The sequence below is a fragment of the Anaerobacillus sp. ABR4_321 genome, assembly GCF_056158505.1.
The window spans coordinates 3,967,834-4,025,504 of the sequence record NZ_JBSWTK010000001.1 but is presented as its reverse complement, the minus strand read 5'-3'; the positions used below and the strand labels follow the sequence as shown (position 1 = coordinate 4,025,504).

At 41.9% G+C, this 57,671-nt stretch carries 53 protein-coding genes and 1 other annotated feature (2 of these 54 only partly in view); of the genes, 38 read left to right on the top strand and 15 right to left on the bottom strand.

Annotated elements, in window-relative coordinates; translation table 11 throughout:
• The 4 genes from ACXADT_RS21130 to ACXADT_RS21115 form a co-directional block, all read right to left on the bottom strand.
• Positions 1 to 128: the 5' end (the start) of a GtrA family protein gene (locus tag ACXADT_RS21130; protein WP_474832764.1), read on the bottom strand. It extends 331 nt beyond the left edge of the window; only the first 128 of its 459 coding nucleotides appear in the window; it begins with the start codon at positions 126 to 128; its stop codon lies beyond the left edge, outside the window.
• Between the two features lie 14 nt (positions 129 to 142).
• Positions 143 to 1,288, bottom strand: coding sequence for a glycosyltransferase family 4 protein (locus ACXADT_RS21125; protein WP_270180704.1), 1,146 nt, complete (start codon positions 1,286 to 1,288; stop codon positions 143 to 145).
• A gap of 27 nt (positions 1,289 to 1,315) precedes the next feature.
• Positions 1,316 to 2,464: an NAD-dependent epimerase/dehydratase family protein gene (locus ACXADT_RS21120; RefSeq protein WP_474832762.1), complete on the bottom strand. Its 1,149-nt coding sequence runs from the start codon at positions 2,462 to 2,464 to the stop codon at positions 1,316 to 1,318.
• A 175-nt stretch (positions 2,465 to 2,639) separates the two neighbouring features.
• A complete protein-coding gene (locus tag ACXADT_RS21115; protein WP_270180706.1) occupies positions 2,640 to 2,825 on the bottom strand; it encodes a hypothetical protein in 186 nt (61 codons plus the stop codon).
• A 173-nt stretch (positions 2,826 to 2,998) separates the two neighbouring features.
• Here ACXADT_RS21115 and ACXADT_RS21110 point away from each other — a divergent pair, with 173 nt between their 5' ends.
• The 3 genes from ACXADT_RS21110 to tyrS all read left to right on the top strand — a co-directional run bounded on the left by ACXADT_RS21110 (position 2,999) and on the right by tyrS (position 6,156).
• Positions 2,999 to 3,346 carry a hypothetical protein gene (locus ACXADT_RS21110; protein WP_270180707.1) on the top strand — a complete coding sequence of 116 codons (348 nt, stop codon included), beginning with the start codon at positions 2,999 to 3,001 and terminating at the stop codon, positions 3,344 to 3,346.
• Between the two features lie 183 nt (positions 3,347 to 3,529).
• Complete coding sequence (gene hemH / locus ACXADT_RS21105; RefSeq protein WP_474813937.1) at positions 3,530 to 4,462, top strand: ferrochelatase; 933 nt, start codon at positions 3,530 to 3,532, stop codon at positions 4,460 to 4,462.
• A 177-nt stretch (positions 4,463 to 4,639) separates the two neighbouring features.
• Positions 4,640 to 4,860: a binding site (T-box leader), on the top strand.
• Positions 4,861 to 4,914: 54 nt separating this feature from the next.
• Positions 4,915 to 6,156: a tyrosine--tRNA ligase gene (gene tyrS / locus ACXADT_RS21100; RefSeq protein WP_270180709.1), complete on the top strand. Its 1,242-nt coding sequence runs from the start codon at positions 4,915 to 4,917 to the stop codon at positions 6,154 to 6,156.
• A 28-nt stretch (positions 6,157 to 6,184) separates the two neighbouring features.
• Here the strand turns inward: tyrS and ACXADT_RS21095 are convergent, their stop codons facing one another.
• Positions 6,185 to 6,940: a FixH family protein gene (locus ACXADT_RS21095; RefSeq protein ID WP_474832760.1), complete on the bottom strand. Its 756-nt coding sequence runs from the start codon at positions 6,938 to 6,940 to the stop codon at positions 6,185 to 6,187.
• 254 nt (positions 6,941 to 7,194) lie between these two features.
• Between ACXADT_RS21095 and ACXADT_RS21090 the strand changes: the two genes are divergently transcribed.
• Entirely contained in the window at positions 7,195 to 7,788 is a 594-nt protein-coding gene (locus ACXADT_RS21090) for a YczE/YyaS/YitT family protein (RefSeq protein WP_474834609.1), read from the top strand.
• Between the two features lie 23 nt (positions 7,789 to 7,811).
• Here ACXADT_RS21090 and ACXADT_RS21085 read toward each other — a convergent pair whose 3' ends face one another.
• Entirely contained in the window at positions 7,812 to 8,621 is an 810-nt protein-coding gene (locus ACXADT_RS21085; protein WP_474832758.1) for a GNAT family N-acetyltransferase, read from the bottom strand.
• A 140-nt stretch (positions 8,622 to 8,761) separates the two neighbouring features.
• On the opposite strand from ACXADT_RS21085, the gene ACXADT_RS21080 reads away from it, so the two are divergent.
• From ACXADT_RS21080 to ACXADT_RS21065, 4 genes are all read left to right on the top strand, one after another.
• Positions 8,762 to 9,181: an organic hydroperoxide resistance protein gene (locus ACXADT_RS21080; protein WP_270180713.1), complete on the top strand. Its 420-nt coding sequence runs from the start codon at positions 8,762 to 8,764 to the stop codon at positions 9,179 to 9,181.
• Between the two features lie 180 nt (positions 9,182 to 9,361).
• A complete protein-coding gene (locus ACXADT_RS21075; protein ID WP_270180714.1) occupies positions 9,362 to 9,595 on the top strand; it encodes a hypothetical protein in 234 nt (77 codons plus the stop codon).
• Between the two features lie 147 nt (positions 9,596 to 9,742).
• Positions 9,743 to 10,450: a class I SAM-dependent methyltransferase gene (locus ACXADT_RS21070; RefSeq protein WP_270180715.1), complete on the top strand. Its 708-nt coding sequence runs from the start codon at positions 9,743 to 9,745 to the stop codon at positions 10,448 to 10,450.
• A gap of 122 nt (positions 10,451 to 10,572) precedes the next feature.
• Positions 10,573 to 12,180: a BCCT family transporter gene (locus ACXADT_RS21065; RefSeq protein ID WP_474832756.1), complete on the top strand. Its 1,608-nt coding sequence runs from the start codon at positions 10,573 to 10,575 to the stop codon at positions 12,178 to 12,180.
• A 43-nt stretch (positions 12,181 to 12,223) separates the two neighbouring features.
• Here the strand turns inward: ACXADT_RS21065 and ACXADT_RS21060 are convergent, their stop codons facing one another.
• Positions 12,224 to 13,033, bottom strand: coding sequence for a ZIP family metal transporter (locus tag ACXADT_RS21060; RefSeq protein WP_270180717.1), 810 nt, complete (start codon positions 13,031 to 13,033; stop codon positions 12,224 to 12,226).
• 240 nt (positions 13,034 to 13,273) lie between these two features.
• On the opposite strand from ACXADT_RS21060, the gene nei reads away from it, so the two are divergent.
• From nei to ACXADT_RS21035, 5 genes are all read left to right on the top strand, one after another.
• Positions 13,274 to 14,110 carry an endonuclease VIII gene (nei, locus tag ACXADT_RS21055; RefSeq protein ID WP_474832755.1) on the top strand — a complete coding sequence of 279 codons (837 nt, stop codon included), beginning with the start codon at positions 13,274 to 13,276 and terminating at the stop codon, positions 14,108 to 14,110.
• 79 nt (positions 14,111 to 14,189) lie between these two features.
• Complete coding sequence (locus tag ACXADT_RS21050) at positions 14,190 to 15,206, top strand: phosphotransferase enzyme family protein (protein ID WP_474832753.1); 1,017 nt, start codon at positions 14,190 to 14,192, stop codon at positions 15,204 to 15,206.
• 163 nt (positions 15,207 to 15,369) lie between these two features.
• Positions 15,370 to 16,065 (top strand): Na-translocating system protein MpsC family protein, encoded by a 696-nt coding sequence (locus ACXADT_RS21045; RefSeq protein ID WP_270180720.1) that lies wholly within the window; start codon positions 15,370 to 15,372, stop codon positions 16,063 to 16,065.
• Positions 16,066 to 16,230: 165 nt separating this feature from the next.
• Complete coding sequence (locus tag ACXADT_RS21040) at positions 16,231 to 16,422, top strand: hypothetical protein (RefSeq protein WP_270180721.1); 192 nt, start codon at positions 16,231 to 16,233, stop codon at positions 16,420 to 16,422.
• A gap of 821 nt (positions 16,423 to 17,243) precedes the next feature.
• On the top strand, positions 17,244 to 18,053 hold the full coding sequence (locus ACXADT_RS21035; protein WP_474832751.1) for an MBL fold metallo-hydrolase: 810 nt from the start codon (positions 17,244 to 17,246) through the stop codon (positions 18,051 to 18,053).
• A gap of 59 nt (positions 18,054 to 18,112) precedes the next feature.
• Here the strand turns inward: ACXADT_RS21035 and ACXADT_RS21030 are convergent, their stop codons facing one another.
• Positions 18,113 to 18,313, bottom strand: coding sequence for a cold-shock protein (locus ACXADT_RS21030; protein ID WP_098442444.1), 201 nt, complete (start codon positions 18,311 to 18,313; stop codon positions 18,113 to 18,115).
• A gap of 329 nt (positions 18,314 to 18,642) precedes the next feature.
• Here ACXADT_RS21030 and ACXADT_RS21025 point away from each other — a divergent pair, with 329 nt between their 5' ends.
• The 4 genes from ACXADT_RS21025 to ACXADT_RS21010 all read left to right on the top strand — a co-directional run bounded on the left by ACXADT_RS21025 (position 18,643) and on the right by ACXADT_RS21010 (position 22,784).
• Entirely contained in the window at positions 18,643 to 19,455 is an 813-nt protein-coding gene (locus tag ACXADT_RS21025) for an STAS domain-containing protein (RefSeq protein ID WP_474832750.1), read from the top strand.
• Positions 19,456 to 19,955: 500 nt separating this feature from the next.
• Complete coding sequence (locus ACXADT_RS21020; protein ID WP_270180724.1) at positions 19,956 to 20,591, top strand: YczE/YyaS/YitT family protein; 636 nt, start codon at positions 19,956 to 19,958, stop codon at positions 20,589 to 20,591.
• An 80-nt stretch (positions 20,592 to 20,671) separates the two neighbouring features.
• On the top strand, positions 20,672 to 21,229 hold the full coding sequence (locus ACXADT_RS21015; protein ID WP_474832748.1) for a class I SAM-dependent methyltransferase: 558 nt from the start codon (positions 20,672 to 20,674) through the stop codon (positions 21,227 to 21,229).
• A gap of 223 nt (positions 21,230 to 21,452) precedes the next feature.
• Positions 21,453 to 22,784, top strand: coding sequence for a S8 family serine peptidase (locus ACXADT_RS21010; protein WP_270180726.1), 1,332 nt, complete (start codon positions 21,453 to 21,455; stop codon positions 22,782 to 22,784).
• A gap of 181 nt (positions 22,785 to 22,965) precedes the next feature.
• Here ACXADT_RS21010 and ACXADT_RS21005 read toward each other — a convergent pair whose 3' ends face one another.
• Together ACXADT_RS21005 and ACXADT_RS21000 are read right to left on the bottom strand one after the other, a co-directional pair.
• Positions 22,966 to 24,066 (bottom strand): M24 family metallopeptidase, encoded by a 1,101-nt coding sequence (locus tag ACXADT_RS21005; RefSeq protein ID WP_270180727.1) that lies wholly within the window; start codon positions 24,064 to 24,066, stop codon positions 22,966 to 22,968.
• Positions 24,067 to 24,090: 24 nt separating this feature from the next.
• Positions 24,091 to 25,479, bottom strand: a complete 1,389-nt coding sequence (locus ACXADT_RS21000; protein ID WP_474832747.1) for a sodium:solute symporter family protein — start codon at positions 25,477 to 25,479, stop codon at positions 24,091 to 24,093.
• 550 nt (positions 25,480 to 26,029) lie between these two features.
• Between ACXADT_RS21000 and ACXADT_RS20995 the strand changes: the two genes are divergently transcribed.
• The 7 genes from ACXADT_RS20995 (at position 26,030) to ACXADT_RS20965 (ending at position 32,416) form a co-directional block, all read left to right on the top strand.
• The gene (locus ACXADT_RS20995) at positions 26,030 to 27,439 is read left to right on the top strand and encodes a rhodanese-like domain-containing protein (RefSeq protein WP_474832745.1); all 1,410 of its coding nucleotides are present in this window, start codon (positions 26,030 to 26,032) and stop codon (positions 27,437 to 27,439) included.
• A gap of 299 nt (positions 27,440 to 27,738) precedes the next feature.
• The gene (gene glaH / locus ACXADT_RS20990) at positions 27,739 to 28,662 is read left to right on the top strand and encodes a glutarate dioxygenase GlaH (protein ID WP_474832744.1); all 924 of its coding nucleotides are present in this window, start codon (positions 27,739 to 27,741) and stop codon (positions 28,660 to 28,662) included.
• A 17-nt stretch (positions 28,663 to 28,679) separates the two neighbouring features.
• Positions 28,680 to 29,888: an L-2-hydroxyglutarate oxidase gene (gene lhgO / locus ACXADT_RS20985; protein WP_474832742.1), complete on the top strand. Its 1,209-nt coding sequence runs from the start codon at positions 28,680 to 28,682 to the stop codon at positions 29,886 to 29,888.
• 115 nt (positions 29,889 to 30,003) lie between these two features.
• Positions 30,004 to 30,756: an alpha/beta hydrolase gene (locus ACXADT_RS20980; RefSeq protein ID WP_474832741.1), complete on the top strand. Its 753-nt coding sequence runs from the start codon at positions 30,004 to 30,006 to the stop codon at positions 30,754 to 30,756.
• 20 nt (positions 30,757 to 30,776) lie between these two features.
• Positions 30,777 to 31,331, top strand: a complete 555-nt coding sequence (locus ACXADT_RS20975; protein ID WP_474832739.1) for a cysteine hydrolase family protein — start codon at positions 30,777 to 30,779, stop codon at positions 31,329 to 31,331.
• Positions 31,332 to 31,417: 86 nt separating this feature from the next.
• Positions 31,418 to 31,990: a M15 family metallopeptidase gene (locus tag ACXADT_RS20970; RefSeq protein WP_474832737.1), complete on the top strand. Its 573-nt coding sequence runs from the start codon at positions 31,418 to 31,420 to the stop codon at positions 31,988 to 31,990.
• A 15-nt stretch (positions 31,991 to 32,005) separates the two neighbouring features.
• Positions 32,006 to 32,416 carry an NUDIX hydrolase gene (locus ACXADT_RS20965; RefSeq protein WP_474832736.1) on the top strand — a complete coding sequence of 137 codons (411 nt, stop codon included), beginning with the start codon at positions 32,006 to 32,008 and terminating at the stop codon, positions 32,414 to 32,416.
• Between the two features lie 21 nt (positions 32,417 to 32,437).
• Here ACXADT_RS20965 and ACXADT_RS20960 read toward each other — a convergent pair whose 3' ends face one another.
• On the bottom strand, positions 32,438 to 32,758 hold the full coding sequence (locus ACXADT_RS20960; protein WP_270180736.1) for a DUF3870 domain-containing protein: 321 nt from the start codon (positions 32,756 to 32,758) through the stop codon (positions 32,438 to 32,440).
• Positions 32,758 to 33,831 carry a DctP family TRAP transporter solute-binding subunit gene (locus ACXADT_RS20955; protein ID WP_474832734.1) on the bottom strand — a complete coding sequence of 358 codons (1,074 nt, stop codon included), beginning with the start codon at positions 33,829 to 33,831 and terminating at the stop codon, positions 32,758 to 32,760. The genes ACXADT_RS20960 and ACXADT_RS20955 overlap by 1 nt, the downstream gene beginning before the upstream one ends.
• Before the next feature lie 106 nt (positions 33,832 to 33,937).
• Here ACXADT_RS20955 and ACXADT_RS20950 point away from each other — a divergent pair, with 106 nt between their 5' ends.
• The 6 genes from ACXADT_RS20950 to ACXADT_RS20925 all read left to right on the top strand — a co-directional run bounded on the left by ACXADT_RS20950 (position 33,938) and on the right by ACXADT_RS20925 (position 40,817).
• Positions 33,938 to 35,542, top strand: a complete 1,605-nt coding sequence (locus ACXADT_RS20950; protein ID WP_474832732.1) for an ATP-binding protein — start codon at positions 33,938 to 33,940, stop codon at positions 35,540 to 35,542.
• Positions 35,532 to 36,224: a response regulator gene (locus tag ACXADT_RS20945; protein WP_474832731.1), complete on the top strand. Its 693-nt coding sequence runs from the start codon at positions 35,532 to 35,534 to the stop codon at positions 36,222 to 36,224. Before ACXADT_RS20950 ends, ACXADT_RS20945 begins: the two co-directional genes overlap by 11 nt.
• Before the next feature lie 134 nt (positions 36,225 to 36,358).
• Complete coding sequence (locus ACXADT_RS20940) at positions 36,359 to 37,360, top strand: TAXI family TRAP transporter solute-binding subunit (RefSeq protein ID WP_474813852.1); 1,002 nt, start codon at positions 36,359 to 36,361, stop codon at positions 37,358 to 37,360.
• On the top strand, positions 37,353 to 37,850 hold the full coding sequence (locus ACXADT_RS20935; protein ID WP_474832729.1) for a DUF1850 domain-containing protein: 498 nt from the start codon (positions 37,353 to 37,355) through the stop codon (positions 37,848 to 37,850). Before ACXADT_RS20940 ends, ACXADT_RS20935 begins: the two co-directional genes overlap by 8 nt.
• A 15-nt stretch (positions 37,851 to 37,865) precedes the next feature.
• Positions 37,866 to 40,010 carry a TRAP transporter permease gene (locus ACXADT_RS20930; RefSeq protein ID WP_474832727.1) on the top strand — a complete coding sequence of 715 codons (2,145 nt, stop codon included), beginning with the start codon at positions 37,866 to 37,868 and terminating at the stop codon, positions 40,008 to 40,010.
• Positions 40,011 to 40,025: 15 nt separating this feature from the next.
• A complete protein-coding gene (locus ACXADT_RS20925) occupies positions 40,026 to 40,817 on the top strand; it encodes an SDR family oxidoreductase (RefSeq protein ID WP_474832726.1) in 792 nt (263 codons plus the stop codon).
• A gap of 13 nt (positions 40,818 to 40,830) precedes the next feature.
• Here the strand turns inward: ACXADT_RS20925 and ACXADT_RS20920 are convergent, their stop codons facing one another.
• Positions 40,831 to 42,429: an ATP-binding protein gene (locus ACXADT_RS20920; protein WP_474832724.1), complete on the bottom strand. Its 1,599-nt coding sequence runs from the start codon at positions 42,427 to 42,429 to the stop codon at positions 40,831 to 40,833.
• A 348-nt stretch (positions 42,430 to 42,777) separates the two neighbouring features.
• On the opposite strand from ACXADT_RS20920, the gene ACXADT_RS20915 reads away from it, so the two are divergent.
• From ACXADT_RS20915 to ACXADT_RS20885, 7 genes are all read left to right on the top strand, one after another.
• Positions 42,778 to 44,625 carry a histidine kinase gene (locus ACXADT_RS20915; RefSeq protein ID WP_474832723.1) on the top strand — a complete coding sequence of 616 codons (1,848 nt, stop codon included), beginning with the start codon at positions 42,778 to 42,780 and terminating at the stop codon, positions 44,623 to 44,625.
• Positions 44,600 to 45,238: a response regulator gene (locus tag ACXADT_RS20910; RefSeq protein WP_474832722.1), complete on the top strand. Its 639-nt coding sequence runs from the start codon at positions 44,600 to 44,602 to the stop codon at positions 45,236 to 45,238. The genes ACXADT_RS20915 and ACXADT_RS20910 overlap by 26 nt, the downstream gene beginning before the upstream one ends.
• A 177-nt stretch (positions 45,239 to 45,415) precedes the next feature.
• Positions 45,416 to 47,875 carry a S8 family serine peptidase gene (locus tag ACXADT_RS20905; protein WP_474832720.1) on the top strand — a complete coding sequence of 820 codons (2,460 nt, stop codon included), beginning with the start codon at positions 45,416 to 45,418 and terminating at the stop codon, positions 47,873 to 47,875.
• Positions 47,876 to 48,025: 150 nt separating this feature from the next.
• Positions 48,026 to 49,441: a DUF2254 domain-containing protein gene (locus ACXADT_RS20900; protein WP_270180747.1), complete on the top strand. Its 1,416-nt coding sequence runs from the start codon at positions 48,026 to 48,028 to the stop codon at positions 49,439 to 49,441.
• A gap of 385 nt (positions 49,442 to 49,826) precedes the next feature.
• Positions 49,827 to 50,762, top strand: coding sequence for a CobW family GTP-binding protein (locus ACXADT_RS20895; protein WP_474832719.1), 936 nt, complete (start codon positions 49,827 to 49,829; stop codon positions 50,760 to 50,762).
• 4 nt (positions 50,763 to 50,766) lie between these two features.
• Entirely contained in the window at positions 50,767 to 51,777 is a 1,011-nt protein-coding gene (locus ACXADT_RS20890; protein WP_474832718.1) for a permease, read from the top strand.
• An 18-nt stretch (positions 51,778 to 51,795) separates the two neighbouring features.
• Positions 51,796 to 52,752 (top strand): TIGR03943 family putative permease subunit, encoded by a 957-nt coding sequence (locus ACXADT_RS20885; RefSeq protein ID WP_474832716.1) that lies wholly within the window; start codon positions 51,796 to 51,798, stop codon positions 52,750 to 52,752.
• Between the two features lie 51 nt (positions 52,753 to 52,803).
• On the opposite strand, the gene ACXADT_RS20880 is transcribed toward ACXADT_RS20885, so the two are convergent.
• Complete coding sequence (locus tag ACXADT_RS20880; protein WP_474832715.1) at positions 52,804 to 53,595, bottom strand: CPBP family intramembrane glutamic endopeptidase; 792 nt, start codon at positions 53,593 to 53,595, stop codon at positions 52,804 to 52,806.
• Between the two features lie 111 nt (positions 53,596 to 53,706).
• Positions 53,707 to 56,928 (bottom strand): M36 family metallopeptidase, encoded by a 3,222-nt coding sequence (locus ACXADT_RS20875; protein WP_474832713.1) that lies wholly within the window; start codon positions 56,926 to 56,928, stop codon positions 53,707 to 53,709.
• A 253-nt stretch (positions 56,929 to 57,181) separates the two neighbouring features.
• Here ACXADT_RS20875 and ACXADT_RS20870 point away from each other — a divergent pair, with 253 nt between their 5' ends.
• Positions 57,182 to 57,671 carry the 5' portion of a class I SAM-dependent methyltransferase gene (locus tag ACXADT_RS20870; protein ID WP_474832712.1) on the top strand. It continues 281 nt past the right edge of the window, so only the first 490 of its 771 coding nucleotides appear in the window; its start codon is at positions 57,182 to 57,184; its stop codon lies off the right edge, out of view.

Sequence of the window (57,671 nt, the reverse complement as noted above, 5' to 3'; positions counted from 1 at the left end):
CGATCATCTGTTGGAAACAACAGCATGAGCAGGTTGAGTGCGCCAATATCCACGAGAGCATTCATGATGCCAATCGCACTAAAGCTTATTACCTGCTTTGAACCTTTGCCTATTTGACTCTGTTTCATAATTTAACCTCTATCTATTGGATCGCCTGCTGTCCTTCTTGCTCCTGACCAAGATCTAGTGCTGATTCGTAGATATCGAGAAGCTGCTGAGCAGGACCGTGCCAGCCGAAAGCTCTTGAATGAGAAAAGGCTTGTTTTGACATGCGTTTGAGAAGGTCGTCTTCCTCTAGTCTGGAGATGGTACTTGTTAAGTTCCCATCTTTACCAGATTGATAAAGAAGACCTGTTTCTCCGTCTTCTACTTGTTCGTTCGTCGGACCCGACTCTGCTGCGATGACAGGAAGACCACTCGCCATCGCTTCTAAAATCACAAGTCCCAATGTTTCAGTTGTTGATGGGAACATGAACGCATCTGAGGAAGCGTAGGCCGTTGCAAGCTCTTCACCATGCATAAAGCCTGTGAATGTCACATTGCTTAAGTGAGAGAAGTTCTTCTCAAGCTCTTCTCTGTACGGACCGTCCCCAATGATCGCAAGGTGAGCGTCTTGCTTTTCCTCCAACATCGGAATCAATGTATCGATTTCTTTCTCAAATGCGAGGCGTCCAACAAAGAGGAGAAGCGTTTTATCAGCGTTTCCGTTCGTTAACCGCTCTCTCATTTCCTGATTACGGAGTTTCGGGTTAAACCTTTCTGTATCGACGCCTCGTTTCCATAATTGAACGTTATAGAAGTTTTGCTCATTGAGTTCTTCTAAGATAGCTTTTGATGTACAGAGGTTTAAGTCTGCTTGATTGTGCATTCTTCGAAAATGCCACCATAGAAGGGGCTCCGCCCACGGTACATTGTAGTAATCAGCATATTTTGGAGCATGCGTATGATAGGAAGCGATAAGAGGAACCCCGAGCTTCTTCCCATATTTAATACCTGAATACCCCATGAATGCGGGATTCACGACGTGAACAAGGTCAGGGTTAAAGTCTTCAAGGTATGTTTTGATCAATCGCGTCGGCATTCCAAACTTTCGGTGCTTGTACAAGAAAAAGGTACGAGGCTTAACCCCATCGAAACGAATATTCCTATAGCTTCGTACCCCTAAATCTGGAGCAATAACCTGGATTTCATGTCCTTGATCGATTAAATAATCGATTGAAGCACGCAATCGTGTTACGACCCCATCTGTGGAGGGGAGGAATGTTTCAGTGACGATGGATATTTTCATAGTTACACCTCTCGTTTAGTCTTCGACTTACTTCCAAGTAACGTTCGGAAGTACATTTTCTTTTAACACTCTATCTTTGTATTTAAGCGCAGTATCGAGCGTATTTGAAATGTGCTCATCTGTTAATAAGCATGGTTCAAGACCTAGGTCGATCAGGTTCGTGTTAACCGCATGATAATAGTGTTCTTCCTTCTCGACACGCGGATTTTCCAGGTGATCGATCGAAATATTAAGTCCTTTCGCTTCTGCCACACGCTGTACTTTTTCAGCTAGTTCTAGGACAGAGAACTCTTCTGTAAACTGGTTGAAGACGCGGAACTCCCCTTTGTCAGCAGGGTTCTCTGCAGCGATTTCAACGCAGCGGATCGTATCTTGAATGTTAAGGAATGCTCTTGTTTGTTTCCCGGAACCGTAGACCGTTAAGTTATGGCCGATCGCTGCTTGGATGATGAACCGGTTCAATGCGGTTCCAAACACGCCGTCATAATCAAGGCGATTGATCAAACCTTCATCCATGTCAGCTTCATCTGTATGAAGGCCATACACGATACCTTGGTTCAGATCAGTTGCTCTGATTCCCCAAATTTTGCAGGCAAATTGGATGTTATGACTATCATGGACTTTTGAAAGGTGATAGAACGAGCCTGGCTGTTTTGGAAATGGAAGAACGTCTTCGCGCCCTTTGTGTTCGATCTTTATGTATCCTTCTTCAATATCAATGTTAGGCTGACCGTATTCGCCCATTGTGCCCAATTTTATTAAATGACAATCAGGTGTGACTTCTTTAATCGCATATAGTACGTTCAAATTGCCAACGACGTTATTCGTCTGAGTGAATACCGCATGTTCTCTGTCGATCATAGAGTATGGAGCAGAGCGCTGTTCAGCAAAATGAACGAATGCTTCTGGCTGTACTTGTTTGAAGATCTCTTTAAGAAAATCGTAATGCATTAAATCACAGTCATAAATATTGATGCGGTTGCCACTCTTTTCTTCCCAAAGTTTTACCCGTTCTTCTAGAGTTAGAATCGGTGTTAAAGAGTTTGAGCGGAGTTCTTCATCCCACTTGCGGCGAACCATGTTATCTAGGATCGTTACATCGTGTCCTTGTTTAGATAAGTAAAGCGCTGTTGGCCATCCGCAAAAACCATCTCCACCTGCAACAATAATTCTCATAGATTTTACCCCCATCACAATGGTCAATTTTGTACTGAAATGCTTGCTATATCACAATTTACGATAGCACTCATCATGTACTGATTCAACTAAGGACCCCTAATTTACGAAAATTTTAAGAAAATCAGTTAATTTCAGTTGAATGATGGAGGAAATCTGAGAGTGAGACGGTTTGTTAACGGTCTTCATCCTTATTGCCCGTTACATCGATGGCTGCTGTGTTGTTGTTTAGATAAGAAGTTGGAGTAGAATCGTTCTTCTGCTTCTCGGAATAAAAGGCTTCATTGATCGCTTCATCAACGTTTACCTCATCATGCCCCTTTTTGTATTCGTCCTCACGATTGAGTTTACTCTTTTTCATATTGATCCTCCTATGTGTATGGAATAGCGGTAGTTTATGTTAGTTGAAGGGAGATTAATCACGATATTTCGTTTGAAAAGGAAATTTAGAAAGGCGGCTTGTTTTGAATGATTAAGACTTCTTTGTAACGGGAATCAAGTTACAGTGAGCCAAACAAAAAGGAGTCGATAGAGATGAGTAAAACATTACAAGCCTATTTTCCAACGGAGAACGAAGCAGAAAGTGCAAAGGAAGATATGAAGAATTATTCTGTCACTAGTGCTTCAGTGGAGGAGATTAAAGAGGATAAGGATCTATCGGTCGACGCCCCGGATTCAGGTCAAGGGTCCGCAACAGAAGCTGGCGCAAACAACGATTTGTTTTTCTCCAACGAAACTCCAACAGGTAAGCAAGAGGAGAATGCAGATCCTGAACATAATGAGAAGCACTTCAACTATGTGCTATCTTTTGAAACCTCAGAAGATGATGATACAGAGCTCCGAGAAATCGTTACAAAGCATAACGGAGCGATGGAAAGGTAAGGATGAAAGGGAGTTAGGCTATAGCCTGATTCCCTTTACTATGTAACGACACAAAACGTTACCATTTAGAATATGTTATTCCCTTTGAATCGATTGCTGAAAAAGGGTATACTTCAAACTAGACGATAATCATTATAACTAGATATTCAATGTAATCCTTAAATTTGGAAGGGGAACACATACATGGCAAAGAAAACAATGGGTCTTCTTGTGATGGCATACGGTACGCCATACAAAGAAGAAGATATTGAACGGTATTATACACACATTCGTAGAGGTAGAAAACCAGCCGACGAACAGCTTCAAGATTTAAAAGATCGTTATAAAGCGATCGGTGGTATTTCACCTCTTGCTAAAATTACTGAGGACCAAGCTTACGGACTAGGTGCTCATCTGAATGAAATTCAGGATGAGATCGAATTTAAAGTATATATCGGTTTAAAACATATCGAGCCTTTCGTTGAAGATGCAGTTCAGCAGATGCATGAAGATGGCATCGAAGAAGCAGTAAGTATAGTACTAGCACCACATTTCTCAACGTTCAGCATCAAGTCATACAATGGACGTGCGAAAGAAGAAGCAGAGAAAATTGGTGGACCAACGATTACATCTGTAGAGAGCTGGTACGACGAGCCGAAGTTTATTTCCTACTGGGCTAAACGCATCAAAGCGATCTTTGATGGCATGTCTGATGAAGAGCGAGAGAAGGCAGTCCTAATCGTATCTGCTCATAGCCTTCCAGAAAAAATCATCGCTAACGGCGATCCATATCCAGATCAGTTAAAAGAAACAGCTGATCTAATTGTAGAACAGTCAGGAGTTAAGAACGTTGCGATCGGCTGGCAGAGTGAAGGGAATACGCCGGATCCGTGGATTGGACCTGACGTACAAGATCTTACGAGAGACTTACACGAAAACCACGGCTACACGTCGTTTGTGTACGCACCTGTAGGTTTCGTAGCTGATCATCTAGAAGTGCTATTCGACAATGACTATGAATGTAAAGTCGTGACAGATGAGATCGGTGCAAACTACTATCGACCAGAAATGCCGAACGCAAAAGATGAGTTTATCGATGCGATGGCAACAGTGGTTCTAAAGCAATTGAATCAATAATGAGAGGCAGCGGTCTTAGACCGCTGTTTTTTATGTTCGGCAAGAATAGTAATATTCGTATTCAAAGCTTGGTGTTATTTAAAGGTTATGGTAAAGCGAGTACGTACTGTTTCATCTTTCTATAAATAAAACAATTGACAATACCTTTTATTGAAGCTAAAGTTATTAAAATAAATGAAACAGGCGAAGAAGAGGATGCAGTAGCGTTATACGATGTGTAGTGTCAGAGAACCAGTGGTCGGTGCGAACTGGTACAGCGTATTCGTGAATTACCCCTCAGAGTCTTTCTGATGAACAACGTAGTAGTCAGAAACGGTGAATTCCGTTATCGTAATTGAGCTGAAAGACACGAGTGTCTTTAATCAGGGTGGTACCGCGTGATAAGCCACGTCCCTACTTAGATGTAGGGGCGTGGCTTTTTTGCATAAAATGAAAACAGGAGGTCGAAAGGAATGGGCATGATCGAGAAGTTAACGAATGAACAACGAAAGGAAATGGAAAGGCAGTATGCGGTCTATACTCACGGAACGAGCGAAGTCGTTCCTTTGGATGAACTGAAGGAAAAGATTGCAAAATCGATCATCACAGGCCGCCCGTTGAAAGTAAAACTAGGCCTAGATCCATCAGCACCAGATGTCCATATCGGACATACTGTCGTTTTAAATAAACTCCGTCAGTTTCAAGAAAATGGACACATCATTCAGCTTATCATCGGAGATTTTACTGGTAAGATCGGTGATCCGACTGGAAAATCGGCGGCGAGGGTACAGTTAACGGATGAAGAAGTAAAGAGGAATGCGCAAACCTACCTCGATCAATTTGGAAAGGTAATCGATCGAAGCAAAGTAGAGCTTTTTTATAATGCATCATGGCTTTCGGAACTAAAATTCGAAGATGTCATCGAACTAGCAGGTAAGATTACTGTCGCTAGATTGATCGAGCGAGATGATTTCGAGAAGAGAATAAATGCAGGTAAGCCGGTATCTCTACACGAATTCTTTTACCCTCTTATGCAAGGGTATGATTCCGTGCATCTAGAAAGTGACATCGAGCTAGGCGGAACCGATCAATACTTTAACGTTTTGATGGGAAGGCATTTACAGGATCAATTTGGAAAAGAAAAACAGGTAGTGTTGACGATGCCGCTATTAGAAGGATTAGACGGCGTAGAGAAAATGTCGAAGTCCAAGGGGAATTACATCGGGATTGCAGAGAAGCCGACAGACATGTATGGAAAAGCGATGTCGATACCAGATGAACTCATTTCAAAGTACGTCGAACTCATCACAGATCTTGAACTAGAGGAAAAGGTTTCGATTCGAACAAAGCTCAAAGATGGAACCCTGCACCCTAAGGAAGCGAAAATGCATCTTGCTAAAACCATCGTCACGATGTTCCATGGGAAAGATGAAGCTCTGATGGCGGAAGAGCAGTTTAAGAATGTATTTCAACAAAACCAGCTTCCTTCTGATATTGAAGAAGTGAAGTGGAGTGGAGATGAAAAGACAAGTGTGCCAGCTCTCATAGTAGCACTCGGAATGCTCCCATCTACGAGTGAAGCGAGACGTATGGTGAAGAATGGCGGAATCAAAATCGATCAACAAAAGGTTACGGATAGTTCTGCAGTCGTGACGGTCAAAGACGGTATGATCGTTCAAGTTGGAAAACGAAAAGTCAAAAAAATAACGCTATAAAAAATCCCCCATATAAGGGGGATTTCATTTATTCAGTCACAGTTAGGCTTTCTTCTGTATGTTCATGTAAGCCTTCATCATTTTCAGCATGAATCGTTACAGTGTACTCTCCAGCTTCTTCTAACGTAACAGTTCCTTGATACTCACCATCTTTTGTTTCCTCTGTCTCAATCCACTGTGCTTTTTCTTCACCAGTTTTAGAAATTTCAAATCGAATCGAAGCATCTGTTAAAGGTTGATTATCTTTTTGAAGATGAGTTGTTAATGAAATTTCTTCATTTGCCTTAATGGTATCTGGCTTCATCAAGTGAAACGAAACAGCATCCCCGTGGTGGGCGTGTTCTTCATGACTTTCATGATCTTCATGATTTTCTGATGCGTCCTCAGAACCAACTTTCACTTTGCTCTTTGGCATCGTATGTAGGTCTCTTGCAGTTACATGTGATTGCACAACGTACGTTCCATCTTCATCGATCGTTTTCTTTACAGTGTAGACACCTTCACCATCGTGAGTGGCTTCTATCATTTCGCTATTGTCTTTGTCGCCTTCTTTCCATACTTCAAACATCACTTCGTTTGCGTCTTCAACTTTTTCATCAGCTTGCGTAACGGTAGCGCTAAATGTGAGTTCCTCACCTGTTTTGGCAGTTTCAGGCGTATCTAAGACAACATCTATCGGTTGAGGATCGGCCGTTCCACTTTCCTCTGTATCGTTGCTATTGTTCTGCCCGCAAGCTGCAAGCACGAGAATGAGTAACAGCATGAGCATACTTACTTTTTTCATATAAGACATCCCTTCATTGAAAACGTATGTAAAGCTTCATTATTGCCAAACAAAGGGTTAGGCAAACAAGCTTCTCACTACTAATAGTAGAAAAGATGGTAGAGGTTCTCAAGTGTTTGTGAGTTGGAGTTGTGTCGACTTGATGACAAAGAGTGATGAGGTGTGAATTAGTTGAAAGTAGAAATAGAGGTTGATAGGATATAAGGAATCAAAATACACGAAGGGGAGGGGCTAGTATGTGAAAACGTTTTGCTATTTATGTGACAGGATTAGGGTTACTTACTTTAGGGATCTCGCTCTCAGTCATTTCAAAGCTTGGAACATCCCCATTCGATGCACTTCTTGTCGGGTTATATAAAACGGTAGGCTTATCGATTGGAAGCTGGGAAGTAATCATCGGTGGATGCATGGTACTCTTTAATGCAATTGCAGAGCGAAGAAAGCCTGAGCTTCTTGCGTTATTGACCTCCTTAGTCACTGGGATAGGGATCGACGTATGGATGCATCTATTAGGAAATAACGTGATGCCGACAAGTGTCGTCGAACAAAGTCTCCTTTTACTATTAGGTTTGCTGCTGAGTGGTCTCGGTATCGCGGTTTATTTACAATCGAACTTTGCTCCAATCCCCATTGATCGAATAATGTTTGTTGTGAAAGATTTAACTGGGGTTACCTTGCCGTATTCAAGAGCATTGATCAGTATTTTTCTCGTTATCCTAGCGTTCTTCTTCAATGGGCCTATCGGGGTGGGTACAGTGTTAAATGCCCTTTTCATGGGTGTTTTGATACACCTCTTTACTCCAGTAAGTGCAAAAGCCATTCGCAAATTGAGGTTCACTCCATCATAAAAGCGGTCTCTAAGGACCGCTTTTTATAGTTTCATTGCAAATTTTGTTTCAAAGGTAGACATCGTCCATTTTTCAATCTCACGAAATCCGATGCGTTTGTAGATGTTACCAGCTTCAGGATTATCATAAAAGAGGCAGAGGTCTTTGCCTTCTGTTAAAACGTCATAGCATAGCTTCATCATACATTTCGTTGCATATCCTTTACGTTTAAAGCCAGGGCGCGTACATACTCCTACGATCATGGCAGATTGAGAGTTTTCTGCGGCAGTGGAGGCAGCTGTAACGACCTGTCCATCGATCGTCATATAGTAGGTTCTAGAAATCCCTTTGTCTAGATTTCTCTGTTTTTCTTCTACTGTTTCAGAAGAATTGAATTCATCGATCGCGTTATGAAGGTCGTGAATGCTAGGAATATCTTCTGTAGTAGCTATTCTTACATCTTCTAAGTTTGTTAGTGAGAGCTTTTCAACATTATCACACTTAGCATAATACATTTTTCTCTTTGATTTAACAGGGTGCGTAATGTGGGCTTCCACCTGTTCTGTAACCCGCTCTAAACCAGATACCATAAGAAAGTCTTGATCCTCTGAAATGATGGATGCGAAACCAGCAGCATCAAACTCGTTCGAAGCAAAAGGGATGTAATTTTTCTCATATTTTAAGAGAACAGCCCGCAATTCTCCTTTACTAGAAAAGTCGCCCCATAATTTTTGAAAGGGTTGGTCATAACCGAATGCTTCGATATCTCCAAGAATAAATAAGTTTTCAGCAGCATACGGCGTTAATAATGAAATACATGCCTTATGGTCCGCTTCCGTTAATCTTCTAATCATCACTCCGGCCTCCTTTTCCTTCTTTAAGGAACTATTTTACAGAAGATTTGAAAAATGTAAATCATTTTCTCATGATAGTTTAAGAGTGCCTTCGTAGAGGTAAATACACCATGTATACTTATATAAGGAGATGATGTTCGATGAGTAAAGTACTATTCACTTCAAAGGCAACTGCTGAAGGCGGCCGTCAAGGAACTGTAAAATCTTCTGATGGTTTAATCGATATGAATCTTGTGATGCCGACAGAGAACTCTGATGAAAAGGGTACGAATCCAGAGCAGCTGTTTGCAGCAACATACTCTGCTTGCTATGATGGCGCGTTGAATCTTGTCGCATCGAATAATAAGAAAGAAATCGAATCGAAGACAACAGCTGAAGTTAGTTTCTTAAAAGATGAATCAGACGGTGGTTTCAAAATTGGAGTAACACTGAACGTAGAAGTGAAAGGTGTTAGTCAGGAAGATGCTGATATGCTTACGAAGGAGGCCCACAAAGTGTGCCCTTATTCAAAAGCAACTCGTGGAAACATCGATGTAGAAATTAACGCAAAAGCGGTCTAACCATCTGGTAACAGGCTATCGAGTGTACTCGGTAGCCTTTCTTTTGTTCAATTAGACGTTAGGTAAAAAAGAGAAACAGACATAATTACCCAGTTTAGTTTGTATTCTAAAGGGTAAGCAATCGGTAAGCCCTGCTTCCTCCAGGAGTACAGGTTATTTTAGTTGAAAGGGGAAAGAGCCGTGAAGCAATCCGTGGGTACGTTCAACCACAGGTATTCAGTGGTGCTGTATCAAATAGAAACAGCTGTGAAGAAGTCTAAAAGCCTGACTCAAAAGAATGTCGATATTCGGAAGCTGTCACAGATGACAGGATTTTCTGAAGAGCAGATTCTAGAAGCAATGGAGTTCGGAGACCCTTCTTTCAAATTAAACCGGCCATCTCTTCCAAAGCAGAATATTCATATGCAAGTCTAAATATGACCTCTTTGGAGGGACAGGTCTTAGACCATTTCTTAGTTATCAAAATCGACCACTGGTCGATTTTTTTTGTTCTCCGAAAAGGGGGAGTGCGGGAGTTTGTCGAAGGAGGTTTACTAAGGAAATGTAAATGGAGGCGTGTTTATGAAGGTTACGAACGCTACAGGAGATATCAAGACGAATGAAGATCTTATGAATCTACTTGATTCTTTGTTAAGAGAACCAACATCGTTTTGGGATAAGTTTTATGAAGATAGAGAAAAGCCGATTCCTTTTTTTAAACAAGTTCCTGATGAGAATCTGGTTACATGGCCTATCCCGAAAGGGCGCGTGCTTGAAATTGGCAGCGGTCCAGGACGAAATGCGATATATCTTGCTAAGCATGGCTTTGAAGTAGATGCTGTCGATTTGTCACGAACTGCGATTCAATGGGGTACGGAGAGGGCGAAAGAAGAAGAAGTAGATGTAAACTTCATTCATGGTAGTTTATTTGAACTTAAGGTAGACCCTGAAAGCTATGACTTCATCTATGATTCTGGGTGTTTTCATCACCTCCCACCTCATCGACGGATAAGTTACGTAACGTTCATTCAGAAAGCTTTGAAAGTCGATGGATTATTCGGTTTAACATGTTTCACGCCTGACGGGCCACTAGGCGGATCGACCATGAGTGATCAGGAGGTTTATGAAGAGCGGTCGTTACAAGGTGGACTCGGTTATTCAAAGGAAAGGCTGCAATCCATTTTCGAAGCCTTTAGTGAGGTTGAGATCAGAGAGATGAAGGAATCATCTGATCCGACTCTATTTGGTGTGAATGGTTTGATGGTTGCACTGTTCAAAAAAACAGAATAAGTAGAAGTATTCTAAAACAGTGGTTAAGAAACTGTAGTAAAAGGGTACTAATATTTAGGAGATCGATGCTACATAATTTGGAAGCGAACTGAAAGGATTACCATTCAGTTGGAAAGGACGGGATGATGAAAAGAGAAAAAGCACAGCAAAAAGGACCAGTTTTCTGGGTTTCAGCAGTTGTCATCTTACTACTCGTAATATGGGGTGCGGTCGTTCCTGAGTCGTTCGCGTCAGTCGCAAACAGCGTCTATTCATTCACGACAGATGCGTTCGGATGGTTTTATTTACTTTCTGTGGTGTTTTTTGTTTTGTTCTGTGTGTATCTAGCAATTAGTAAGTATGGTAAGATCCGTCTGGGAAAAGATGGAGAGCGTCCGGAATATCCATTTTTCACATGGATTGGGATGTTGTTCAGTGCAGGTTTCGGTGTTGGACTCGTATTCTGGGGTGTCGCAGAACCGATGACGCATTTTGCGAATCCTCCCGCAGGCTTTGGCGTTGAAGGAGAGACTGAGCAGGCTGCTAAGCTAGCGATGAGGTACTCCTTTTTTCATTGGGGAGTTCATCAATGGTCTGTCTTTACAGTAGTCGGCCTCGTTATGGCATACTTTCAATATCGTAAAGATCGGAAAAGCTTAATAAGTGAAACGATCTCAACAGGGACACCTGCTAAAAGGAAGAAATCCTGGAGAGGCGTCATCAACATACTCGCTGTTATCGCAACAGTGATGGGTGTTGCAACGTCACTCGGATTCGGAATTCTTCAAATCAATGGCGGATTAAACTATATGTATGATCTACCGCAGAATGCGACGGTTCAGATCATCATCACTGTATTACTGCTCGTTTTGTATATGACTTCGTCTACAACAGGCTTGAACAAAGGAATCAAGTACTTAAGTAATCTGAACTTAGCTCTTGCATTAGGCTTGATGCTATTCGTTTTATTCTTAGGACCGACAGTATTTATTCTTGAGAGCTTTACAGTAGCAGCTGGTGGTTACATTCAGAAGTTTATCGAGATGAGTTTTTATATGACTCCATATGAAGGCGGCACCTGGGTAAAGGATTGGACAGTGTTTTATTGGGCGTGGGTGATCGCTTGGTCTCCATTTATCGGATCGTTCGTAGCAAGAGTGTCGAGGGGTCGATCCATTCGAGAGATGATCTTTGGTGTGTTGATCGTTCCACCGTTCATCGCGATGGTGTGGATCGCTGTATTTGGTGGAGCAGCATTTCACCTTGACCTGTTTCAAGGCACAGCAATTGCAGATGCGGTAAATGAGGATGTGACGAGTGCATTGTTCGTTACACTAGAAGAATTCCCATTAACGACGATTCTTTCAGCGCTCTCGATCTTCTTAATCTGTATTTTCCTAGTAACATCAGCTGACTCAGCAACCTTCGTTCTCGGTATGATGACGTCGGATGGTAATTTAAATCCTTCTCTTTTCTCCAAACTTGTTTGGGGAACACTCATTGCAGCGATTTCAGCCGTATTGATCATCAGCAGCGGCTTGCAAGGATTACAGACAGCATCACTTGTGTCCGCTCTGCCATTTACTGTTATTCTTATCATCATGTGTATCAACCTCTTTAAAGCAGTGAGGCGAGATTTGAAGTCTTATGAGGTACAAAAAGAAAGAAACTTACTAAACAAACTTAATTCGACATCGAATAAGCAAAAAACAAAGATAAGCAGGCAGAACGATGATACTCATCATATGTGATGAACCATAACGAACCCCCGCGTGAAATAACGCGGGGGTTTTATTATCCTAGTGCAACGTCAAGGACCATCATGACAGAGAAGCCAACTAACAGTGACATTGCAGCAAGTTGAACATGCCCTCTTTCTTGAGAACCAGGAATCACTTCTTTTGCTACTACAAAGATCATTGCTCCAGCCGCAAAGCTCAGTGCATAAGGAAGGAGCGGGTGAATGATCATGACAGCAAGAGCACCGATCACAGCGGAGATCGGCTCGACCATTCCTGAAAATTGACCGTAGAAAAAGCTTTTCCCCTTCGACATGCCGTCACGTCTTAAAGGTAAGGATACAGCAGTACCTTCAGGAATGTTTTGGATGCCGATACCGATCGCAAGGGCGATTGCACCGGATAGTGATGCTGTTGAGAAATCTGCAGCAAGAGCACCAAAAGCCACACCGATCGCAAGTCCTTCTGGTATATTGTGTAATGTCAATGAGAAAACGAGCATAGCAGTACGGTGCTTCGCCTTCTTGTCTTTTATATCTTTAAAATATAGATTTTCATCGATCATCGGAAGGACACGGTCCACTAATAGTAGAAACACGCCTCCGAGTAAAAATCCGACTACAGCCGGAATATAACCAGGGACTCCCTGTTCTTCAGCCATTTCAATTCCAGGACTTAGAAGTGACCAGAAACTAGCTGCGATCATGACGCCGCCTGCAAAAGCAAGCATCGAATCGAATAGCTTCTGGTTCACTGATTTTGTAAAAAAGACCACAGCCGCGCCGAGAGCTGTCGATCCCCAAGTAAATAACGTAAAAAGTAACGCTTGGAAAACTGGGCTTAAATCCATAAACCAGTTAATCATCGTTAAGCCCTCCTTCAATATGATTTATTTTCATATCCACATATTTTTTGCATATAGGAAAAATCTATACATCACAGTGTAAAGGGCTCGATTCGGCGTTGTCAATGTAAAGGCTTCGTACTCCGCATATCATGTGAAAGTGCGTTATTTTCTTTTACTATTACTTACCCGCTGCTGTTTTATAAGCAGTGATTTAGGGAAGATTTTACAACATGATCGTAGAAAGAAGGGAACGACGTTATGCCAGAAGGTCCTGAAATTAGAAGAGCGGCTGTTGAGGTTGAAAAAGCGCTTAAGAATAGAACGATAATGGAAGTGAAATTTGCATTTGAGCATCTTAAAGGATACGAATCTTTGCTTGAAGGAGCAGAAGTGCTGAGGGTAGACACGAAAGGGAAGGCGATGCTCATCCGTTTCAGCAATGACTTTACGATTTACTCACACAATCAGCTATATGGAAAATGGTATATACGAAATGTATATAACTATCCAAAAACAAATCGGCAGTTACGGCTTGCAATCCATAATGAAAAAAAGTCTGCGTTGTTATACAGCGCTTCTGACATTGAAGTATTGCGTAATGAAGAAGTGCCTCATCATCCATTCATATCGAAAGTTGGACCAGATCTATTAAGTGAAGAAGTGACGGTACAAGAACTGAAAGAACGATTTAGCTCAAAGAGGTTTTATCGAAAAAAGTGGTCTTCTTTATTGCTAGATCAATCTTTTGTTGCTGGAATTGGAAATTATTTAAGAAGCGAAATCATGTACGTTGCTGGTATCCACCCGGATTTAAGACCAGTGGATTGCACGGAAGAAATGATTACAAAAGCAGCAGAAGCAACGATAACGTTAGTTGAACGCTCTTATGTGCATAAAGGGATTACAAATGATATTGAGCTTGCTAAAAAGCTTAAGGAAAGTGGCGAAAAGCGTCGGCAGTACAGACACTGGGTTTTTAATCGCGAAGGTGCACCGTGCAGGATCGATGGCACTGAAATTAAGAAAGTGATCGCAGGATCAAGAAGGCTCTACTATTGCCCGACATGTCAGTCAAAGAGTCATGCTCATCTCTAAAACAGAAAACGACTTTGAGGAAGGAATGAAGTTGTTTTTTGGTGAATGTACAAGAGGGTGAGATAAATGAGGTGAGCAAATGGAAGCACGTGTGGAAAAATGTTTTAATGAAGCGGTTCTAGTGCAAGCTCTAGAAAAATTCGGAGCGGACCGTCATCGTTATAAGAAGTTGGGTGATTTTGAGAACTATGTATTTGAAGTAGATGTTAATGGTCCATCAATCTTAAGGTTAACGCATAGTTCACATCGTTCTATGGAAGATGTTAAAGCTGAATTGCACTGGGTAAACTTTTTGCATGACCATGAAATAAATGTATCGAGAGCACTTCCTTCTAAAAATGATCACTTTGTCGAAGAGATCGAAGTTGAGGATGGTTCCTTCTTTGTATCCTTGTTTGAAAAGGCACCAGGTCGACAATTGAAGAAGAACGATGAAGTATATGGACAAGAATTATATGAAGTATGGGGAAGAACGATTGGTAAGATGCATCACGCGACAAAAGATTATCATCCTGAAGGTGCTCATCGAGAGCATTGGGATGAAGAAGACTTGTTGCAGTTCGAGAAATACATTTCTGAAGAAGATGGGAATATCATCTCTCAAGGGAAAGCTTTAGTAAGGGAGATAAAAGCGCTTCCGAAAGAGAGAGATACGTATGGACTCCTCCATTCTGACATACATGCAGGAAACTTCTTTTATTATGAAGGAGATATTCATGTATTTGACTTTGATGATAGCTCATATCACTACTTCGTTAGTGATATTGCTATCCCGCTGTATTATACGGTATGGGGAGGCTTGCAGGGTGAGGATCGAGAAACAAGAGCTCAATTTGCCGAAACGTTTCTTTACTCTTTCCTAAAAGGCTACTTAAAAGAAAATACTGTGGAAGCTGAATGGATTAAGAAGATACCTTTATTCTTAAAATTAAGAGACTACATTCTATATTCAGTGCTACATAAGAAATTTGATGTGATGAATATGAGTGAAGGTGAACAACAAATGCTGAAGCAAGTCAAAGATAGGCTAGATGAAGGCGAACCAATCGCTCAGCCATCTTATGAACGACTTCTCCAACGTTTGTCGAAAAAATAAAGATAGGATTAATTTTAACGGTAAAGGGAAATGAGACAGAAGTACTGCTTTTTCAAGCTGAGTCTATAGATTTGAGCATACCCTTTCATTCTTACGGAAAGAATACTATAATGAAAATTGGACTGGAAATATGATGTTCTGGTCTCAAAAGAGGATGAACGTAATGGAAACCAAATCAAAAGAAGCTGAGATTTCAAGCTATGTAGGTAAACTTTTACGCGATAATTTCGGGAAAGGCCCTTCTTCTGTCTTTGTATCGATTGAAAAACCGTACATCACGATTTATTTTCGAGATTTTTTAGCACCCATGGAGCGGGTTCTCATCGATCAGAAAGAAGAAAAGAGAGTCGAGGAAACGAGAGATCTTTTGATGATCAAATTGTTTCCTGAAATAAAAGCTGCCCTAAGTGTTATGGCTGATTTCACTATCGAATCTTTCTATCATGACTGGTCGCTTCCTAACCGAACCGGTTTGTTCCTTGGTATTATGGATCAAAGCGAATGTGAAGAAGAACATGTGCCAGGTGGTTTTGAAAAGAAAGAAGAACTGCACGAAGAAATTGCACGTATCAGTAAGCAAGCAGAAAAGGTTCCAGGACTGATTGATTCTTGCTACTTAAATGATCGAACGATCGTTGTGATTCGAGAAGGAATTTTAGTCCGTATTGAGAAAGAACTTATTCGTGATGGCCATGAAGAAACTCTTAAATTAACGAAACGTCGACTTGAAAAGAGTCTGATGCATAATAATAATTTTGAATCAATCTTATCAACAGAGGTGCAGGACATCTTCGTTGACTGGGATTTTAAGCTAGATAAGAGTTACATTGTGTTTATAGTAAAACCATATAAATCGTAGGTGGAAATGAGCTGGGCAAAAGAACCAGACATAAGCCGAAAGGACCCTTGTGGGATCTTTCGGCTTTTTTTTGTTTTATAGTGAGGTTTTTTCTAATCCTTGAGCACAAACAGCCAACAGACGTAGCACTAGACGAAAAACAGTTATCAAAGGAGGAGAAAAAGAATGAAATATTTAATAGACCATTCGAAAAAGGTGATCCATCGAACGACTTTTGCAGGTGATCGTTGCGAATTTCATACGACTCCAATCGATAGACGTGAAGGAACGATGGATGCTCCTTATCTCGATAAACTTGTAAAAGAAAGGTCCTATATTATTTGCGAGATGTGTAGCGGTAGTATGAAAGAAGAGTAAATAAACGCCTTTTTACGAGGCGTTACACTCCCTTCAACCCATTGATGACAAAACCTCCAGTATAAGTATTAAAAGCATTGCTGGGGTTTCCAAATAGATAATAGGGCGAATAGGATGGCAGCTTATGTAAGATCAGAAGCTGCTAGGTTGAAGCTCTTTAATACAGGATCATAAAATGTAGAAAGTAAAATGCGAGCGATACTATCGTTAACTCCAATTAGAAACTATTGGAAGAATATTCTTTCTTAATTCATTTAGATAAGATAAAGTTTCAAGTAGGAATGAAGAAAATACATTCCTACCTTCGCTACTTCCTGTGAATCCTTAGATTATCATCCCAAGGTAGCTAGCAAACATGAAGAATGGTCCAGGAACTGCTTGGACCATTCCTTACCCTGCTAAGAATTGACCCTCAGAACGCCTGTTTTCTATAAGAATGAAATAGGCATTAAAAATGTCTGAAAGAGAATGAAAAATTGGTTAAAAAGTTGATTGAAGTTAATGTGAGAAATATCAAAAAAGAACTCCTCCAAAAATTCCCCCTCTGACCTTCTTTATCGAGATGCCAATCTGTGGTGCCATAGGAAGTCATCCAAGTCGTGTAGATATAAGAAATATTTCTATAAGTCTTTTCCGGTTTGGATTGATCAATACCAAAGTGCTTCTTCCATTAGTTTTTTACTATTTTTATCCTAAATAGCTTTTATTCAATTTATAAGCTTTATTGTTAGTGGAAATTGGACATAAATTAATATTATATTGGAAGTATTTTGACAATTAGGTTATAATCCCCTTTGTAGGTAACGAAGGGAGAGAGAAAAATGGAGCGATCTATCTGTAATACATGTGGAACCCAGTACTCCGAGGCTCAGCCCGAGTACTGCTCTATTTGTAAGGAAGAAAGGCAGTATGTAAATCCAAATGGACAAGAATGGACAACACTAGAAGCCATGAGGAATAGTGAATATCATAATAAAATCACTTATGAGAAACCAGGCTTATTTAGCATCACAACTGTGCCATCATTTGCAATTGGACAAACTGCCTATCTAATACAGGAGAACGGTCGAAACATACTATGGGACTGTATTAGTTACTTAGATCAAGAAACAATAGATGAAATAAATGAATTAGAGGGCATTGATGCAATAGCACTATCGCATCCTCACTATTATTCTTCTCAAGTTGAATGGGCGGAAGCTTTTGATGTGCCGATCTATATTCATGAAGATGATCAACAGTGGGTGATGAGAGAAAGCGAACGAATCATTTATTGGAGTGGCGAAGAGCTAGAACTAACCCCAACTGTGAAAGTTCATCGTCTTGGTGGTCATTTTCGAGGAGGAGCCGTACTGCATTGGACAGGTAAAGATGGTGGTACACTCCTGACAGGCGATATTATTCAAGTTGTTGCTGATCAGGAATGGGTAAGCTTTATGTATAGCTATCCTAATTTAATTCCTCTGCCAGGAGCTAAGGTAAGGGAGATGGCTGAACGTGTTCGTCCTTTAGCGTTTAAACAAATCTTTAATGCCTTTCATAAGCGGGTAGAGAATGACGCAGATCGTGCCGTACAGCGATCGGCGGATCGCTACATCATGGCCTTACAAGGAGAGTTATTTGATACATAACATTTAAAATAAATAAAAAAAGCTTTCCCAGATTGGGAAAGCTTTCTTATAACTACTAGTTACGCTTTAACAACGTTAGTAGCTTGAGGTCCGCGGTTACCTTGCTCTGTGTCGAAAGTAACTGTTTGACCTTCTTCTAGAGTTTTGAAACCTTCACCTTGAATTGCAGAGAAGTGTACGAATACGTCGTCTCCACCTTCAACTTCGATGAAACCGAAGCCTTTTTCTGCGTTAAACCATTTAACTGTACCTTTGTTCATGTGTAATTCCTCCAGTGCGATTCGCACAAATATTACTATTACTGCTCTACATAATGATTCAAGATGTAAGGTCGCTTAAGGAGCTTATTCTAAACTAATCATACGTTCCGAACAACAATAATTAATCCTAGTATAACATGTGAAAATAATAATGCAAGTCACAAAGAGATGATAACGTGAATGAAAAACCTCATAGGGTACGTACACCCCTATTCGATGTTCGCCCTCGAATAGATTTATAGTGCTATCTTTTCATAAACCTGGTAATGTAAACTTATGTCATCTATTCGTTTATTTATTTATTAATTAATATCCGGAGGTATCATCACATGCCTATAAACGAAACGATTTTAAAAGAAGAAATAGTTTTGATAGGGAAAAAGATAGAAGCTTCAAAACAAGAGTTGGCGAAGAAACTTGCTTTAAACGAAGGTGAAGCAGAAGAGGCCTTACAGGTTCGGATGGAGTTATTTCAATTAATTGCGGACGCTTTTTCAAATGGTTATGATGAAACAATTACTCGTATTGAGGAGTGGGGCAAGGAAATTGGAGAACTAGCAGTTCATATGGAAGTAGAGCTAGATGAATCTTTAAAAAGCACTTCTGATTTTCGAAATACGATCTGGAATAAAATCGAAGAGATCAGTACGGATGAAGGAATTTCGTTGAAAACGATTTTTGAAGTAGCTCGTATTATCGATCCCTTGTTAGACCGAGTGGTGTATGCATATAGTACAGCGTACGTCGAGGCTTATAAAAGTAACATCGATAAGGCTCGAGAATCATTTCTTGAGTTATCAACTCCAATCGTACCTATATTAGAGGGCGTTGCGATTCTGCCGATCATCGGAGATATCGATACGTATCGTGCGAGTCTACTGTTAGAGAAGTCTCTTGAGGGAGCAACATCCATGAACTTGACCCACCTGTTTATCGACTTATCGGGAGTAAACATCGTCGATACGATGGTTGCAAATAACATTTTTAAGATCATCGATTCGCTAAAAATGATCGGAGTAAAAGGCATATTAGCAGGTATAAGACCTGAAGTTGCGATGACGATGGTATCACTGGGAATCGAATTTAAAGGTGTTCAGACTCATAGCACGCTTAAACAGGCTTTAGCAAAACATATTTTATAATTTAGTCTAGAGAAGCTACCTCGACTGGTAGCTTTTTAGATTGTAGAGAAAGTCTAGGTGTTACGATGAGAGTAGTCGATGAATTCCACTTCCAATTAACGTTGACGGATAAATGGAAGGTCAGGATTCCCATATTTGTCTGTTAAACCATTGAGACGGAAAGTTTGTTTTGGATTTATTCTCTTCAAGTAGGAGAGACGATCGCGGACTCCTGCGGTAGAACGGGCGGCCGAGACCGGGGTGTGGGTTTCACCTCGGGCTTGGCCGTTCGTCCGCGGAAAGCATGCGATCGTCATCGACTACGGCATTGGGAAAACTGAATATGTGCATAGGTTTCTAGAGAAGCTACCTCAACTGGTAGCTTCTTTTTATTACCATATTTTATTTTGGTTAAAGTGATTGACGTGTAACTCAATCGCTAATAAAATGGGTTTCGAAAAAATTTGAAGGACAGCCTCTGTTATCAAGTTTTTAAACTTAGAGGAAGGGAGGGGATCGTAATGGCTTATCGTATTACGGTTTACCTTCTAGGTATGTTCATAAACTTCTTTGGTGTAGCGTTAATCATTCACGCCTCCATCGGAGCTGGGTTCTGGACATCCTTTTTTATTGGAGTCTCAGACCTTTTTGGTTTAACAGTCGGTTTTTGGTATGGTGTTTTCCAATTTCTAATCATCTTTTTAAACGGATGGTTAATGAAGCAAAATCCGGAATTCAAAGCACTATTGCCAGTGTTTATGGAAAGCTTTATTCTTGATTTTTGGTTAGAAATCGTATTTGCATCTGTTGATCTGTCAGCAGCACCAGTAGTAGTAAAAGCTTTAACACTTGGAGTTGGAATGTTCACGATTGGTCTTGGTGTAGCGATTTACATCCTGCCGCAGTTTCCAAGAGCACCTGTCGATCAATTATTCTTAGCAGTCAGTGCACGTTTTAATGTGAGTCTGCGTATGGGACAAACATTAGTTGCTATCGCTGTCGCATCTCTAGCTGTATTGATCGGCGGACCAGTAGGAATTGGTACAGCCGTACTCGTTTTATTCCTTGGGCCAGTTATTCAACTATGGTATACGAGGGCTTATCCAATGTATTACATGCTTAAACCAGAAAATGCTCCCCAAGAAGAGTATTTATAAATCGAAATTCAACAAGCGTTCCTGCCTCGTAGCAGTGAGCGCTTTTATTAATGTATACTAATTCTGAGGAGGTTGATGTTATGACTGGAAAACGATTTAAACCTGGTAAGGCAGATAAGCTTCTTGACCCAAAACGAAATGAAATCTTATCTCCAGAGCAAGTCATCTCGCTTCTGAAAGTGAAGGAAACAGACCATGTAGCCGATTTAGGCGCGGGTAATGGTTACTTTACGTTGCCGCTAGCTCAAGTAGCAGAAACGGTATATGCTGTGGATATCGAAAAGCAGATGCTAGAGCTTCTAAAAGAGCGTGGCTCACATATGAGCAACATTCAATACATTGTAAGTGATCTAGAGGAAATTAAGTTGCCGGATCGAGTAGCGGATCATGCCCTAGTAGCTTTTGTTCTTCACGAAGTACCTAATCTTACGAAAGCATTTACGGAATTGAAGCGGATCCTAAAGCCTGGTCAAAGGCTGCTCGTTCTTGAGTGGGAAAAAATCGAGATGGAGATGGGTCCTCCTATTCACGAACGATTGTCTTCTGAGCAAATGAAAGAAGTTTTTATCGATAACGGTTTAGAACCGGAAGTTCATTACTTCCATGAAGCGGTATATGGAATATCAGCAGTAGTCTAGATTTATAGTGCGCTACCCATGAACGAATACCCCTAATGCATAAGGGGTATTTTTTATGATTGAAAGGAAAAGTTTAGGTTGTTGGGAAATAAAAGCTTTATATGCCCAATAATTAGAGGATAAGAGTCTGAACTTTCCCAATACAAAGAATGGTCGAACTCCTTTATCATGTTAGGTAGGCACTCAAGAGGAGTGCAAAAAAACTTTATGATGGAGGTATTCAATGAGATTCTTGAACAAGATAGCACTTATTGTGTTATTGGTTGCAGCAACATTAATACCGGGGCAGATGAAGCAAGCGGAAGCTAGCTCATTGAAAGTGGATCAGGCGTTAACAAATTTATTAGCTAATATTACAAACTTTAGTGAAGTAGAGGCAATCATTACATATGACAGTATGCCGACTATTGAGCAGTTGGATAAATTGAAGTCATTTGGACTATCGGTTAAAACGTTTAGTGAAATACCTGTTGTAGGTGTTTCTGGCACGGCTCTAGAAATTAATTCACTATTAGACAGCGGATTGAATGCGCTTGGAATCTATAAAAACAAAGAACTGGATTATCTCATGAAAGATAGCCGCAAACTTATCGGTGCTGAAAAGGTTTGGAATGACCTTGGATATACAGGGAAAGGTACGACCGTTGCAGTCATCGATAGCGGAATCGATGCAACGCACCCTGATCTTCCGATGGGAGATAAAGTGGTCCAAAACGTGAAGATGTTAGTTGGAGGAAGCATTTTCGGTGGGGAATCTCTCTATCTTGAAAATGTACCGAACACAGATACGACCTCTGGTCACGGTACTCACGTAGCTGGAACGATTGCTGGTAATGGCACAGCGAGTGACGGTCTGTACAGTGGCGTTGCTCCTGATGCGAAACTAGTGGGGATTGGTGCTGGTGAAGCAATCAGCATTCTATGGGCTCTTGAAAGCTTTAACTATGTAATCGAGCATCAAGAAGAGTATGGCATCGATGTTGTAAGTAATAGTTGGGGTACGACAGGTGAGTATGACCCGAATTCTCCGATCAACGTAGCAAGTAAAACGGCTCATGATAATGGGATCACAGTTACTTTTGCAGCAGGAAATGAAGGGCCAGAAAATGATACGCTAAATCCTTACTCAGCTGCACCTTGGGTTATTTCAGTAGCCGCTGGTACGAAAGACAAGCAGCTTGCTGATTTCTCTTCAAGAGGGGTACCTGGTGACAATCTTCTACATCCTGATATTACTGCGCCAGGCGTTGATATCGTTGCAACGAAATCTTCTACAGGTGTTGTGATCAACGCACTTGGTACTACAAAAGACGTTAATTATATCGACCCTGAATACATTCCGTTCTACACGACGTCTAGTGGTACGAGCATGGCAACACCACACATTTCTGGAATCATTGCGCTTATGGAAGAAGCTGCAACAGATCTTTCACCAGATGAAGCACTTAGTCTTCTCGAACAAACAGCTGAGCCAATGTCTGGTTATGAGTACCATGAGGTTGGTGCCGGTTATGTGGATGCATACAAAGCAGTACAGCAGGCTGCAACAAAATAATTTATTTATGATGAAGGCACGACTCGATGATGAGTCGTGCCCTTTCTAGTTTTTAGCATATTTAAAACCTTATAAACTAATGACCCTTTATTCCGCTCTTCATGAGTATTCACTCCTGCTGAAGGCGATCCTCGAATGAAACTAAAATCCCGTGCTGTTTTTAGCACGGGATTTAGTGTGATCAACCTACGATCTGAAGTTCTTTCGGGAATTTTGTTAATGTTTCATAACCATTAGGTGTAACAAGAACATCATCCTCGATGCGTACTCCGCCGATTTCTGGTACATAGATACCTGGTTCGATCGTGTACGTCATGCCTTCTTGTAGAACATTATCGTTGTTTTCACTCATCGAAGGATACTCGTGTACTTCAATCCCGATTCCATGTCCGATTCGGTGAGGGAAGTGATCGCCGTATCCACCATTCGTGATAATTTCGCGAGCCTTTTTATCAAGGTCACCAAGGCGAGTGCCTGGCTTTGAAATGTTTAGCGTTTCAAGCTGAGCATTAAGCACGATATCGTAGATTTCTTTTTGCTTTTCATTCACTTCTTGGAAAGCGACTGTTCGAGTGATGTCAGAGCAATAGCCGTTATGAACAACACCAAGATCAAATAAAACGAGGTCGCCTTTTTTAAGCTTCCGATCTCCAGGGTTACCATGTGGTTGTCCAGCTTTTTCACCGAATAGAACCATTGTGGAGAATGACATTTCGCGAATGCCTTTCTTCTTTAATTCATATTCGATCGTTGCGAGGACTTCCATCTCAGTCACGCCTTCACGAAGTGCTTTAATCCCAGTTTCAACACCGAAGTCAGCAAGCTCTGCAGCTTCACGAAGGACTTTTAATTCTTGATCGTCTTTAATTAAACGAAGCTCATTTAGCTTCTCTTCAGCACTTGTGAACGTTACGCCAGAATAGCGCTGCATGATTTGCTCTGCACGCTCATATGCAAGCGTCACTTTTTCAATCGCTACGTGATCAGCTTCTTCTATTCCGCGTTCTTTAAGTGCAGTATGGATGAGCTCCCAAGGGTTGTCAGCATCTCCATGTCCAATGATGTCATGCTTCCAACCTGCATCTCTTGCTTGGGAAACTTCCATGCCTGGTGTCACGAGGAATGGATCCTGATCAGGGAACACAAACAGACCTAATAAACGTTCATGTGGGTCTGTATGGAAACCAGATAAATAAAAGACGTTTGATGGTGTATGAACAAATGCGAATGTTTGTCCTGTTTCCTTCAGCCAGTTCGAGAAATTTTCTAGACGTTGATTCATTCGGACCACAACCTTTTCTGTTTCTTACTTATTCTTTTTCGTAGTCGCAAGTGTAACGACGATGAGTACGATTACTGCGACCGGTACGGCGAAAAGAACGCTGTTCAGATCAAATGGTTTTGCTAGTGGGATTTCCCATACAAGCGTTGTCGCAACACCAGCGATCATGGAAGAAATACCACCGTAGTAATTCACTCGTTTCCAGAAGAACACTGCTAGTACAGCAGGAGTGATTCCGGCTCCGTATACTGTGTAAGCATACATTTGGACAGAAAGCACTGTTGGGAAAAAGCTGATGATCACATAAGCTAGAGCACCGAGAATAACAATGAACCATTTAGTCATGTTTAACAGCTGACGATCTGTTGCGTCCTTTTTCACGTACTTCCCAACAATATCATACGTTACGTTTGTTGCAGCTGACAATAGATACGAGTTCCCAGTTGTAATGATAAAGGCAGTAGCTGCAGTGAGAAGAATTCCTCCTACTACAGTAGGCATGGCAACCGTTGTGGCCATAAGTGCCATTCCCGGATCGATATCAGGGAAGATCGATCGAGAAGCGAATGCAATTAATGCAATTGTAGGTGAAATGAGTAACATCGCAACAAGCCATCCGATTTGCGCTCGTTTAGACGATTTATCTCCACTTGAAGAGGCCAGACGCTGATACATGTTCTGGTCTGCAAGTAATAAGAATAGGGACGGAAGCAAATATCCAAGCAGTTGAATATTCGATAGTTGTCCACTAAACGTTAGGTGGTCACTCGGTACATTTGCAATAATTTCATCCCAACCACCAGCGATAACAAAGATGGTCGGTAACGTAACACCAAGACCGACTACCATTAAGATTGCGCTGATCGCATCTGTTGGAGCGACGGAACGAAGTCCACCGATCGTAGCAAGAAATATGATAAGTGCAGCTCCGATGATCGTTCCAAGTTCAACTGAAATACCAGTCGTTAAATTAAGGATAAATCCAAAGCCTTTCATTTGATAAGAAACGATACCTACATAGGCAAGAATAATAATGATACCTGCAAGCATACGTGCAAATTGGCCGTATTTTTCTTCAAGAATAGAAGAAACGGTATATTTACCAAATTCACGAATACGTGGTGCAATTATATAAAGCGTTCCGATCCCGATCAGTGTTGGGACCGCCATCAAGAAGGCTGGAATGATTCCATAGCTATACGCCATAGACGTTTCTCCACCTGAAATACTTCCACTACCTGTCCATGTTGCTAAAAGCGTACCCGTAAGTACGAGAGCACCGAGTCCTTTTCCTGCAAGAATAAAGTCCTCACTACTCGAAACTTTCTTAGAGAAATAAATTCCTAAACCGACCATCAAGATGCCATACGCGATGACAAACCAGAGGAGGTTTGGATTGTGTGTAATTTCCATTACGTAAACGTCACTTCCTTGTTGTGTAATTTTCTAGGGTGCGCACCGATTCGTATCCTATCATAAGAAGAGTCGATTATAAAAAAAGGCTCTCATCTTGGTTGGAAACGATTTCTAACTTTTATTAGAATGCGCCAAGAAAGTGGTACTATTATAACCTCTTTATGGGAAAATCACCTTTATAATGCTTATATATGGTAATTATGTGAGCTTTAAGTACTAATTTGAGGTTTGTTTTCACGGTGAAAAAAAGAGCTATTATTGCGAATTTTACCTTTGTTTTGACGATGGAGGGAAGAGAAGTTATAAGTTTGCATCATAATCGTGATGAATTTACTTACTTTTCGTGATTATTTAGTAGGGTTTCGTGAACCAAATAAGTGTTGCGCGGATAGACGAAGAATGAGTATTTCTTGAAGGATATAGAGATGTTATAAAGAATGGTGTAGGGGGTATAAAACAATATACTTGATAAAAAGATAAAGAGTAGATATGATGGTTTTACATACCCATAGGGGTAATTTATTTATTGTATTTGGAGGGTTACGAAATGTATCTACGCACATTCTTTGATGAAAAGCTAGCACAATATTCTTATTTGATCGGTTGTCAACGAACAGGCGAAGCACTTGTGATCGACCCGGCTCGAGATGTGACCCCTTATATAGAAGTAGCAAAAAAAGAAGGTTTCCATTTAGCCGCTGCAGCCGAAACACACATTCATGCTGATTTCGTATCTGGTGCACGTCAGCTTGCAGAGAAGCATGATGTGAAATTGTATTTATCTGATGAAGGTGATCAAGACGCAAAGTATGAGTATCTTCAAGGATTAAATGTGGATTTAGTGAAAGATGGATCCATCATTAATGTAGGAAATATCGAACTTAAGGTAATGCATACCCCAGGACATACTCCTGAAAGTATTTCGTTCATGCTGACAGATCGTGGCGGTGGCTCAGACGTACCGATGGGTGTATTCACAGGAGACTTCGTCTTTGTTGGTGATATTGGACGTCCTGACTTGCTTGAAAAATCAGCTGGACAAGAAGGAACAGCTGAGAAAGGTGCAAAGGAGATGTTCAAATCACTTCAAACGTTTAAAGAGCTACCTGAGTTTCTTATGGTATGGCCAGGACACGGTGCTGGAAGTGCATGCGGTAAATCACTCGGTGCGGTGCCACAATCAACAGTCGGCTATGAGCTTCGAAATAACTGGGCATTGAAGGAAGAGAATGAGGAAACATTCCGAAAAGAACTCTTGAATGAACAGCCAGAACCACCGACGTATTTTTCTGTTATGAAGAAAGTAAATAAGGAAGGTCCTGCAGTGTTATCTGGTGAGGAGCTTCAGAAGGTCAACAATGCCGAGGAGTTTAAAGCATTTGCTGAGCAAGAAAACACAACGATCGTTGATACTCGTCCAGCAAAAGACTTTGCAGAAGGTCATATTGAAGGTGCAATCAATTTACCATACAATAAAGCATTTACGAACTGGTCCGGCTGGGTGCTCGACTACGATAAAGACCTCATATTGGTCGCAAACGATGATATGAAAGAAGACGTTGTTACATCGCTTCATTCGATCGGAATCGATAAGATCAAAGCGTACGCAAGTCCGGACATTCTATCACAATGGAATGATCTTGAAGGATACACGTTCATCTCAACTGAAGAGTTGAAGGATGTATATGAAAAAGAAGATGTCTATGTGGTCGATATCCGAAAAGAGAACGAGTATAACCAAGGCCATATTCCTGGAGCAGGACACCATATGCTTGGTTATATCGAAGACCAAGTTGAAGACATCCCTGAAGATAAAACGCTCGTCGTACATTGTCAATCAGGTACACGTTCTGCGATTGGAACGAGCTTGTTACAATCACTTGGGTTTAAAGATATCTTGAACTATAGCGGTGGTTTTGCTGCATGGGAGAAAGAAGGAGACAGAGTAGAGAAATAATCATGTTGAGAACGCAAAGCGAGAAGCTTTGCGTTTTTAGCTTGTTGTAAAACCACCCTTAATACTTTTTCATTGACGGAAAATTCTAACTGTTGTAATCTGAATGAGAAGCCTCCATTTAGAAAGGTATCCCCCTTTCAAAATCCGGAGGAAAGGGAATAGGAAAAAAGAACAATACTGCGTAAATTACTAAAGCTCCTACATGAGCTATCTCGTGATTACAAGCCAGTGTATCGATCTCGAATTATCGGGAGACGTATGCTGGCTTTTTTTAATTTCTAAAAAGGGAGAGGTTCGAAATGATTGAGACGAAATTGGAACGAAAGACGATCAAAGGGAATGGGTATGAAATTAAGCCCTCTTTAGATCATGGGCGAATGTACGAGATCGAACTCGATCGAGAGGTGCTGGCGCGGTTCTTTGAAGAAGTGAAAACGATCAGTAGTCAACAGCTCGATTATATTCCTTATATGCGGTTTATTATGACTGATAAGCTCGTTAAGCTGCTTGATGAAAACTTCCAGAAAACAGTGAGGGGCATCCTTCACGATCGATCCACAGGTGGCTTTACGGTTGGCGTCGGTGGGTATACGGAAGACACGGAAGAGTATGTGAAGTTCTCTACTGCTTTTTCCCACCTCGTCGGAATTCCGAACTTCGACGCGATGTCTGGAAATTACTATGCTCGCTTTTCAGTGAAGCATACGGATGATAGCGATTCTTACCTGCGTCAGGCGTACCGTCTGTTCACGCTTCATACGGATGGCACGTATGTTGATGAAGCGACAGACTGGCTTTTGATGATGAAGTTTGGAGAAGAACATGCAGTCGGAGGAAGATCCCGTTTGCTCCACCTTGATGACTGGGAAGATCTTGACCATTTCTACAATCATCCACTAGCAACTCAGAAGCTCGTCTACAAGGCACCGCCTAGTAAAAACGTTATTAAAGAGGTATTTCGAACAACGTTTTATGAAAGGAACAATGAGCCTTGCATGTGTTTCATCGATCAATTTGTTCATCCTTCAAGCATTGAAGAAGCAACGTATTTGAAGGATCTTTCTTACTCTATGGAGAAGTCTTCGGAAACAAAAGGTGTCGATCTGCCTGAAGGAAAGCTCGTGATGTTGAACAACCATTTCTGGCTTCACGGAAGAGAAGCGTTCGAAGAGAATCCTGCGCTTCATCGTGAACTTCTGCGCCAGCGAGGTCGATTTGCATAAAAGAAGGGGACATGAGGATGTATGATTATCTCGTTATAGGAGGGGGCATCGTCGGATTATCGACAGCTCTTTCTCTTCATCAAAAGTATCCACAAGCCAGGATGGCAGTTGTAGAGAAGGAAAAACAGTGGGCAAGCCATCAGACGGGCAGGAACAGTGGTGTGATTCATTCTGGAATCTATTATAAGCCAGGTAGTTTGAAAGCAGAGCTCGCGAGAAAAGGCAGCCAGTCGATGGTTCATTTTTGCCAGGAGTATGGGATTCCGCATGAGGTTTGCGGTAAAGTAATCGTCGCAGTAGATGATACGGAGAAAGAAAACTTAACCAACCTTTACAAGCGCGGCCTTGAGAATGATTTAGCTGTTAGGAAACTATCGAAAAGTGAATTACTAGAAATAGAACCTCACGTTAACGGTGTAGAAGGAATCCGGGTTCCTTCTACAGGGATCGTTGATTATCAGAAGGTGACTGAAAAGCTAGCGGACCTATTAGGAGATCAAGGTGTCGACCTCCTTTCAAGTACGAAGGTGACAAACATCGAGGAAGAGGAGAACGAAGCAGTGGTAGATACTACTCGAGGTACCTTGAAAACTCGTTATCTTGTGAACTGCGCGGGACTTCATAGTGACCGAATGGCGAAACTCGCAGGCATGTATACGGATGTTAAGATTGTGCCGTTCAGAGGAGAATACTACGAAGTTAAAAAAGAGAAAAGCTATCTCGTGAAAAATTTGATCTACCCTGTGCCAAATCCAGAGTTTCCGTTTCTCGGCGTACATCTGACAAGAATGATGGATGGTGGCATTCACGCAGGCCCGAACGCAGTTCTTAGTTTAAAGAGAGAAGGCTATCACAAATTGGCTTTTGATATGAAAGATACGGTTGACGTCCTGTCGTTCGAAGGGTTTTGGAGAATGGCAGCTAGTAATCTTAAAGAAGGAATGAAAGAGATGAAGCGCTCCTTTCACAAGAAATCATTTGTGAAGAGCCTACAGCGGCTCGTTCCAGAAATCGAGGAAGATGATGTGGTTCCTACCCATTCTGGTGTTCGAGCTCAAGCCCTCTTAAAAGATGGAAAGCTTGTTGATGACTTTTTCGTTTTTCCAGGCAAGCGCTCAATTCATGTGTGCAATGCCCCTTCACCGGCTGCGACCGCTTCACTCGAAATTGGTAAGGTCATCGCGAACAAAGTGCCGAGTGTCGTAACTACCAAAATGTATATGTAAGAATGATGCTGCTGAGAGAGACTCAGCAGTTTTTCTTTACGAAAAAAGGAAATATGGACGACTTACCGAACAGCTATAAAGTGTAAAACTTGTTGGAAGCGAGTGGTAAAGCATGATGAGGGAATTCAGTCTATTCATCCCCGTGTTTAATGAGAAAAGAAGGATAAGACTTTATATACCAAACGACTACGATGAGACAGATATTCGTTACCCTGTCATCTATATGCATGATGGTCAAAACGTTTTTCATGATCGTGACGCAGTAGGAGGGAGGTCACTCCGATTAAGAGAATATCTCGATAAGGAAAAGAAAAACGTTATCGTAGTTGCAGTTGATTCAGGTGTAGCACGAATGAGTGAATATTGTCCGTTCCCTACTGGAGAGTTGAGTAGGCAGGTCACTGCTAGAGAGCCTATCTCCAATGTTAAAGGCATCGAGTATATTGATTTTATCGTAAACGAGTTGAAGCCATATATCGACCGAACGTATCGAACGCTCGACCGTTCCGCCATGGCAGGGATATCTCTTGGAGGGTTGTTGACAGTGTATGCCATTTGTCGATATCCACATGTTTTCTCTAGAGGTGCAGCGATCTCTTCTGCTTTCTTTCGGAATCAGGAGGAGATCGAACGATTCATCGAAACGACAGACTTATCGAAGGTAGAGAAACTATACCTCGATTGTGGGACGGATGAATCGAGTGATGAGCAGCTCAATTCTGTATTTTTTGAGACTAATCAAAAGGTGAGTACGCTACTAAAGGAGAAGGGAATACAAGTTGAATTCCATCGAGTCGAGGGTGGGGCACATACATATGAAGCTTTTAGTAAGAGGGTCGGTCGTGTCATTTCATTTTTAGTAAATTAGGGTATAAGGAGGCGTTCGTGATGAAAGCATTACTAGTCGTAGATGTTCAGAAAGCATTTTTTAACGAAAAATGGGGAGAACGAAACAATCATGATGCAGAGGAAAAGATGGGTACGATCATCGATCATTGGCGAAAGCAAGGGGAGGAGGTCATCTTCATCCAACATTTATCCAATGACCCGCAGTCTGTTTTTTATCACAAACAAGAAGGGTTCGAGATAAAAGAGTCCGTTAAACCGTTAAGAGATGAACAAATCTTTACGAAGACAGTGAACAGTGCTTTTATAGGAACTGGTTTAAAAGATTACCTTCATGACAGGAAGATCAGTGAAGTGGTGATCGTTGGTTTAACGACACCTCACTGCGTTTCGACAACGGCACGTATGAGCGGTAATCTTGGATTCCACACGTCTGTTGTTTCAGATGCAACGGCTGCCTATGGAATCTATGATCAAGATGAAAACTATGTTGATCCAGAAACCGTTCATTCTGTTTCGCTTGCAACGATTCATGAAGAATTTGCAACGGTGATGACGACTGATCAGTTGCTTACACGGTTCGTGGAGAAGAAGTGACGAATGTGGTACATGTGAGCAAACGCTCCTCTTCTTATTGCGTTTTCCTGCTAAAATAGAGAGACGGGAGAGGAGCGGGTGTAAGCGTGAAACTATTATCGAAATTTACCAGCACGTTTCTCGTGTTGTTATGTATAGGATTAGTCGGTAACTATCTACTATCTAATTATGTTGATACTAGTAGAGTACTAGTTAATAAGGATGTTCCACTTCCGGACGAACTGCATCCAGAAGTCGAGGAAGCGAAGAATGAGCTGATTGCGAGGTCTGCGAAAAAGGGGATCGAAGTTGTCATCACAGACGGTCATCGTTCGAGTAAAGAGCAAAATAAACTGTATGAGAAAGGGAGATCCACCGAAGGTAACATTGTAACGAATGTGGCTGGAGGCGGATCATACCACAACTACGGTTTAGCGATCGATTTTGCCCTAAAGCTTGATAACGGTGATGTAGTTTGGGATATGAAGCGAGATGATAATGACAATGGAGAGTCTGATTGGATGGAAGTTGTAGCAATCGGGAAAGACCTTGGCTTTGAGTGGGGTGGAGACTGGTCGTCTTTCAAAGATTATCCTCATTTACAAATGGATTTTGGTCTTACGATCCGAGAATTGAAGAGAGGCCATAGACCTGAGAAATCGTATGCGAAAAACGAATGATCGCGAGGGAAGAATATGAGAACGAGATCTGCTGCTATCATCCTCGAGGACGATCGGGTAGCGCTAATTAAAAGAGTGAGAAATGGAGACGTCTACTACGTGTTTCCCGGTGGAGGAGTAGAAAAAGGAGAATCGAAAGAACAAGCTGCGATTCGAGAAGTTCATGAAGAGTTAGGTGTTACCATATCGTTAACAGACCTTTATGCAGAGGTTGATTTTAATGGGAAGCAATACTATTATCTTGCTCAGCTTGTTGGTGGAGAGTTTGGAACAGGAATGGGCGAAGAATATCAGCTCAAAGAAACGGATCGAGGCACGTATGAACCGGTGTGGATCGAACTTAATGAGCTCAATGGTCTCGATGTAAAGCCAGCTGAAGTTGCAAGATCCCTTTATTCTCTAAGAAAAACGGCAGATAGTCGTTAGACTAATCTGCCGTATCATCCATCATTTATTTAACGCTTCAGGATACATTTCATACTGTTTATGTGCATCCTTCAATGCTGCTGAAAGGGCATTTCCCGCTTTGCCAAGGTACCCTTCTCTCAACTGAGTTAATGGTTCTTCGATGCCATCTTTTAAACTGAAACCTTTTAACAGCTGCCTTACAAATTGTTTGCTGTGCTCGGTCATCAGCGTACAGGAAGCATCCACGATCACCCCGTAATGTTTATCTACTTCGAGTGTGAGCGTTAACGTATCTGATATATTGTTAGCGGCCATTCCCCCCGGAAGCTTCGAATGACCTGCGACGAAAATCGTATTCATTAAGTTCCCTCCTTACTGTGTGAATAGTTGCTTTGAATGCGCTCGAGCTCTTCTATTATGTTGATCGAGATTTCCTGTTCAGCCTCGTTATAAACGGGTTTAAATACGTCCCGCCACCTTTTTACTTCCTCTGTCGTCAATACATCGAGTTCTATATCTGAAGAGCGCTTGATTTCTCGAATATGCGCGTCATTGATTTCGATCGAATGTCTTCTGACCCAGTCAGTCGTTTCTTCCATAGCTTCTTCAAAAGATTCCTGCTGACTTTTCGATAGCTTTTCCCAGAAGTCTTCATGGATGACGACAGCATAACCGAGATAAGCATGGTTACTTAGTGTCATGTATGCTTGTTTCTTATAAAATTTCTTAGAATAGATGTTTGAAATGGTATTTTCCTGACCATCTACGAAGCCGACTTCGAGGTTTCGGTATGTTTTATTAAAAGAAAGTTCACTCGTACTTGCGTTCAATGCTTCAAACTGAGATTTGATAACAGGTCCAGGCATCACTCTGAAATGAAGCTGACCCATATCACTCGGTAAACGAATCGGGTGCTTGTTGTTTGTAAACTGTTTGAAGCCGTTATACCAGAAGCCTAGTCCTTTCACATTCGTTCCCTTTAGGTCGTCAAGTAGTGCTTGCCCAATCTTACCTTCGTAGGCATCTTGGACAGCATCATACCCTTGAAAAGCGTAGGGTAAGTCGAGCACTTGCCAGTTTGGAAAACGAGTTGAGAGTTTAGAAGTGGCTGGGGCGATCATTTCTACATTCCCATTCGTAACAGCTTCCCACTCATTTTGATCTTGATAGAGTTCTCCATTTGAGTAGATTTCAACTTTTATCTCATGATTTGTTTTGGCTTGAATGCGGTTGGCAAAATCACGTGCTGCCATCCCTTTTGGCGTGTTCTCGGCAGCTACATGGCTAAATCGAATAACCAACTGTTCTTCTAAACCTTCTTGTTCATCATCGTACTCTAGTATTCTTGTCGTTTCACCCGGACTAAATCCAAGGTAAAACGCAGTAAGTATGCCAGCCAAAACAAATGTTGTGATGATTGCAACTGTCTTCATAGTATCCCCTGTTTCGCAAGCGTTTCCAATAGTTTATCATAGATAGCGAGAATGAAACGAGGTGTTACTAGCATTTGAGCTAGAGACTTTGGAAGGACGTTCAGTTATGAGAAGGGTTATATCGATAAAGTGGAAAATCATGATCTTTTCGTTTGGCGTCGTTTTCTTTTCGATCATTATTGCAGGAGTGATTGCAGCTGGAAAGTTGTACGACCAGACAGAAGAGAGACTGGGAGAAAGAGGTCTGATCACAGGACGTACGGTTGCGAATCTCCCAGAAGTGCAGCAATCTCTCGTACAAAGTGAAGGATGGGAAACACTCAACCCGATCGTGAATAGAGTCAGGACGATCAATGGCTCAGACTATATCGTGGTGCTTAATTTGAACCGTATCCGATATTCCCATCCAGTTGAAGAAAAGCTTGGAACCGTATCTTCTGGAAAAGATGAAGGTGCGGCGTTTGCTGAACACAGTTATGTTTCAAAAGCAAAAGGTGAACTCGGCGTTTCCATACGATCGTTCGTACCGATCATGAATGCCGAACATGAACAGATCGGTGTTGTGATTGTCGGTAACATCATGCCGAATCTCGTAACGGTCCTTTCTAGTATAAAATCTGAACTTGCACTTATCGCCTTACTCGTACTTGGGTTTGGAAGTGTCGGTTCTTGGCTTTTGGCAAGAAGAATTAAGCAAGAAACCTTTCAGCTTGAGCCACATGAGATATCGAGGCTTCTCGTTGAGCGGACGGCAACATTTGAGGCGATGAACGAAGGCGTCATCGCGATCGATTTAAATGGAAAGATTATGATCTTCAATGATAAAGCAAAGAGGATTTTAGACATCGCTGAGGAAGTGACTGACCTGCCAGTGGAGGAAGTTATAAAGGGGAAGCTCCTTTCGATCTTAAAAAGCAAGGATCGCTTTGAAAATGAAGAGACGACGGTTGGTCAGAAAGTATTGTTGATCAGTAAGGTACCGATCATTGTAGAGGGTATTGAAGTTGGTGGCGTAGCCGTTTTTCAAGATCGAACGGAAGTGGCGGCGATGGCAGAAGAGTTAACGGGTGTTAAGAATTTCGTTGAGGCATTGCGAGTGCAAAATCACGAGTCCCTGAACCGTCTCCATACGATTGCAGGTTTGATTCAGCTTGATGAAAAGGAAAAAGCACTCGACTATGTTTTTGATGTGTCACAGCAAGATGAAGATCTTTCAAACTTTCTAAGCAAGAGAATCAATGACTTTCGTATTTCAGGGTTGATTCTTAGTAAAGTTAGAAGAGGGAAAGAGCTCGGTATCAACGTCACAATCGACCGTGATAGTGTGTATAAGAAGAATCCCATTTTATTAGATAGTCATGATCTTGTCCTGATTTTAGGTAACTTGATCGAAAATGCCTTTTATTCTTTTCATGAAGTGAGTCGGGAGGATAAACTGATCCATCTTAGTATCATCGGTGATGATGATGGTCTTTATCTATCAGTAGAAGATAATGGGTGTGGCATGAAAGACGATATACAAGCAAGGGTTTTGGAAAAAGGGTTCTCGACGAAAGGAAAAGACGGAAATGGACTTGGCCTATACCTTATTAATCGAACAATTGAGAGGACAAATGGGACAATGAAGCTCGTTTCTTATGAGGATGAAGGAACGAGTATCGAAATTGTTATTCCAATGAGCACTGAGGGGAGTGAGCATGATGACGATTAGCGTTTTATTAATAGAAGACGATCCGATGGTGCAAGAGGTGAATAAGCAATTTATTAAAAAGATCGAAGGTTTCACAATCATAGGAGTTGCAAGCACGGGTGAGGAAGGCCTGAAACTTGTTAAGGACTTGAAACCGGATCTCATCCTGCTCGATGTCTACATGCCTGAGCAAAATGGACTCGATATGTTGAATAAGCTAAGAAACGAAGGAAGCCTTGTCGACGTGATCGCCATCACAGCAGCGAACGACCGCGATACGATTCGAACCATGCTTCATAATGGTGCGCGAGACTATTTGATCAAGCCTTTCAAATTTGAAAGGTTTCGGCAAGCGCTCCAGGATTTTAAAATGTATCAAGAGCAGTTAAGTGGGAGTGGTTCAATTTCCCAATACGAATTGGACCTGATTAAATCGAACGGGAAACCGATGTCCAAATCGAGAGGTGAACAACTTCCAAAGGGATTGAATGAACAAACGCTTCGCCAAATATTACGTTATTTGGAAAAGCAAGAAGACGCACTTACGGCTGAAGAAACTGCTGATGGCGTCGGAATCGCTAGAGTTACCGCTAGGCGCTATCTCGATTTCTTGCAGAAGTCAGGACAAGTAAAAATCGAAATCCAGTACGGAGGTGTAGGGAGACCTCTTAACCGGTATACGTTGGTAAGCCTATCTAAATAAGATAGCCAAAGGGATTTTCACTTTGGTTATTTTTTTATGACCAAAAAGACCAAAATGTCCAATATGTTCTAAATATTCAAAATTAATAATGTAAACGTTACCATAAATGAAGAATATAAGAAGCGGAGGGGTACATGTTGAAAACAAAAGTTTTAGGGATTGTGTTACTTGCACTCGCGATGATTATTTCTGCTTGTGGCGGTGGCAGTAATTCAGCAGGTGGGGATAATGGTGAAAGTTCTGGCTCATCTCAATCTCTCGTATTTGGTACGGGAGGCACGTCAGGTACATATTATCCAATTGGTGGAGCGCTCAAGCCAATTTTTGAACAAAGTGATTCGATCGGAAACATTACCGTGGAATCGACTGGAGCTTCAGTAGCAAACATTCAGAACATCCAGGATGGATTGAACCAGATGGCGATCGTAATGAGTGATGTAGCATATGACGCTGTTGAAGGAAAAGGGCAGTTTGAAGGCAATAAAGTAGATGTACAAGCACTAGCAGGCATGTACCAGAACGTCGTACAAATCGTAGCGACAGAAGATAGCGGTATCGAATCTGTCGAAGATTTGAAAGGGAAAAAAGTTGGTGTTGGTAAGGTCGGTTCAGGCGTTGAACAAAGTGCAAAGAAAGTTCTTGAAGCAGTGAACTTAACGTATGACGATATGTCGAAAGTAACGCATACAGGATATGCGGATAGCGTTCAAGAAATGAAGAATGGAAATTTAGATGCAGCATTCTTTACTTCTGGCGTTCCTAACAGTAATATCACGGATCTTATGCAGCAAAACGATATCACGTTCGTTGAGATCAAAGGTGAAACTGCAGAAGCGCTGAAAGAAAAATATCCGTTCTACAAAGACTACACGATTCCGGCAGGTGACGAAGCAAAATATAACCTTGATAATGAAGTTGTCACTGTTGGAATTCAAAATATGATCGTCGTTTCAAAAGACCTCGATGAAGAGACAGTGAAAGATCTAACAAAACGTTACTATGACTACCTTGGTACCGATGAAGTCGCTGTAGGAGCGCTAAAGCAGCTCGACCGAGATGAAATCGCGAAAGGTCTCATCGCACCGCTCCATCCAGGTGCAAAAGCATTCTATGAGGAACAAGGAATACTTGAATAGAACGAAACGGGGGCATCGTCAAGATGCTCCCCTTTTTCTAACGTTGTTCTTCCTTTTAGCTCTCGTTTTGTTACTCGCTATTCAAAAAGATGTGTTGTTAGTTGAGGAAGAGAACGAGGTGATCGATGTGTTTCTCACTGCAGATACCTTTTCTGTGAGGTGGGAGCATTCTGTCGAGAAGGAAGAATGGGAGGAATTTTTTAAAGTCGAAGGATCAGAACTTATAGTGACTCATACTCGGTTTAAAACGTTCGGAGCTGGTGTACCCAGTCATGCTGGTAAAAAGACGTATATCCAAGATGGCTGGGTGTACATGACAGGACTCGATCAGTCGGTCGATGATAGCCTGTTTATTCGAACCGGTGACGAGACGAAACACCGATTAACAGTAGCTGGACAAAGCGAGAAGCTTAAGGCAAACAGTTCCTTTCACATAACTGTTAAAAAACTTAATCTACTAAGAGCTTTGCTAGTAAAACTTACATGTTAGGTGAGGTGCATGATCGTGAATAAGAAAAATGTAGAAGAATACGACCGCGAGAGCAACGTCCGGTCGACTGATAACGGAATTCTAAAAGTCGTGATTACCGTGTTAGCAGCTGGTTTAGCATTGTTTCATCTCTATACCGCTTATGCAGGGTCGCTCGTTGATATTCAACAGCGAAGCATTCATTTATATACGTTGATGGCACTCGGGTTCCTCATGTATCCATTTCTTAAGAAAAAGGCCGGAAAAGGTACGCCGATCTACGATTACATATTGTTTGGACTTGCGATGGCTGCTGGTGTGTACATGTTGTTTACGGCGGAAAGAATCATTCAATCCGGAGGACAGATCAACACGACTGATTTCATCGTAGGGATTGTGATTATCGTTCTTTTATTCGATATTACGAGAAGGGTGACCGGATGGGGACTTACTTTACTAGGTGCCGCGTTTCTTGTGTACGGGTTTTATGTAAAGCTATCGATCTATCCACAGTTGACTGAGCAGGTCGTCTTCAGTGTATCGAAGCAAATCATCTCTCAGATTGTATTTATAACAGAAGGAATACTTGGGACTGCAATCGGCGTATCAGCGAGCTACATCATTCTCTTTATTCTTTTTGGCGCATTTTTGAGCCGATCTGGGATGGGACAGCTTTTCAATGATCTTGCACTAGCTGTAGCAGGTCACACAAAGGGTGGCCCAGCAAAAGTCGCTGTTATTGCGAGTGGCTTCTTAGGTTCGATCAATGGTTCAGCGATCGCGAACGTCGTAACGACAGGTGCCTTCACCATTCCATTGATGAAAAAGATCGGCTATCACCGGAACTTTGCTGGAGCTGTTGAGTCTGCAGCGAGTGTTGGTGGGCAAATCTTACCTCCGATCATGGGAGCGGCAGCATTCATCATGGCGGAAAACTTGAATGTGCCTTATACAAAGATCATTCTTGCAGGGATCATCCCCGCGCTTCTTTTCTATATCGGAATACTGCTTCAAGTTCATTTCCGCGCAGCAAAACGCGGCTTAAAAGGGTTGCCGAAGACAGAATTACCTACTGTTAAGGAAGTGCTCGCAGAACGTGGGCATCTGATCATTCCAATGCTCATCTTGCTTTACTTGCTTTTCTCAGGAAAAACACCGTTCTTTGCAGCGTTTTGGGCGATCATTGCGACAGTCGTGATTTCCGCATCAAAGCGGATGCTTCCGGTCATTTCGTTACTAGGATTATTCTTGATCTTCCAACCACAGATTACATCGCTTCTTTCAGGAAGTGCTAGCCCGAATTTACGAGGCGACTGGTGGGAGCTGTTGTTGATTATTGCGGTTCCATTCGTCATCAATGTGTGGAGACGAATGCTGAATTTGCAAGCTGAAGAGATTGGCATCGTAGATAGTGTTCAGGCGTTAGAAGAAGGTGCGAAAACGACCGTTCCTGTCGCGATTGCGTGTGGAGCTGTTGGAATCGTCGTTGGGATCGCATCCCTTACAGGAGTTGCGCTTGAAATCGCAAATAGTATCGTAAGTATTGGTTCGATGGTCAATAGTCCATTGATCCAGCTTGTTATTACGCTTCTTCTTGCTATGGTGACATCGATCATACTAGGTATGGGTCTACCTAGTATTCCAACATATATCATCACAAGTACGATGGCCGCACCGATCTTATTGCAGCTACCGCTCTTCAGAGAGTTGGCAGGATCACCAGAAACAGCAATTTTTGTTGCGCATATGTTTGTATTTTACTTCGGAATCTTTGCGAACATCACCCCTCCTGTTGCACTCGCAGCATTTGCAGGGGCTGGTATAAGTGGAGGAGATCCGAACAGGACTGGTTTCCAAGCGATGAAGCTAGCGATCGCAGGATTTATCGTTCCGTTTATGTTTGTTTTCTCTCATGAAATGTTGATGGTCGATGCAACTGTGATGAACATCTTGTTGATCGCAATCACATCACTGATCGGTGTGTTTTTATTATCAGTTACAGCAGAAGGGTATTTCCTCACATCACTTTCTGGCTGGATGAGACTCATTACAGGAATCGGAGCCATCCTCTTGATCTACCCTGGTCTGATTACGGATGCGGTTGGAGCGATCGTCTTTATTTTAGTCATGGTCACGAATATTAGTAGAAACAAAGCGAATGAAGAAACGATATCGGCTTAAGAAAGGACTGATTCGATGGATTTAGGATTAAAGGGAAAATCGGTTGTCGTTACGGCTGCTAGTAAGGGACTTGGAAAAGCAACTGCACTAGCTTTTGCGAGAGAAGGTGCTCGTGTCATCATATCGAGTCGGAACAGCGAAGAACTACAAAAAGCATGTGAAGACATTATTGCAGTGACTCATAATGAAAATGTTTCTTATCACATGTGTGATGTGAAAAAAGCAGAAGACATCACAGACCTCATGAACGTTGCTGTTGAGAAAAACGGTTCGATCGATGTCTTGATCAACAATGCTGGAGGTCCTCCAGCTGGTGGGTTCGAGCAGTTTTCGGATGAGGACTGGCAGAGTGCATTCGAATTGAATCTATTGAGTTTCGTAAGAACATCTCGAGCAGCAATCCCACAAATGCAAAAGGCAGGAGGAGGGCGAATCGTGAACATCGCGTCTTCTTCTATCAAACAGTCATTGGATAACTTGATTCTTTCAAACACGTTTCGAGCAGGAATCGTAGGGTTAGCGAAAAGCTTATCACAGGAATATGCAGAGGATAACATCCTTGTAAACACTGTCGGTCCTGGGAGAATTGCGACTGAACGAGTGGAGCAGCTTGATGGCATACGTGCTGACAAACTAGGAGTAGCGGTAGAAGAATTAAAAGCACAAACAGAACAGTCGATTCCGATCAAGCGTTATGGGGAGCCTGATGAATTTGCTAAGATGCTCGTCTTTCTTGGATCTGGGGCCAACACGTATGTAACGGGGCAATCGTTCGTTGTCGATGGCGGACTAGTAAAAGCTCTATAAAGAGAAAGAAGACTCAACTGATGTTGGGTCTTCTTTTTGCATCGTATGGGATTGAAATGTGAATGGAAGTGCCGGTCTCATCAGAAGAACCGACGGAAATGGTCCCGTTGTGAGATTTTACGATATCAGAACAAATCGAAAGACCGATCCCTAGGCCTTTATCTTTTGTACTATAAAATGGAATACCGAAGTTTTCGATCTCTTCTTGAGACATGCCACTTCCTTCATCATTGATCGTAATCACAACTTCCGAGTCATGGAATGTGAGACCGATCTCAATATCTCCGCCTTCAGACATCGCGTCGATGGAGTTATTGATGAGATTGATCAATACTTGTTTGAACTGTGATTGATCGATATATAAAGGAACATGGTCACCTGGATCCTTAAAGTAGAGGTTTACTTTTTGTTTCTTAGCAGTGCACCTCATTAGCTTAACGGTGTCACTGATAATCGTGACAAGGTCACAATTTTTCTTCTGACTTCCACCTGGCTTTCCATATAGAACAAACTCATTCACGAGATCATCGATTCGTTCTAGCTCAGATTTAATGATTTCCATATGTTTCGCTTGTCGTACATCAACATCAAGGATCTTTGTAAGTCCGATGATAGAGGTCAGAGGGTTTCGAATCTCATGAGCGAATCCCGCACTCAGCTTCCCAATCGCTGAAAGCTTCTCAGATTGTACGACTTGGTTTTGAAGTTCGATATAAGAAGTGACGTCTTTGAACTGTCCGAAGGCACCGATCAAGATGCCCTCATTAAAGAGAGGGAGGATATCGAACAATACGGTTTTATGATGTTCTGAAAAAGTGATTTCGACATTCTCAACTGGTTCCTGCTCTTTAAGCACATGCAAGAAGCATGGCGAAATATCTGGTAAGATCGTAATCAATTCCCCTACTGCCGATGCTTTCTCTCGTCCAGTGATCATCTCTGCGCTTTTATTAAAGCTGCTGATGACGCCGTCTTTGTTCGTAATCACGATACCAAGTGGAGTAGTATCCATCAGCACCTGGTTATTTATATGAAGTTCTTGGTTTTGTTTCTGTGTGTTGATTTCTCTTTCGATCGAATCAACGGCTGATGAGAGAAGCCCTAAGTGAAATTCGGACGCATGGTCTTTACTCGTCATCAACGAGACCGTTCCAGCCGTTTCACCCTTTTTTATTGTAAAAGGAACAGAAAAACAAGCAACGTTCCGGAAACAATCATGGTAATGATCATCACCGATCAACTGGATGGGTTCTCCATACTTAAGTGCGAGAATGATAGAGTTGGTTCCTGCTTCTTCCTCATGAAATCGAATTCCGTTCCTTATTCCGAGGGTAGTGACCATCCTTTGAATGCTATCATCTCCATATGAATCCAGCACGTGCCCCTCTGCATCTGTCGTTACGATATAAGTCGGCGTCCCCGATAAGAAACTGATCAGCTTCTGCATGAATTCTCGTATCGTTGACAGTGACTGTCCGTACTCTAGTTGTCTTTCTTTAAGTTGTTCTGAAGAAAGAGAGTTTGTTAGAACAGGAATCGTTGTAGGATCTAGTGCGTACACATGCCTGCATTTATATTTAGATGTCTCGATGTAGTGTGTAGGATGGCTCATAATAATCCTCTTTCCTTGCGAACTGTAATACCCTTATTGTAAAGGAATCCGCGGTGAAAGAAAAATCCTGCAAACAAAGTCTTCCGTACTACTTAAGTACTAACAGATTTATATCCTTTGTCGAATAGGTTGGTTTGCCTCATTCTGACATAATGGAAATTAACAAACCCGTTCTATACGGGTTGGCCCGGGATTGGTTAGTGGTGTCTCTCCATTTGACCAGTTCCGGGTTTATTTTATGTTCCTATTCTTTTATGAAGTAAAGCAAGGTTTTCTTTATTAAGTCGTGAGAATCGTGTAAAATCATAATATGATAGAAAATTCAGATTAAAGAGTGGGGAGAATGGTATGGGTCAGACGTCTCATCTTCAGAAAAAAGAAAAATACGCAAAGTGGTTTATGTACTTTGTATCAGTTGTTGGATTAGCAGCGTTTGGTTGGATGGTGTTTCAACTGTCACCGCCAAGTAATTGGTGGGTGTTTTTCCTACTTGCTAGTTTCATAGTTGTTACAGAGTATTTTCCAATTGCGATATGGAAGGGGTTCACGTCCCTTAGTTTTCCACTCCTCTATACCCTCTTTCTTCTTGAAGGTCTTCCACTTGCGGTCGTTACATACGCTTTAAGTATTATCGTCGTCAACATTATTCAACGAAGGCCGCTACGTATCATATTTTTTAACCCTTCACAATTGATCATCAGCTTAATCGGAGCAGTTTTTCTTGCTCAGGTCGCATTGGAACAATTTCAGTTTGAGCCTTATTCTTTTAGCTATATTTTAGCGTTAACATTGTTCTTCTACTTCATCAATAACGTTCTTGTTGATCTTGTCTTGCTTATCCGTCCTCAGCCGTATACCGTGCAGCTATGGCGAAAAAAATTCACATCTGAATCCATCAGTGCTGTGATTTCGATTGTTTATATTGCGATCATGTTTTACATCGGGAATCAAAACCGAGGTGTGATCGATGTGTTTTCTTACTTCTTCTTTTTCTCTCCGCTAGTTGGATTAGCATTACTAAGCTCGATCATCGTAAGACTTCAAGCTGAGCGAAATCGGATGACTGCGCTTTTCGCAATCTCTACGGAATTAAATAAATGGCTGCCAACAAAGGATTGGGTTCATTCTATTAAAACGAGTTTGAATGAATTTATTGAAGTCGATGCAAGTGTTCTTTGGGTAAAGGAAGAAGGAGAGTGGATCGTTCGATTTCAAAATGGACAGGTTCAACATGATCATCCTTTAACTGCTCAGGAAGTAGCCGAATTTGAATCGATTGAAGATCTTGTCGTCTATCAAAATAAAAAACAAGAATCAGGGTTGCTACCGTCCTGTTTTAATAGCGGATTGAATTCGTTCGTTTTTGCTCCGATCATTCTAGAAGGAAATTCCCTCGGGATGTTTGCTGTAGCACGGAGCAGAACGAAAAGTTTCAGGCAAGAAGACATCCAATCTGTTGCGACGCTTGCGAACCAGCTTGCTGTAGTCATTAAAACGAGGATGCTGATTTTTGAACAAGAAAAGCGGACTGTGCTCGAAGAACGAAACCGGATTGCACGAGATATCCATGATGGTGTAGCACAGTCGCTCGCAGGAGCCGTGATGAAGCTTGAGACAGCTCACCGAAAATTTTATCAAAAGCCAGCTGAAGCACATTCAATCATTCTCGATAGCCTTGATAAATTGCGATTTAGCTTAAGGGATATCCGAGAATCGATCTATGCCTTAAGACCTTACGAGACAGAGAGAGTCGGTTTGAAGCAGGCGATTATTAAAAGGATCGACGTGATTAAGAGAGATTTCAAGCTCGATATTACGTTTGAAGAGAGAGGGAAACCGATCTCACTTAGCCCTATGGTGGAAAAGGTTATGTTCGATACGTTTCAGGAAAGTGTACAGAATACGATCAAACATGCCGCTGCTACAAAAGTAACGATCCTTCTTAGCTATCAAAAAGAACATGTATTATTGAAGATGACAGACAACGGTGTAGGCTTTTCTCTTCTAGATGCGATGGTCAAAGCAAAGAAGGATCCACATTTCGGTATACTCAGCATGAATGAACAAGCAGAGAAGATCGAAGCTTCGTTACAAATCGATAGTAAAGAGAATGAAGGAACGGAAATTACATTAACGATACCGAAGCTAGGTCTTGAGGGGGGAATGGAACATGATCAACGTGTTGTTAGTGGATGATCACGCTGTATTAAGGGATGGTATGAAAAACATTCTCGAAATGGAAGATGATATTAACGTAGTCGGTGAAGCGGTGAACGGAAACGAAGTAATGATTCAACTCTCGGCGTGCAATCCTGATGTTGTGCTTATGGATATCAACATCCCAGACAAAAATGGCATCGAACTGACTGCCATCTTAAAAAAGGATTACCCGGATGTTAAAGTACTCGTCTTAACGATGCATAGTCATGACGAGTACTTTATGGCAGCCATTCGAGAAGGAGCGGATGGGTATTTGCTTAAGGATCTACCTTCTGAACAAGTAGTAGAAGCAATACGAACGGTTGCAAAAGGCGAATCAATCATCGATCCTTCTTTAACAAAAAAACTACTAGGGTACTATAATCAAAAGCAAGAATCTAAAAGTCAAACGGAGCTAACCGAGCGTGAGAAAGAAGTATTGATTTGTCTCGTCAGTGGAATGAGCAATAAAGAAATAGGTGAAAAGCTTTTTATCAGTGATAAAACCGTCAAAATCCATGTTAGTAAAATCTATAAGAAGCTCAATGTGAAAAGTCGTTCTCAGGCGATTATCCATGCGGTGCAAAATCAACTCGTGCCACTACCATAATAACGGTCATGAAAGCCAGGTTTTCTTAAGGAGAACCAGGCTTTTTTTGACTACGCCATTGGTACTATGGGGATATAGTCCTTATAGGTCGGAAATTACATCTTAAGTGGAATAGCTAAATCGTCCCCCATTCAGGATAATAAAAGAAAGAGAATATTCTGAATGGGAGGAAACAAAATGAAAATAAAGTCACTATTACTAGCGATCCTATTAGTAGTTTCTACGCTTTTTGGCACGACGCTACAAACGTCTGCGACAGGAACGGATTCTAACGCAACAATCGGCTCAACGCTTCAAGAGATGATGAAGAAGCAGCTAACAGGATTGGAAGTAATCGTCACCTTTCACGGCGACGGGGGACCCACTTCATCACAGTTAGATGTACTTACCCAATTGGGGATTGCAAAACGGTTATCGTTTAAAAGCTTACCGATTGCAGGGGTAATCGCCACTGCCGATCAAATTACTGAACTAGCGAAACAACCTGAAGTGCGTTCGATCTATTTTAATGAACAACTAGAATATGAGAATGCTGATTCAACTGCACTTACAGGAGTCGATCGTGTCCGAGTCGACGATGCGATGAGGCAAGCGAATGGCGGGTTGCCTGTATCAGGTAAGAACATTGGCGTCGTCGTAAACGATAGTGGCGTGGATGGTACGCATAGTGATATTAAGTTCGGTGATCATCTTGTACAAAATGTACTAGCTTCAACGAATTTACATTCTCTAAATGAACTAGCTCCCGTTACATACGTTGAAGATGTACCAAACACGGATAATAATTCTGGGCATGGGACTCACGTAGCAGGTATCGTAGGAGGAAACGGAGCAAAATCAGCAGGTAAGCATGAAGGAGTGGCACCTGGGGCGAACTTGATCGGGTATGGCTCTGGAGCTGGTTTAGCAATTCTAGATACGATCGGTGGTTTTGACTACGCGTTAACCCATCAAGCACAATACAACATACGAGTGATTACAAATTCATGGGGAGCGACGAGTGATTCAGGAACAGATTTTGATCCTGAAGATCCAATCAACATTGCAACGAAAAAGCTATATGATCGCGGTATCGTAACAGTCTTTTCTGCTGGTAACTCTGGGCCCGCTGAGTCAACGATCACTGGTAATTACAAAAAAGCACCATGGGTGATCACGGTCGCAGCTGGGGATAAGCAAGGTAATTTGGCTGACTTTTCATCAAGAGGCGTGAAAGGGAAAGGCGGTACAGTTACAGTAGATGGCGAGACGTTCGAATGGGTGGATGAGCCAACGATCACGACCCCAGGAAAAGACATCATCTCGACTCGTGTGATTTCACCAACGACTGGGCTTTCAGCCGATAAAGATGCAGAAATGATTGAGCCAGCATACCTCCCGTATTATACGACGATGAGCGGGACATCGATGGCTGCACCACATATGGCAGGGATTGTAGCCCTTATATTGGATGCGAACCCAGAACTATCTCCACTTGAAGTAAAACAAATCGTTCAAGATACAGCAACGAACATGCCAGGATATGAAGCTTGGGAAGTTGGCGCAGGCTACGCTAACGCTTATGCAGCGGTAGATAAGGCGTTTCATCAATCGAAAGAATATGGCCAAACACTAAATGCTACGAATACGTTTAACGCATCAGTAGATATGGAAGTGAAACGAGAGCCTTTCACAATCGATTACAGTGCAGCAAATGACAATACGTATGAGTTCGAAGTTGAAGAAGGAACAACAGAAGTTGTGGCTCTTGCAAATGCAAAGGGATTACTCGGTGAAACAGGAAATACGATCAATCTTGTGCTCACGTCTCCAGACGGAACGGAGTATAGCTCAGGAATTTCAGCTTTATTCACGCTCTACACAAATCGCACTGTTCAAGTAACAGCACCTGAAGCTGGAACATGGATAGTTGAACTGCAAGGATTAAATGGATTAGCTCTTCCGGAATCGATCGATGGGGAATTAACCTTTAAGAAAGCGAATGGATTCAAAGGGTTGAATGATGTTAGTGGACACCCTGCAGAATCAGCGATCAAAGCGGGTGTGTCTGAAAGACTATTAGACACTGATAAAAGAGGGAACTACAAACCAGACAGTAAGCTTAAGAGAATCGACCTTGCGAAATTCTTAACGATGGGCGCTGGTGTTGTGCAATCACTGCCTTCTTCAGGAGATAATTTCAGCGATGTGAATTCAACAGACCTTGCTTATGTAGAAGCTGTGACTGCGACAGGTGCGGCACTGAAAGACATAAATCAAGATGACGCAGGTATCATGCTTGGAACGGATGGAATTTTTAATCCTAAAGGCACGGTTTCAAGAGCAGAGCTTGCTTATTCTCTCGTACAAAGCCTTGGTCTAGAAAAAGAAGCGGCATCAACGAACGAGCAGATAACGGTTCAGTATAACGGTGAGCGAATTCAGCTTGAAGACGCTTCAGAAGTACCGACTGAATTAAAAGGCTATGTTCAGCTAGCGCTCGATCTAAACATCCTTAACGCATATTTTGATGTGACTCAGGGTCCATATGATTTAGAGCCAACTGTAACGGCTTCCTTTGCACCAACGAAGGAGGTTACGAAAGGTGACTTTGCAGTAGCGATGACCCGTTTCTATGCAGCGTATCTCATGCCATAACATACCGAAAACACGACTCCGGATAACGGGGTCGTGTTTTATTATTTTACTCATTTTTCATAAAGAAATATGAAAAAATCAGGTTAATTCACTTTTGTGCAGGGTAGAAATAGAAGTATTTAAAACTTTGAAGGGTAGATTGGTGATTATATGGGGTTGTTATACTACATTAAGAAATACTTTAAGATGTCGAGGCGTCAACGGAAAATTGAGTTGAAATCGACGCTATGGTTTATGCCCCTTTGGTATATTCTTGGAGCGATCGGTTTATCTGTCTTCACCTTTTATCTTGATTATGTAATTGATATTAGCTTATATCTGCCACCCGCAATCGGTTTTAGCGGACAGACCTTGCAAGTGCTTCTAAGTGCGCTAGTAGGCGGCGTACTGACCTTAAGTGCGTTTACAATCAACTCCTTACTCGTCGCACTGACGACGTTCAGCGGACAGTTTTCTTCCAAAATGCTTGTAAACTTTGTTAGCGATCGAGCGACACAACACGTGCTAGGTATTTTTAATGGAAGCTTTATCTATGTGCTTTTAAACTTCTTATACGTTACACACGGAGAAGAGGAGTTTATTGTTGCGACACCTGTTCTGTCTATTTTAACTGCGATTACGGCTGCAGTGACATTCATTTATTTTATTAACCATACAACAACTTGGATGCAGGTTCATAACATTAGCTTTAATATGAATGCCAAGTCAAAATCCGTTCAGGCATCTCTTGAAAAAGAGTTACGTTCATACCATCTTGAGAAGGAACCAGAATCTCTTCCATCTGAAACGGATGGCAAGATAATCAAAGCGAATCAATCTGGCTACCTGCAAGTTGCGGACTTTTCAAGACTGATCAAACACACGAAAAAAGATGATGTGTTATTAAAGTTCAACGTAAGAATTGGGGAGTTCGTATTAGAAGGTACACCGCTCTTTACTTATTGGGAATATGGACAACGTATTCATCCAGAGCGGTATTTAAAGTATGTGGAAGTAGGCGTCAAGCAAACTGAAATACAAGACTTAGAGTATGGATTGACTAAGCTTGCTGAAGTAGCGATCAAGGCGTTGGGTCATAATGATCCTTTAACAGCAACGAATACAATTCATCAGATCGCTGATTTGTTGAAGACGATCGGGCAGACGAGAAACTTCTCTCCTTATCTTTTTGATGAGGATGAGGATCTTCGAATCATGTTAAACCAGAAGAACTTTCCTTATTTCCTTCATAAAGGCTTCGCTTCCATTCGTGAGTACGCTAATCAGAACTCGACAGTTATGACGGAGCTGTTAACGATGATCGCTCTCATGAGTAAAACGATGGATAAAGAGGTCCATCATGATTTGTGGGAATTTGCCCGCCAGACGATATTAGGATTCGATAATTATAGCTTGTATGAAAATGACTGCTTGTATATTCTCGAGCAATTATCTGAGGTTGCGAAGAACACGGATCATCAACAAGATTATCTTTTCCTCCTTGAATATATGTTGCAGCGAGTGAGTACGAAGAGCGCAGCTGACCTGCCTTCACTTAGCTTTTTAGAAAATGAAGGACAGCGGTAAATGGATCACTGTTATTAAGCTAGTGTTTCTTATGAACACTAGCTTTTAGTTTGTTTAAAAACCTAGCATTTCCTTACAGGAATAAACCTTACTTTGATTTACTCTGTAAAATCTTTCAATGTGAAACAGCGTTGTATAAATCGTAATCTTTTCAGTTTTAACAGTATAAGAAGTACCGTTTTCTTACCCACCGCTAGCTGTAAAAGCAACTACGAACATTAGTAATCCTAGCAATTACCTAGTTCCCGATGTCATCAATAAAGATCCTCTTGATCGTGCTGTATGTTATAATATCGTAACAATTTCGATTTGCAAATCAAAATCGTTACGATTCATGTTATGATGTTAAAAGTTAAAAATTAATGAAATGAAAGGAATACATAAAATGACATTACCAGTGTATATGATCAGTGGTTTCCTGGGGAGCGGGAAGACCACGACTCTTCTACATATGATTAAAGAGAGTAAAAGGAGAGGGTTAAAAACAGGAATCATCTTAAACGAGTTGGGAGAAAAAAATGTTGAAGCAGATTACTTTGAGGGACAACACATCAAGCAGTTACTTAATGGCTGTATATGCTGTTCGATCCAAGACGACTTAAAGGAAACACTCAGATCGTTTAAAGATGAAGAGATTGATTTACTGTTAATAGAAGGGACGGGCGTTGCGAATCCAAGAGATATAGAAGATGCTTTACTAAGTCCAGAGTTCATCGAGTGTTTTGACCTTTATTCAATGATCAGCGTAGTTGACGGGAGTAGCTTTCTTGAATTCCAAAACATCTTCTCAAGTAACAAAGAAGTACGTAAACTGCTACATGAACAAATCTCTTGTGCGACCATGGTTATCCTTAACAAAGTTGATCTTACAAAACCCGGAGCGCTTTCAAAAGTAGAGAAGAAGATCAACGGCATGTTGAAACAAGATGTACCGGTATTCCAAACATCCTTTGGAGAAATTGATAGTGAGGAACTATTCGAGAAACGCTATATGCGTTCGAACTTGAATTCACGACAAACGGATCCACATCGCCATAACCACTCTACGATTCGCTCGATCAAAATAGAAGATGTCCCTACCTTGAATCGTATTCAGCTAAATAAATGGGTAGAAAATTTACCGAAAGAGGTCTTAAGAGGAAAAGGAATCGTAGAATTTAAGGAGACTCCTGGACAATTTCTAATTCAGTTTTCTTCAGGTAAATTACGTTTTGAACGAATAAAGAGTAGAGAAGAGTCGAACGTGATCATCTTGATTGGTGACGGGTTGAACGTTGAACAATTGAATACTAGTTTACAAGAGTTAGCAACAGGGAGCTGAGCTTGTGAATAGCTGGATCGTTAATGGTATAAAAGATCTTGTTGGGATACTTCTGTTTGTCATATTCCTCACGTTATTTCTTTTCAATACCCAGGTGCTCGACTACTTCGATATCGTCGTTTCTGACACTTGGTTAAACGTAAATGTTTTATTTCTCAGTATTCTGTTAGAGGCCGTTCCATTCGTTTTACTAGGTGTATTCGTATCGGCACTTATCCAATCGTTTGTATCTGAAGAACTTCTACAAAAGGTGCTCCCTAAACATGCTTACTTAGGCTTGGTGCCTGCAGCACTACTTGGAGCAGTATTCCCAGTTTGTGAATGTGCGATTATTCCCGTAGTAAGAAGATTGATCAAAAAGGGGATGCCGCTTCAATTCGGTGTGGTTCTGCTTATGGCTGCTCCGATTCTAAACCCAATTGTAGCCGCATCTACGTATTACGCTTTTCAGAATGACCTTACGATTCTTTACTTGCGAATGGGTCTTGGCTTTGTTCTGTCGATTGTGATTGGGTTTGTCATGTATCAACTTTTTAAGAATACAAATCAATTAAGATGGACGAAAGAAGAGCTTATTGGAAGGACAAGCCATACAACGACGATGAAGAGGAGCAAGTGGAAACAAACTCTTTATCATGCTAGTGACGAATTCTTCGATATGGGGAAATACCTGATCGTTGGTGCGTTTTTAGCGAGTGTTGTAAACGGGTTTCTTGATCGGAATGTGCTTGCATCGCTTACTTCAAGTGAAGGTGGTTCAACTGCGATCATGATGGGATTCGCGTTCATCCTATCTCTATGTTCAGAAGCAGATGCATTCGTAGCTTCCTCATTCTCAAATCAGTTTTCTAGTACGTCCTTACTAGCATTTCTTGTTTATGGACCCATGCTAGATTTAAAGAATCTATTTATGTACTTAGCATATTTTAAAACGAAATTTGTTTTAGCCCTAGTAATCACGATTTCAATCGTAACGTTTTGTTCAATCATGCTGGTCGATAAATTTCTACTATAAGAGAGAGGAGAAAGAGGTTTGGAACGAGAGAATAACGCATCATTGCAGTTTCATATGTTTTTAAGAGCGATCATAATGATAGGGTTTTCTCTACTCATTATGAAGTTCATCTTGAATGAAACCATTCAGTTGTATATCGCCCCGAAGATGCTTCCGTTTGTGTATTTTGGTGGGGCATGCTTCTTTCTTATTGGAATCTTTCAGTTCTTTAAAAGCTTGTCATCGAATCTTGCAGAGGAAATTGAATGTAACTGTGGTGCTGATCATCAAATGAAAGGGTCGTTCGTTCGGAAGACGATCATTTATTTGTTATTCATCCTACCAATCGTAGGGGGATTAGGATTACCTCAGAAAGTAATCGATAGCTCCGTAGCTGCAAATAGAGGGATTCAATACGGTGGAGGTTTGTACACGAAGCCGCCTGGTAGCTCAGCTGCTGCTGAAGATTCCGAGAATACACAAGATGTCGATGCGTTTCTTGAAGATCCTGAAGGCTATTTGGAAGAAATGGATGAGCGAGTGAAGAACGAAGAGAATGAACCGTCAGACGAGATGGTCGGCTATTCGATGGATCATAGTAAGTATGATGAGCTTGCAGAAAAATATTCGAAGAAGACACACATTAATGTGACCGATAAAAATTATCTTGATGTCATTACAACGATCGATCTTAACCTAGATCAATTTATTGGAAAAACATTGACCATTAAAGGGTTTATCTATCGAGAACCAGGTTTTGAAGATAATCAAGTTGTTTTAGCAAGGTTTGGGATGAACTGCTGTGTTGCTGATGCCAATGTGTATGGAACGATGGTTGAGGGCGATAAGATCGCTTCGCTTGAAACGGATACATGGGTAGAGGTGACTGGCACGATTGAAGAGACTTCCTTTAATGGCCAAAGAATGATGCTCCTAAAACCAGATCAAATGGAGAGAATCGATGCACCAAAAGATCCATATGTTTACCCGTATTAAGGGGAATTAGCAAAGGCTTATGCATCGTTAAGCCTTTGCCCTTCATCACACTTAATAATAGATCGGAATGAATAACAATTGAAGGGCGATATGACTGAACATATGTCCGAACACCGCATATTCAAACCCTTTCTTCCAATACAAATACCCAAAGAAAAGACCACCGATTCCGTTGAGTAAGAAGCTTCTAATCATTAAAAGTGGTGTTAAATCGCCTAGCATCAGCTGGGTTGCAGGGAGATGTCCTGCTGCAAACAAAGCAGATGCGATTATGATTGCAATGACGTAAGTGGTGGCAGGGATGATCTCCTTCTTACGATTGAAAGCTTTGTTTATGATCCAAACTAGGAAAGACATCAGGAATAATCTCATTAAAATCTCTTCAAAAACTCCGCCATACATTACGCCAACAAATAAACCAAGTGGTGAAAAAGAAGGTGTGTAGGCACTCAGTGCAGGGATATGAGATTGAAAAAAGAATCGATCTCCTGTTGAAATTACAAATGCAGTGATCAAACCAAATAGCAATGACAGTAGCAGCGACCTCGTTTGGAGGCTGACCTTTTGCTTAGTAACCAATCCAGGCAGAAGCTTGAGCGATAAACCGGTTCTTTTCGCAAGTTTCATTCCTAGAAAAGCTAAAATGAAGGATACGATGAAAAGTTGAATGGCTGTGATCAATGATAAAACGCTTATTGGAAATGGAAGCGTGCTTATTAGTTCAGCATGTTGTTCAGGCATAGTTGTTTTTAACGTCTCAAGTTGATAAGGGACAACAAAAAAACCTGCGACTAAGCAAAGTGATGATAGGATCAATGATACGTATATGTCTTTTTTATGCATTTCCTAGACTCCTTTCTTAAGCTCATTTTATATGATATATCTTGGAATGAGTTTATATTTTTCAAATTAAATAAAAAAAGCGAGCTCGAAAATCCGAGCTCGCTTTTTTCATTAATAAGGACTAGAAGCAGTTAACGTAAATGGGACGTTAGCGCCTGAATAGAGTCCTACATAAACATACTTTGTGCCACCGGGGATGACGCCAGATTCGTTGGCACCTGATGTTGCTACTCCACCGATTTGTTCGAAGTTCTTGTTGTAGAAGAATACATCAAAATCATAGTCAGCAGCAGTGCTTCCACCTTCTAACGTAAAGTTATGAATGCCATCACCATACTGCTCTGGAAGGGTAACAACGTAACCATCTGAACCTTGAGAAGCTGGTTTTGGATTCTGGGTAGTAACAAACTCGTTTTCTGTCACTGCAAGGGTAGCAGGGACGCCGGCAAGGCTGCCGATTCCTGTTCCAGCGTTACCAGCTTGTACGGTACCCTCCGCAACAAAAGGTTCTTCAGGTGCAACCGTTACAGGTTCGATCTTTGCTTTTTTCGTAGCAAACGCTTGGATCTCAGCAACTTGAACATACCCATTCGAGTTATCCTGAGAATCATGTGCGATAAACTTTAGGTATTTGGCTTTAACCGGCTGATCAAGGTCAAATCCTTTGTAGTGTAGGTCAGCGATCGTAGGTCTAGGATCTTGAGCTGTAAATTTCTCTTTTACAACGGTCGTCCAGTTCTTACCGTCCATCGATGTTTGAACAGAGAAGTTTTTCAGTGTGGCAAAGCGTCCTTTTGAAACATCCTTAGCTGCGCTCACCTGAATATGAGAAACATCGACCGCTTCGTCACCAGCAAGGTCTACGATGAAGTCTGAGCCTTTGAAACCATTTTCCTGGGTGTCGGATGCATAGACGCTTGCTTCTGTATCATCGATCGCTAGTTTAACAGGATTGCTATCAGATTCACCGGATACGTCCGTAACAGAAGCGCCGTTAAAGGACGAAGCAACGTTTGGTGCCAGCTGGAATTTTAAATTATTGGTCTTACCTGGTTCGATCTTTACGTCTCGAATCGTACGTGAGCCGTATCCGCGTGCCTGGATGGTGATGTCATACGTTCCTTCCACTACATACTCTGCGAAACCGCCTGTACTTTCTGTAACAGATACAGGGGTCGTTCTTGCTTCAAATTCTCCAATCATAATGCGAGCATCCTCGATCGGCTGTTTTGTAGACGCATTGATAACTTGACCAACGAGCTGACCGTTTCTATCTCCATCAGGATGATTGAATGCAGGGATCGGATCTGTGTCGTCACCTCCGTTAGAGAAAGCGTCAGAGCCGAGTCCACGCTGAGCGAAAGCAGTCCAAAGTGCATCATAATGCTTTCCATCATAACGTTCGAAGTCTGCAGCGATAATGGCTGAACGCATCTCCTCCATGGAAGGCTCAGGTACAGATATCGGCATCGCATCCATGACAAGGTGTTCAGCGATTGATTCTCCTTCTTGTTTTCCGTACTGATCGATCAATTCTTCCCTCATCTGCCAAAGAATCGCTGCCCAGATGTCGCCATCAGAGTGTACTTCAGGACCAACGATATCATAGCCGATATCACCATAGTTATAAGGGGCATCATCAAGTGCATAGCTCCGGATTCCGCGTTCTTCATTTCCAGTTACGTAAGCACCGACGACTGGCTTTTCTTGAAGTCCGTTTTTGATGAGGTAGTGCATACCGTACCAGTCACCCCAGCCTTCACCCATCGAGCCTGATTGGTGACTGCCGAGTGCTTCTCCACCAGCGACGAGACGATTTGATAACGCGTGCGAGTATTCGTGATAGATGATTCCAGCGTCGAAGTCGCCGTCAGCATAGTTTCCTTCAAACGCCCCTGGGATTGGCTCCCACAGGAACATACCGCTCCATGCAGGTATACCGTCAGGAAGCGTCAGCATGTACGCATTGTCACGACCAGTATAAGTTGGTGCACCGCCTGATGCAGCGCCAGCTTGAACGAGGCCAAGGATCGCATCGCCGCCAAGTCCACCTTTCCCAAAGTTCGAAGCCTGCAGGTTACCTGCTTCTTCTACCCAGCCAAGGTTGTAAAAGTAATCATGAAAAAGGTTGTGGTGGTAGAACAAGTTTGTTGACGCGCTGTTCACATCGTCCGCATACGAAGGAGGAACGGTCTGTCCATTCGTCTCACGCCACGAATCCTTGAACGTAAAACTGAATTCACCTAACGGAGCAACTGGGCGAACGGCCTGGTCGGCAGGGACTAGAAAGTTACTCCAGTTAGCGTAGGAGTTTGCATTGTTACCGAATGTCGTAACGCCAAGAGGGCTTCCTGGAATTAACCATCCATTTGGAGAAGCTTTTGGATCACCCTTAAATGATTTAACGACCTGTGAGCCGCCTTTCGCTGAGCCTGGATAATTTTCGAAGATGAGTCCTTCAGGATCTGCTACATGATCAACAAGCGAACGTTTGTAGAGCTGTTCTCCCGTCGCTGCGTCTACGACGATCTCATGGCCTTTGTCGAGTTCCTCGATGAAAAGAACGCGGTAGGCAGGACGAACGCCATCTTCTGTAATGAACGTTGCTTTCTTCACACGTTGAACGGTAGGAAGGATCCCAGCTCCGTCAAACACATCCCAGCCGTTTTTTGTTTCAGTTAATTCCGGTGTGAAAGAAAGGGAGGCATTTTCAAAGGAGATCGCTTTGCTCAGCGCTTCTGCTGAAGATAGCTCAAACGTGTCCGATAACGTTTTTGCACGACTCATGTTGCCAGTTACGGAAAGGATCTTTCCTTCTTTGTTCACTGCGACGATCACACGTCCTCCATACACGGACTCGATGCCGTCAAAGGTTTGCTGAAATGTGACAGGCTGCAGTCCTGTTCCTTTCATCGCATAGTTGCGCGTTACGTTTAAACGATCGATGTCAGAAGATGAAAGCCCGAACATCGCTGCGTTTTCTTTTAACCAATCCCGCGCGATCGTTTCAGCATTTTTGTTCGAAGCCTCTGTTAGGTAGCCTTGTTCCTTTATGATCATGGATGGTGTTCCAAAAAGTGAGTTCCATTTGATTTTTGTTCCCGTACCCGCTGTATTGATGAACGAGTCAGCAGCACTCAGCTGTGCAGCAGTTGGCATCACATCGTTCAGTACATTTCGAACGTCCATCAGAGAGGAATGGTGTTCATGATCCGTTACACTTCTCTCAACGATCGGACCTGTAACGTTAGAAGCACTTGCTCCACTCGTCGTAAAAAGCGAGCCAGCCATTACCCCTACCCCTAGCATTGAAACTAATTTGCGTTTGTTCATAACTTCAATTTCCTCCCTATTTTAGTAGCATAGATACGAATTTCTATCAGTCTATCAAGGTTCCCTCTACAAAATGTGCGCTTTACTGACAAGAGCCTATAAGGTTGGTTTGTTGGCACTAGAAGGGAATACAACGAAAGGAGTATAGGAGATAGGTAGGATGGAAGACTGCCTTTGTAAAAGGGAATCGTTGAGGGAATCTAGAAGAAGTAGGGTGGAAATTCGTATTACTAGAAAACGAGGGATGGCACTTATGAAAATTAGTCAACACAACAGTAAAGCATGGGATGAAAAAGTAAAACAGGGTAGTCGGTACACGAAATACGTGAGCCATGACCAAGTTGAGAACGCTCGACGTGGTGACTGGGCGATCAGCGTTACAACTGAAAAACCTGTACCTAGACATTGGTTTCCACCTACACTTAAAGGACTAAGCGTTCTGTGCCTCGCTGGAGGCGGAGGGCAACAAGCACCACTACTTGCAGCTGCTGGCGCAGAAGTTACAGTGGTCGATATGTCTGAAAAGCAGCTTGAGCAGGATCGTTTTGTAGCAGAAAGGGACGATCTATCGATCAAGACAATAAAAGGGGACATGTCAGATCTGAACTTTTTCGATGGTGAAACGTTCGACATCATCGTTCATCCCGTTTCAAATGTGTTCGTGGAAGATGTGTTACCTGTTTGGAAAGAAGCTGCGAGAGTGTTAAAAACGAACGGAACGCTGATCTCAGGTTTTACAAATC

What these genes read in the sequence shown, in the direction of transcription:
- ACXADT_RS21125 (WP_270180704.1), bottom strand. Translation starts at nt 1,288, where the DNA reads ATGAAAATATCCATCGTCACTGAAACATTCCTCCCCTCCACAGATGGG.
- ACXADT_RS21120 (WP_474832762.1), bottom strand. Translation starts at nt 2,464, where the DNA reads ATGAGAATTATTGTTGCAGGTGGAGATGGTTTTTGCGGATGGCCAACA.
- ACXADT_RS21115 (WP_270180706.1), bottom strand. Translation starts at nt 2,825, where the DNA reads ATGAAAAAGAGTAAACTCAATCGTGAGGACGAATACAAAAAGGGGCAT.
- ACXADT_RS21110 (WP_270180707.1), top strand. Translation starts at nt 2,999, where the DNA reads ATGAGTAAAACATTACAAGCCTATTTTCCAACGGAGAACGAAGCAGAA.
- hemH (WP_474813937.1), top strand. Translation starts at nt 3,530, where the DNA reads ATGGCAAAGAAAACAATGGGTCTTCTTGTGATGGCATACGGTACGCCA.
- tyrS (WP_270180709.1), top strand. Translation starts at nt 4,915, where the DNA reads ATGGGCATGATCGAGAAGTTAACGAATGAACAACGAAAGGAAATGGAA.
- ACXADT_RS21095 (WP_474832760.1), bottom strand. Translation starts at nt 6,940, where the DNA reads ATGAAAAAAGTAAGTATGCTCATGCTGTTACTCATTCTCGTGCTTGCA.
- ACXADT_RS21085 (WP_474832758.1), bottom strand. Translation starts at nt 8,621, where the DNA reads ATGATTAGAAGATTAACGGAAGCGGACCATAAGGCATGTATTTCATTA.
- ACXADT_RS21080 (WP_270180713.1), top strand. Translation starts at nt 8,762, where the DNA reads ATGAGTAAAGTACTATTCACTTCAAAGGCAACTGCTGAAGGCGGCCGT.
- ACXADT_RS21070 (WP_270180715.1), top strand. Translation starts at nt 9,743, where the DNA reads ATGAAGGTTACGAACGCTACAGGAGATATCAAGACGAATGAAGATCTT.
- ACXADT_RS21065 (WP_474832756.1), top strand. Translation starts at nt 10,573, where the DNA reads ATGATGAAAAGAGAAAAAGCACAGCAAAAAGGACCAGTTTTCTGGGTT.
- ACXADT_RS21060 (WP_270180717.1), bottom strand. Translation starts at nt 13,033, where the DNA reads ATGATTAACTGGTTTATGGATTTAAGCCCAGTTTTCCAAGCGTTACTT.
- nei (WP_474832755.1), top strand. Translation starts at nt 13,274, where the DNA reads ATGCCAGAAGGTCCTGAAATTAGAAGAGCGGCTGTTGAGGTTGAAAAA.
- ACXADT_RS21050 (WP_474832753.1), top strand. Translation starts at nt 14,190, where the DNA reads ATGGAAGCACGTGTGGAAAAATGTTTTAATGAAGCGGTTCTAGTGCAA.
- ACXADT_RS21045 (WP_270180720.1), top strand. Translation starts at nt 15,370, where the DNA reads ATGGAAACCAAATCAAAAGAAGCTGAGATTTCAAGCTATGTAGGTAAA.
- ACXADT_RS21040 (WP_270180721.1), top strand. Translation starts at nt 16,231, where the DNA reads ATGAAATATTTAATAGACCATTCGAAAAAGGTGATCCATCGAACGACT.
- ACXADT_RS21035 (WP_474832751.1), top strand. Translation starts at nt 17,244, where the DNA reads ATGGAGCGATCTATCTGTAATACATGTGGAACCCAGTACTCCGAGGCT.
- ACXADT_RS21030 (WP_098442444.1), bottom strand. Translation starts at nt 18,313, where the DNA reads ATGAACAAAGGTACAGTTAAATGGTTTAACGCAGAAAAAGGCTTCGGT.
- ACXADT_RS21025 (WP_474832750.1), top strand. Translation starts at nt 18,643, where the DNA reads ATGCCTATAAACGAAACGATTTTAAAAGAAGAAATAGTTTTGATAGGG.
- ACXADT_RS21020 (WP_270180724.1), top strand. Translation starts at nt 19,956, where the DNA reads ATGGCTTATCGTATTACGGTTTACCTTCTAGGTATGTTCATAAACTTC.
- ACXADT_RS21015 (WP_474832748.1), top strand. Translation starts at nt 20,672, where the DNA reads ATGACTGGAAAACGATTTAAACCTGGTAAGGCAGATAAGCTTCTTGAC.
- ACXADT_RS21010 (WP_270180726.1), top strand. Translation starts at nt 21,453, where the DNA reads ATGAGATTCTTGAACAAGATAGCACTTATTGTGTTATTGGTTGCAGCA.
- ACXADT_RS21005 (WP_270180727.1), bottom strand. Translation starts at nt 24,066, where the DNA reads ATGAATCAACGTCTAGAAAATTTCTCGAACTGGCTGAAGGAAACAGGA.
- ACXADT_RS21000 (WP_474832747.1), bottom strand. Translation starts at nt 25,479, where the DNA reads ATGGAAATTACACACAATCCAAACCTCCTCTGGTTTGTCATCGCGTAT.
- ACXADT_RS20995 (WP_474832745.1), top strand. Translation starts at nt 26,030, where the DNA reads ATGTATCTACGCACATTCTTTGATGAAAAGCTAGCACAATATTCTTAT.
- glaH (WP_474832744.1), top strand. Translation starts at nt 27,739, where the DNA reads ATGATTGAGACGAAATTGGAACGAAAGACGATCAAAGGGAATGGGTAT.
- lhgO (WP_474832742.1), top strand. Translation starts at nt 28,680, where the DNA reads ATGTATGATTATCTCGTTATAGGAGGGGGCATCGTCGGATTATCGACA.
- ACXADT_RS20980 (WP_474832741.1), top strand. Translation starts at nt 30,004, where the DNA reads ATGAGGGAATTCAGTCTATTCATCCCCGTGTTTAATGAGAAAAGAAGG.
- ACXADT_RS20975 (WP_474832739.1), top strand. Translation starts at nt 30,777, where the DNA reads ATGAAAGCATTACTAGTCGTAGATGTTCAGAAAGCATTTTTTAACGAA.
- ACXADT_RS20965 (WP_474832736.1), top strand. Translation starts at nt 32,006, where the DNA reads ATGAGAACGAGATCTGCTGCTATCATCCTCGAGGACGATCGGGTAGCG.
- ACXADT_RS20960 (WP_270180736.1), bottom strand. Translation starts at nt 32,758, where the DNA reads ATGAATACGATTTTCGTCGCAGGTCATTCGAAGCTTCCGGGGGGAATG.
- ACXADT_RS20955 (WP_474832734.1), bottom strand. Translation starts at nt 33,831, where the DNA reads ATGAAGACAGTTGCAATCATCACAACATTTGTTTTGGCTGGCATACTT.
- ACXADT_RS20950 (WP_474832732.1), top strand. Translation starts at nt 33,938, where the DNA reads ATGAGAAGGGTTATATCGATAAAGTGGAAAATCATGATCTTTTCGTTT.
- ACXADT_RS20945 (WP_474832731.1), top strand. Translation starts at nt 35,532, where the DNA reads ATGACGATTAGCGTTTTATTAATAGAAGACGATCCGATGGTGCAAGAG.
- ACXADT_RS20940 (WP_474813852.1), top strand. Translation starts at nt 36,359, where the DNA reads ATGTTGAAAACAAAAGTTTTAGGGATTGTGTTACTTGCACTCGCGATG.
- ACXADT_RS20925 (WP_474832726.1), top strand. Translation starts at nt 40,026, where the DNA reads ATGGATTTAGGATTAAAGGGAAAATCGGTTGTCGTTACGGCTGCTAGT.
- ACXADT_RS20920 (WP_474832724.1), bottom strand. Translation starts at nt 42,429, where the DNA reads ATGAGCCATCCTACACACTACATCGAGACATCTAAATATAAATGCAGG.
- ACXADT_RS20915 (WP_474832723.1), top strand. Translation starts at nt 42,778, where the DNA reads ATGGGTCAGACGTCTCATCTTCAGAAAAAAGAAAAATACGCAAAGTGG.
- ACXADT_RS20910 (WP_474832722.1), top strand. Translation starts at nt 44,600, where the DNA reads ATGATCAACGTGTTGTTAGTGGATGATCACGCTGTATTAAGGGATGGT.
- ACXADT_RS20905 (WP_474832720.1), top strand. Translation starts at nt 45,416, where the DNA reads ATGAAAATAAAGTCACTATTACTAGCGATCCTATTAGTAGTTTCTACG.
- ACXADT_RS20900 (WP_270180747.1), top strand. Translation starts at nt 48,026, where the DNA reads ATGGGGTTGTTATACTACATTAAGAAATACTTTAAGATGTCGAGGCGT.
- ACXADT_RS20895 (WP_474832719.1), top strand. Translation starts at nt 49,827, where the DNA reads ATGACATTACCAGTGTATATGATCAGTGGTTTCCTGGGGAGCGGGAAG.
- ACXADT_RS20880 (WP_474832715.1), bottom strand. Translation starts at nt 53,595, where the DNA reads ATGCATAAAAAAGACATATACGTATCATTGATCCTATCATCACTTTGC.
- ACXADT_RS20875 (WP_474832713.1), bottom strand. Translation starts at nt 56,928, where the DNA reads ATGAACAAACGCAAATTAGTTTCAATGCTAGGGGTAGGGGTAATGGCT.